This is a genomic window from Bacteroides sp. LFL-34 (genome assembly GCF_027257075.1).
In the GTDB taxonomy this organism is placed as follows: domain Bacteria; phylum Bacteroidota; class Bacteroidia; order Bacteroidales; family Bacteroidaceae; genus Bacteroides; species Bacteroides ovatus.
In genome coordinates this window covers 1-57671 of the sequence record NZ_JAPQKZ010000040.1, presented here as the reverse complement: position 1 = coordinate 57671, position 57671 = coordinate 1, and the positions used below count along the sequence as shown (strand labels likewise).

51 protein-coding genes (1 of these 51 running past the window's edge) are annotated in these 57671 nt (G+C 43.1%); 22 read left to right on the top strand and 29 right to left on the bottom strand.

Translation table 11 applies throughout. The features are described 5' to 3' along the window. Both N5O98_RS20595 and purL read right to left on the bottom strand, forming a co-directional pair. On the bottom strand, nt 1-1564 hold the start of the coding sequence (locus N5O98_RS20595) for a hybrid sensor histidine kinase/response regulator transcription factor (protein WP_032856023.1). 2447 nt of this gene lie to the left of the window's left edge; the window shows 1564 of its 4011 coding nt (coding positions 1-1564); it begins with the start codon at nt 1562-1564; its stop codon lies beyond the left edge, outside the window. A gap of 268 nt (nt 1565-1832) precedes the next feature. Further along, nucleotides 1833-5537 carry a phosphoribosylformylglycinamidine synthase gene (gene purL, locus N5O98_RS20590; protein WP_118161337.1) on the bottom strand — a complete coding sequence of 1235 codons (3705 nt, stop codon included), beginning with the start codon at nt 5535-5537 and terminating at the stop codon, nt 1833-1835. A 258-nt stretch (nt 5538-5795) separates the two neighbouring features. Between purL and N5O98_RS20585 the strand changes: the two genes are divergently transcribed. The 11 genes from N5O98_RS20585 to N5O98_RS20535 all read left to right on the top strand — a co-directional run bounded on the left by N5O98_RS20585 (nt 5796) and on the right by N5O98_RS20535 (nt 16081). Next, the gene (locus tag N5O98_RS20585) at nt 5796-6449 is read left to right on the top strand and encodes a LysE family translocator (protein WP_004314184.1); all 654 of its coding nucleotides are present in this window, start codon (nt 5796-5798) and stop codon (nt 6447-6449) included. 11 nt (nt 6450-6460) lie between these two features. After that, nucleotides 6461-7006 (top strand): DUF4924 family protein, encoded by a 546-nt coding sequence (locus tag N5O98_RS20580; RefSeq protein ID WP_004304427.1) that lies wholly within the window; start codon nt 6461-6463, stop codon nt 7004-7006. Beyond that, a complete protein-coding gene (rfbD, locus tag N5O98_RS20575) occupies nt 7007-7867 on the top strand; it encodes a dTDP-4-dehydrorhamnose reductase (RefSeq protein ID WP_004300950.1) in 861 nt (286 codons plus the stop codon). A gap of 76 nt (nt 7868-7943) precedes the next feature. After that, nucleotides 7944-9518, top strand: a complete 1575-nt coding sequence (locus tag N5O98_RS20570) for a peptide chain release factor 3 (protein WP_118161338.1) — start codon at nt 7944-7946, stop codon at nt 9516-9518. A 77-nt stretch (nt 9519-9595) separates the two neighbouring features. Further along, nucleotides 9596-10186, top strand: a complete 591-nt coding sequence (locus N5O98_RS20565; protein ID WP_004300948.1) for an RNA polymerase sigma factor — start codon at nt 9596-9598, stop codon at nt 10184-10186. A gap of 10 nt (nt 10187-10196) precedes the next feature. Then, nucleotides 10197-11036, top strand: coding sequence for a FecR family protein (locus N5O98_RS20560; RefSeq protein WP_118161339.1), 840 nt, complete (start codon nt 10197-10199; stop codon nt 11034-11036). Nucleotides 11037-12025: 989 nt separating this feature from the next. After that, nucleotides 12026-12286, top strand: coding sequence for an OadG family protein (locus N5O98_RS20555; protein ID WP_004311386.1), 261 nt, complete (start codon nt 12026-12028; stop codon nt 12284-12286). Nucleotides 12287-12312: 26 nt separating this feature from the next. Next, nucleotides 12313-14148 (top strand): biotin/lipoyl-containing protein, encoded by a 1836-nt coding sequence (locus N5O98_RS20550; RefSeq protein ID WP_004300939.1) that lies wholly within the window; start codon nt 12313-12315, stop codon nt 14146-14148. Then, complete coding sequence (locus N5O98_RS20545; RefSeq protein ID WP_004300937.1) at nt 14148-15383, top strand: sodium ion-translocating decarboxylase subunit beta; 1236 nt, start codon at nt 14148-14150, stop codon at nt 15381-15383. Before N5O98_RS20550 ends, N5O98_RS20545 begins: the two co-directional genes overlap by 1 nt. Nucleotides 15384-15486: 103 nt before the next feature. Next, nucleotides 15487-15750 carry a hypothetical protein gene (locus N5O98_RS20540; protein ID WP_004304421.1) on the top strand — a complete coding sequence of 88 codons (264 nt, stop codon included), beginning with the start codon at nt 15487-15489 and terminating at the stop codon, nt 15748-15750. After that, nucleotides 15740-16081 carry a type II toxin-antitoxin system RelE/ParE family toxin gene (locus tag N5O98_RS20535; RefSeq protein WP_004300933.1) on the top strand — a complete coding sequence of 114 codons (342 nt, stop codon included), beginning with the start codon at nt 15740-15742 and terminating at the stop codon, nt 16079-16081. Before N5O98_RS20540 ends, N5O98_RS20535 begins: the two co-directional genes overlap by 11 nt. Nucleotides 16082-16188: 107 nt before the next feature. Here N5O98_RS20535 and N5O98_RS20530 read toward each other — a convergent pair whose 3' ends face one another. From N5O98_RS20530 to N5O98_RS20505, 6 genes are all read right to left on the bottom strand, one after another. Next, nucleotides 16189-17460: a TolC family protein gene (locus tag N5O98_RS20530; protein WP_162487395.1), complete on the bottom strand. Its 1272-nt coding sequence runs from the start codon at nt 17458-17460 to the stop codon at nt 16189-16191. 48 nt (nt 17461-17508) lie between these two features. Beyond that, nucleotides 17509-20541 (bottom strand): efflux RND transporter permease subunit, encoded by a 3033-nt coding sequence (locus N5O98_RS20525; RefSeq protein ID WP_004314201.1) that lies wholly within the window; start codon nt 20539-20541, stop codon nt 17509-17511. A gap of 66 nt (nt 20542-20607) precedes the next feature. Continuing rightward, nucleotides 20608-21663, bottom strand: a complete 1056-nt coding sequence (locus tag N5O98_RS20520) for an efflux RND transporter periplasmic adaptor subunit (RefSeq protein WP_004300926.1) — start codon at nt 21661-21663, stop codon at nt 20608-20610. Between the two features lie 189 nt (nt 21664-21852). Beyond that, nucleotides 21853-21948 carry a smalltalk protein gene (locus N5O98_RS20515; RefSeq protein WP_149939068.1) on the bottom strand — a complete coding sequence of 32 codons (96 nt, stop codon included), beginning with the start codon at nt 21946-21948 and terminating at the stop codon, nt 21853-21855. Nucleotides 21949-21997: 49 nt separating this feature from the next. Continuing rightward, nucleotides 21998-22507, bottom strand: coding sequence for an HU family DNA-binding protein (locus tag N5O98_RS20510; protein ID WP_004327018.1), 510 nt, complete (start codon nt 22505-22507; stop codon nt 21998-22000). Between the two features lie 36 nt (nt 22508-22543). After that, a complete protein-coding gene (locus tag N5O98_RS20505) occupies nt 22544-22690 on the bottom strand; it encodes a hypothetical protein (RefSeq protein ID WP_008771318.1) in 147 nt (48 codons plus the stop codon). Between the two features lie 50 nt (nt 22691-22740). On the opposite strand from N5O98_RS20505, the gene N5O98_RS20500 reads away from it, so the two are divergent. Beyond that, the gene (locus tag N5O98_RS20500) at nt 22741-22935 is read left to right on the top strand and encodes a DUF4248 domain-containing protein (protein WP_004304415.1); all 195 of its coding nucleotides are present in this window, start codon (nt 22741-22743) and stop codon (nt 22933-22935) included. A gap of 3 nt (nt 22936-22938) precedes the next feature. Here the strand turns inward: N5O98_RS20500 and N5O98_RS20495 are convergent, their stop codons facing one another. The 5 genes from N5O98_RS20495 to N5O98_RS20475 all read right to left on the bottom strand — a co-directional run bounded on the left by N5O98_RS20495 (nt 22939) and on the right by N5O98_RS20475 (nt 28655). Next, nucleotides 22939-24738 carry a toprim domain-containing protein gene (locus tag N5O98_RS20495; RefSeq protein ID WP_118161341.1) on the bottom strand — a complete coding sequence of 600 codons (1800 nt, stop codon included), beginning with the start codon at nt 24736-24738 and terminating at the stop codon, nt 22939-22941. Between the two features lie 28 nt (nt 24739-24766). Then, on the bottom strand, nt 24767-26071 hold the full coding sequence (locus tag N5O98_RS20490; protein WP_118161342.1) for a Lin1244/Lin1753 domain-containing protein: 1305 nt from the start codon (nt 26069-26071) through the stop codon (nt 24767-24769). 338 nt (nt 26072-26409) lie between these two features. Continuing rightward, complete coding sequence (locus N5O98_RS20485; RefSeq protein ID WP_004304412.1) at nt 26410-26763, bottom strand: SH3 beta-barrel fold-containing protein; 354 nt, start codon at nt 26761-26763, stop codon at nt 26410-26412. Between the two features lie 319 nt (nt 26764-27082). After that, a complete protein-coding gene (locus N5O98_RS20480) occupies nt 27083-27514 on the bottom strand; it encodes a hypothetical protein (RefSeq protein ID WP_004314211.1) in 432 nt (143 codons plus the stop codon). 733 nt (nt 27515-28247) lie between these two features. Next, entirely contained in the window at nt 28248-28655 is a 408-nt protein-coding gene (locus N5O98_RS20475) for a hypothetical protein (RefSeq protein WP_004300910.1), read from the bottom strand. Nucleotides 28656-28848: 193 nt separating this feature from the next. On the opposite strand from N5O98_RS20475, the gene N5O98_RS20470 reads away from it, so the two are divergent. Beyond that, nucleotides 28849-30063, top strand: a complete 1215-nt coding sequence (locus N5O98_RS20470; protein ID WP_004300908.1) for an ATP-binding protein — start codon at nt 28849-28851, stop codon at nt 30061-30063. 80 nt (nt 30064-30143) lie between these two features. On the opposite strand, the gene N5O98_RS20465 is transcribed toward N5O98_RS20470, so the two are convergent. Beyond that, nucleotides 30144-30398, bottom strand: a complete 255-nt coding sequence (locus N5O98_RS20465) for a type B 50S ribosomal protein L31 (RefSeq protein WP_004300906.1) — start codon at nt 30396-30398, stop codon at nt 30144-30146. 433 nt (nt 30399-30831) lie between these two features. On the opposite strand from N5O98_RS20465, the gene N5O98_RS20460 reads away from it, so the two are divergent. Continuing rightward, nucleotides 30832-31836: a class II fructose-bisphosphate aldolase gene (locus tag N5O98_RS20460; RefSeq protein WP_008644872.1), complete on the top strand. Its 1005-nt coding sequence runs from the start codon at nt 30832-30834 to the stop codon at nt 31834-31836. Between the two features lie 184 nt (nt 31837-32020). Here the strand turns inward: N5O98_RS20460 and N5O98_RS20455 are convergent, their stop codons facing one another. From N5O98_RS20455 to N5O98_RS20430, 6 genes are all read right to left on the bottom strand, one after another. Beyond that, nucleotides 32021-33181, bottom strand: a complete 1161-nt coding sequence (locus tag N5O98_RS20455) for a sodium ion-translocating decarboxylase subunit beta (protein WP_117611226.1) — start codon at nt 33179-33181, stop codon at nt 32021-32023. 1 nt (nt 33182) lies between these two features. Next, a complete protein-coding gene (locus N5O98_RS20450; protein ID WP_004300895.1) occupies nt 33183-33614 on the bottom strand; it encodes an acetyl-CoA carboxylase biotin carboxyl carrier protein in 432 nt (143 codons plus the stop codon). 24 nt (nt 33615-33638) lie between these two features. Continuing rightward, nucleotides 33639-34559 (bottom strand): OadG family transporter subunit, encoded by a 921-nt coding sequence (locus N5O98_RS20445; RefSeq protein ID WP_032851526.1) that lies wholly within the window; start codon nt 34557-34559, stop codon nt 33639-33641. Nucleotides 34560-34590: 31 nt separating this feature from the next. Beyond that, nucleotides 34591-36144, bottom strand: a complete 1554-nt coding sequence (locus N5O98_RS20440; RefSeq protein WP_004327014.1) for an acyl-CoA carboxylase subunit beta — start codon at nt 36142-36144, stop codon at nt 34591-34593. 28 nt (nt 36145-36172) lie between these two features. Continuing rightward, nucleotides 36173-36577, bottom strand: a complete 405-nt coding sequence (mce, locus tag N5O98_RS20435) for a methylmalonyl-CoA epimerase (RefSeq protein ID WP_004311398.1) — start codon at nt 36575-36577, stop codon at nt 36173-36175. A 175-nt stretch (nt 36578-36752) separates the two neighbouring features. Beyond that, nucleotides 36753-37751 carry a GNAT family N-acetyltransferase gene (locus N5O98_RS20430; RefSeq protein WP_008025997.1) on the bottom strand — a complete coding sequence of 333 codons (999 nt, stop codon included), beginning with the start codon at nt 37749-37751 and terminating at the stop codon, nt 36753-36755. 239 nt (nt 37752-37990) lie between these two features. Here N5O98_RS20430 and N5O98_RS20425 point away from each other — a divergent pair, with 239 nt between their 5' ends. From N5O98_RS20425 to N5O98_RS20415, 3 genes are all read left to right on the top strand, one after another. After that, a complete protein-coding gene (locus tag N5O98_RS20425; protein WP_118161343.1) occupies nt 37991-41230 on the top strand; it encodes a SusC/RagA family TonB-linked outer membrane protein in 3240 nt (1079 codons plus the stop codon). Between the two features lie 24 nt (nt 41231-41254). Continuing rightward, a complete protein-coding gene (locus N5O98_RS20420; RefSeq protein WP_004300878.1) occupies nt 41255-43279 on the top strand; it encodes a RagB/SusD family nutrient uptake outer membrane protein in 2025 nt (674 codons plus the stop codon). 106 nt (nt 43280-43385) lie between these two features. Next, complete coding sequence (locus N5O98_RS20415) at nt 43386-43928, top strand: beta-class carbonic anhydrase (protein WP_004321516.1); 543 nt, start codon at nt 43386-43388, stop codon at nt 43926-43928. A gap of 74 nt (nt 43929-44002) precedes the next feature. Here the strand turns inward: N5O98_RS20415 and N5O98_RS20410 are convergent, their stop codons facing one another. After that, complete coding sequence (locus N5O98_RS20410; protein WP_008774788.1) at nt 44003-44227, bottom strand: hypothetical protein; 225 nt, start codon at nt 44225-44227, stop codon at nt 44003-44005. 122 nt (nt 44228-44349) lie between these two features. On the opposite strand from N5O98_RS20410, the gene N5O98_RS20405 reads away from it, so the two are divergent. The 5 genes from N5O98_RS20405 to N5O98_RS20385 are packed head-to-tail and all read left to right on the top strand — an operon-like array spanning nt 44350 to nt 47150. Further along, nucleotides 44350-44886 carry a nitroreductase family protein gene (locus N5O98_RS20405; protein ID WP_004327009.1) on the top strand — a complete coding sequence of 179 codons (537 nt, stop codon included), beginning with the start codon at nt 44350-44352 and terminating at the stop codon, nt 44884-44886. 2 nt (nt 44887-44888) lie between these two features. Then, nucleotides 44889-45224, top strand: a complete 336-nt coding sequence (locus N5O98_RS20400) for a hypothetical protein (RefSeq protein WP_004300874.1) — start codon at nt 44889-44891, stop codon at nt 45222-45224. Between the two features lie 7 nt (nt 45225-45231). After that, nucleotides 45232-46026 (top strand): Rossmann-like and DUF2520 domain-containing protein, encoded by a 795-nt coding sequence (locus N5O98_RS20395; protein ID WP_004311403.1) that lies wholly within the window; start codon nt 45232-45234, stop codon nt 46024-46026. Beyond that, complete coding sequence (locus tag N5O98_RS20390; RefSeq protein ID WP_004304399.1) at nt 46007-46528, top strand: KdsC family phosphatase; 522 nt, start codon at nt 46007-46009, stop codon at nt 46526-46528. Before N5O98_RS20395 ends, N5O98_RS20390 begins: the two co-directional genes overlap by 20 nt. Nucleotides 46529-46568: 40 nt before the next feature. Next, a complete protein-coding gene (locus N5O98_RS20385; protein ID WP_004300871.1) occupies nt 46569-47150 on the top strand; it encodes a Maf-like protein in 582 nt (193 codons plus the stop codon). A gap of 183 nt (nt 47151-47333) precedes the next feature. Here N5O98_RS20385 and N5O98_RS20380 read toward each other — a convergent pair whose 3' ends face one another. The 8 genes from N5O98_RS20380 to pheS form a co-directional block, all read right to left on the bottom strand. Then, nucleotides 47334-49541 carry a tetratricopeptide repeat protein gene (locus N5O98_RS20380; protein WP_004300870.1) on the bottom strand — a complete coding sequence of 736 codons (2208 nt, stop codon included), beginning with the start codon at nt 49539-49541 and terminating at the stop codon, nt 47334-47336. Between the two features lie 7 nt (nt 49542-49548). Then, complete coding sequence (locus N5O98_RS20375) at nt 49549-50733, bottom strand: DUF418 domain-containing protein (RefSeq protein WP_074705417.1); 1185 nt, start codon at nt 50731-50733, stop codon at nt 49549-49551. A gap of 186 nt (nt 50734-50919) precedes the next feature. Further along, the gene (locus tag N5O98_RS20370; protein WP_032849282.1) at nt 50920-51963 is read right to left on the bottom strand and encodes a porin; all 1044 of its coding nucleotides are present in this window, start codon (nt 51961-51963) and stop codon (nt 50920-50922) included. Nucleotides 51964-51987: 24 nt separating this feature from the next. Continuing rightward, nucleotides 51988-52965, bottom strand: coding sequence for an ABC transporter substrate-binding protein (locus N5O98_RS20365; protein WP_008644886.1), 978 nt, complete (start codon nt 52963-52965; stop codon nt 51988-51990). A gap of 106 nt (nt 52966-53071) precedes the next feature. Then, nucleotides 53072-54331: a phosphoglycerate kinase gene (locus tag N5O98_RS20360; protein ID WP_004300866.1), complete on the bottom strand. Its 1260-nt coding sequence runs from the start codon at nt 54329-54331 to the stop codon at nt 53072-53074. A 93-nt stretch (nt 54332-54424) separates the two neighbouring features. Next, a complete protein-coding gene (nth, locus tag N5O98_RS20355; RefSeq protein WP_061447805.1) occupies nt 54425-55102 on the bottom strand; it encodes an endonuclease III in 678 nt (225 codons plus the stop codon). After that, nucleotides 55099-56298 carry an MFS transporter gene (locus N5O98_RS20350; protein ID WP_118161344.1) on the bottom strand — a complete coding sequence of 400 codons (1200 nt, stop codon included), beginning with the start codon at nt 56296-56298 and terminating at the stop codon, nt 55099-55101. Before N5O98_RS20350 ends, nth begins: the two co-directional genes overlap by 4 nt. Before the next feature lie 148 nt (nt 56299-56446). Continuing rightward, complete coding sequence (pheS, locus tag N5O98_RS20345; RefSeq protein WP_004300862.1) at nt 56447-57466, bottom strand: phenylalanine--tRNA ligase subunit alpha; 1020 nt, start codon at nt 57464-57466, stop codon at nt 56447-56449. Nucleotides 57467-57671 lie beyond the last annotated feature (205 nt).

The following is a 57671-nucleotide window of genomic DNA, read 5'->3' as shown; positions in this document are numbered from 1 at the left end:
CTACCGGAAGTTTGATACGTTCAAATTTCCCGGATTCTTTATCTAAAAGGCACAGGCCGGCAGCACTACCGATCCACATGCTTTTTTCATCCTTCTCAACAATGGCGGTAATGGAATTTAATCCGTCATAAAACCGTACGTCCTGCGTTTTTAGATTGATGCGCTTGAGGTTATAGAACCCTCCGGACCAGATATAGCCCTGCATATCTGTACGGATATCACGTATATATTTATCCGGCCGCTTGTTACTGTGAGTGTACAAGGGCGGCATGAAATAGCTGACACTGAACGTCTTTTTATCTATCTGGTAAGCACCGGAAGAGTACCCACCTGCCCAGATTATTCCGGGAGCTACTTCGCATACGGTAAGAAAGATATGGCTTTTATTACCTTGCGATTCTTCAAAAGAGCTAAGCACCGAACGCCATTGTCCGGTCTTTGAATTGAGGAAACTGATACCATTGTTCGTTGCGAACCATAAATCTCCGTCTCTGTCTTCGATAATGGCGTTCACCTGATCGTTGATTAAAGACTGTTTATTGCCAATGGAGTGTTTGATCCATTTGTAGCCGGTATAACGGTTGTTTTGTATGGTGATTCCGATGGGATAATTAGCCAGCCATACCCGTTCTTCATCATCTACAAAGATGTCATTGATACTGTTACCGTTCATGCCATTGTTACTGTTGTAATCAGCCACAATTTCAGGTGTTATCTGATAAGTGTCTACATCTATTTTGTGTACTCCTCCACCGTCGGTTGCTATCAGTAATTCCTTATCATTTAATGGTCTGAATCGTGTGATACTAATATCTTTCAAATTCTGTTCCGGACGTATAACAGATTTGGTATTCATATCGTAAATCATGATTCCCCGTAGAAAAGTTCCGATGAATAGTTTACGAATCTTTTTGTCGAAATATAAATCGATAATCTGGGCTTTCAGGCTCTCCAGCTTATCGCAATTGATAAGTTCCAATGCGTTATTTTCCAACTTGGCGTAATGAATACCCATTTCTGTGCCGATGAAGAAATGCGACTCGTCTATCTGTTCAATATCTGTGATCTCTTCACTGATATCGTTCTTTATATGGGTAACCAGTTGGGTCTCCGTGTTGTAGAGGAAGATTGTATCCTTATTACATAGCCAGATATGTTTGTTTTCGTCAAGCCAGGCATAGGTGATCGGATCCGGTTGTTCACTGAAGCTTTCCATCGGTAACTTATATACAAGATTGAAACAGTCGTGAATCTGGTCATACCGGAATACTTTACCTTTCTTTCCGATTTCCCATAAAACTCCTTCTTGGTCGATATAAAGCCAATTCAGATTTAACAGAGAGTTCACTTCTACGTCACCATCCATTAACTTATATCGTTTAAAGTCTTTTCCGTTGTATCGATCAATACCTTCGTGTGTAAGGAACCACATGTAGCCGGTTTTATCTTTTTGAATGCAGTAAACCCGCCGGTTACTTAACCCATCCTCCACTCCAATATATCGATACGTCTGTGCGACACAAGTTAGAGGAAACAATAAGATTAGAAAAAGCCATTTTTTCATACAAATAGGACTTTTAAGGGTTATTGAATCTTTAATGAGGGAGAAAGTTTGACAAAATTAAGAAGATTTTCCGATATTACAAAATTTTGAAGAAAGATAACAGCGTTCTTAAAATGAAAGAAAACAGACTATTTTATAGGTATTTATACATATTGTTTGTTTTCGGAATTTTGGTATCTGTAAAGGGGCTTTCAGTAGAGCGAAAAGTTGTGTGAAACAAGAGGCTGGCACTTTAAAATGTACCAGCCTCTGTAAATATAGAAATGATTTATTTCATTTTTGCTTCCACCCATTTGCGAGCGTTGACAAACGCTTCTATCCATGGAGTAACCTGATCGTTGTTCTTGCGGTCTGCCGGATAACAACCGTTTTGCCATGGGAAGATAGAACGTTCCAAGTGAGGCATGATAGCCAGATGGCGTCCGTCTGCACTAGCCAATGCTGCGATAGAATAATCGGAACCGTTCGGGTTGCCCGGATATTCATCATAGCTATACTTCGCTACTACATTGTATTTGTCTTCGTCATACGGCAAAGAGAATTTTCCTTCTCCGTGAGCTACCCAGATACCCAGTTTGCTTCCGCTCAAAGAGCCGAACATCACACTGCGGTTGGTCGGGATAGTAAGGCCGAGGAAGCGTGATTCGAACTTGTGCGAATTGTTATGCAACATCTTGCCTTTCTTCTTCAGTTCCGGGTTGATAAGGTCGAGTTCCATCATCAACTGGCAACCGTTGCAGACACCTAATGACAATGTATCTTCGCGTGCATAATATTTATCCAATGCTTCCTTAGCTTTCGGGTTGAACAAGAATGCGCCTGCCCATCCTTTAGCAGAACCCAAAACATCGGAATTAGAGAAACCACCGCAGTAAACAATCATGTTTACGTCTTCCAGTGTTTCGCGTCCGCTGATGAGGTCGGTCATTGTAACGTCTTTTACGTCGAAACCTGCCAAATAGAGTGAGTAAGCCATTTCGCGCTCACCGTTTGTACCCTTCTCGCGGATGATAGCTGCACGGATGCCGCTTGGGGTACGACGATCCGGAGTGATACCATATTGAGAAAGCTTACCTTTGAATTCCGGCATGAAAGCGAATTCAACAGGTTGCATCTTATAGTTTTCGAAACGTGCTTTTGCGCAACCGTTCATAGATTGTTTGCGGTCGAGCAGGTAAGAAGAAGAATACCATACGTCACGCATATAATCGATACCAAACTGGTAAGTAGCACCATCTTTAGATACCAAAATGTGGCGTTCGTCAGTCGGTTTACCCAGCTTTATATAGCCTACGCCTGCATCTTCCAGAATCTTCTTCACTTCATCCTTATGCTTGTCGCTGATCTGGATAACAATACCCGGGTTTTCCGCGAACAGAATCTTGACGATATCTTCTTCCTTCATCTTGTCGAGGCTGATTTCCAAACCGCCTTCTACATTAGAGAAGCACATTTCGAGCAATGTAGTGATTAAACCACCGGCAGATATATCGTGTCCTGCAAGGATCAATCCTTTGTTTACAAGTTCTTGTACGGCAAGGAAAGCGTCACGGAAATATTCGGCATCCTGTACGCAAGGTACTTCGTCGCCCACTTTACCCAGAGATTGTGCGAAAGCCGAACCACCTAATTTCAGTTCGTCGAAGCTGAAGTCAATATGATAAAGCGTAGTCTTTTCATTGTTAACCAATACTGGAGATACTACTTTCTTCACGTCGGAAACTTCACCGCCGGCAGAAACAATCACCGTTCCCGGAGAAATCACTTTCTCACCGTTCGGATACTTCTGTGTCATAGACAAAGAGTCTTTTCCGGTAGGCACATTGATTTGCAGTGCGCAGCAGAAGTCGCTCAATGCTTTTACAGCGGTGTACAGACGGGCATCTTCACCTTCTTGAGAACGGCAAGGCCACATCCAGTTGGCAGACAGAGAAATACTGTCCATACCTTCCGCCATCGGAGCCCAAACAAGATTGGTTAGTGCTTCAGATACGGAAAGGATAGAACCGGCAGCCGGATCAGCCAATGCTGCTTGCGGAGCATGTCCGATAGAAGTAGCGATTCCTTTTTCGCCACGGTAGTCAAGTGCAACGACACCGCAGTCACTCAACGGCAACTGAAGTTCGCCCTGACATTGCTGGCGTGCCACTTTACCTGTTACCGAGCGGTCTACCTTATTTGTCAACCAGTCTTTGCAGGCAACAGCTTCAAGCTGCAATACATTCGTCAGATATTCATGTAATTTAGACAATTCGTATTTCGGCATTTCGTAATGACGTTCCACGGTTTTGTCTACCATATATGTCTTGGGAGAAGAACCGAACATCTGCTCTACAGCAAGATCAAACGGACGTACACCGTCAGCCTGTTGGAAGGCGAAACGATGATCGCCGGTTGTTTCACCGACTACGTACATCGGAGCGCGTTCGCGTTCGGCAATCTTACGTACATGTTCGATGGCTTCTTCTTTAATCAATAGCCCCATACGTTCCTGGCTCTCGTTAGCGATGATTTCTTTTGCCGACAAAGTCTTGTCGCCGATAGGCAATTTGCTCATATCGATTAAACCACCACATTCTTCCACTAGTTCGGACAGACAGTTTACGTGTCCGGCAGAGCCGTGGTCGTGGATAGAAACCACCGGATTCACCTCTTCTTCACAAAGAGCACGTACTACGTTGTTGGCACGTTTCTGCATTTCAGCATTAGCACGTTGCACAGCATTCAACTCGATACCACTGCTGTAACGACCGGTGTCTACAGAAGATACGGAACCGCCACCCAGTCCGATACGATAGTTGTCACCACCGATTACCACCACTTTGTTTCCTGCTTCCGGTGTACCTTTCAGGCAGTCACGTTGTGTGCCGTAACCCACACCGCCGGCAAGCATGATTACTTTGTCGTAACCATAAACTTCTTTGTTTTCCGTATGTTCGAAAGTCAGTACCGAACCGCAGATCAGCGGCTGGCCGAACTTGTTACCGAAGTCGGAAGCACCGTTGGATGCTTTGATAAGAATCTGTTCCGGAGTCTGGTACAACCATTTGCGTACCGGAAGAATTTCTTCCCATTCACGTCCTTCATCGGTGCGCGGATAAGAAGTCATGTAGACAGCAGTACCTGCAATCGGCCATGAACCTTTACCACCACCCATACGGTCGCGGATTTCACCACCGGTACCGGTAGAAGCACCGTTGAACGGTTCTACAGTAGTAGGGAAATTATGTGTTTCCGCTTTCAGTGAGATTACACTCTTGATGTCCTTTATCTGGAAGAAATCAGGTTTTGAATGATCTGCCGGAGCAAACTGTTCAACAACTGGACCTTCGGCAAAGGCTACATTATCTTTATAAGCAGAGATGATTTTATTCGGATTTTCCTGTGTCGTCTTTTTAATCATCTGAAACAGAGAAGACTCCTGTTCTACACCGTCAATGATGAACGTTCCGCCGAAGATTTTGTGGCGGCAGTGTTCGGAGTTGATCTGTGCGAAACCAAATACTTCGGAGTCAGTCAGTTTTCGTCCGAGATCATTTTCTACTTTCTTCAGATAGTCCATTTCTTCTTTAGAAAGAGCCAGACCTTCTTGTTCGTTGTACACTTCGAGATCTTCGATGTAGATGATCGGTTCCGGCTGACGGTTTGTCGTGAATACGTTTTGGTCGAGTCCTTTGTACATGCGTTGGAGCATCGGGTCGTAGTCTGCGTTTTCGTCCTTAACAGGGAAGTACTCCTCGATGCGGCTGATGCCTTCGAGCCCCATGTTTTGGGTGATTTCTACTGCGTTTGTACTCCAGGGAGTGATCATTTCGCGGCGTGGGCCAACGAAACAGCCTTTCAGGTTTTCTTCACTTTCCATCACGGCTTCGCCAAAAAGCCAGCAGAGTTTATTACTTTCGTCAGGGGTGAGCTGATGGTTGCTCTCTACGGCAATCACGCTCTTGGAAGGGGTTCTGAAAAAAAGAATCATGTTGTATATTTACGATTTTACGATTTACGATTTTACGATTGAAGTTCCTGCAGGAGAAACTCTTCTCTTTTTCTGTGGCGCAAAGATAATCAATTTCGTTGGTGGTAGGAAAAAAATAGAGAATAAATTCCTATACCTTATTTAATATGTTTATTTTTGATGTACGTTTTACTTATTATCGCTATATATAGTGATTCTTGTGTGGAAAAAACGTTAATATACTATCCCCATATCACAAAAAAGTGCGATATTTGCGACATGATTCAGATAGAGACAATATTCGATATATTAGTGAAAGGCTTTATTATTGGCGTTGTTGTGTCCGCACCCCTCGGTCCGGTGGGCGTATTATGCATCCAGAGGACTCTGAATAAAGGGCGTTGGTACGGATTTGTAACAGGTCTGGGAGCTTCGTTGAGCGATATAGCATACGCTTTGCTCACCGGTTATGGGATGAGTTTTGTGTTCGATTATATCAATAAGAATATTTTCTATTTGCAGTTATTGGGGAGTGTCATGCTACTCCTTTTTGGTATATATACCTTTCGTAGCAATCCGGTGCAATCCATTCGTCCGGCTTCGTCCAGCAAAGGTTCTTATTTCCATAATTTTATTACCGCCTTTTTCGTCACTCTATCCAACCCCTTGATAATCTTCCTGTTTATCGGACTTTTTGCCCGCTTTGCCTTTGTGCAGCCGGGAGTCTTGGTGTTTGAAGAGATCACGGGATATCTTGCAATTGCTATAGGAGCATTGACTTGGTGGTTGGGTATCACTTATTTTGTGAATAAGGTGCGCACTAAATTCAATTTACGTGGTATCTGGATACTGAATCGTGTTGTAGGAAGTATCGTAATGCTGGTATCTGTTGCCGGATTGATTTATACTTTGTTGGGAGAGTCACTTTATTAAGAGATAACATAATGAATCAGATAGCACAACAACTGAAAGAGAAGAATATTGCCGAATACCTTATATATATGTGGCAAGAGGAAGACTTGATCCGTGCCAATCATTGTGAACCGGAAGAGATGGAGGCAAATGTGATTGCCCGCTATCCGGAAGAACAGCGGCCTGCCATGCGAGAATGGTATACCAACCTGATTACGATGATGGGCGAGGAAGGAGTACGGGAAAAGGGTCATCTGCAGATTAATAAAAATGTAATTATCAATCTGACAGAGTTGCACAACGCATTGTCCTCTTCTCCTAAATTTCCTTTTTACAGTGCTGCTTATTTCAAGGCATTACCGTTTATCGTAGAATTACGGAATAAAAACGGCAAGAAAGATGAACCCGAACTGGAAACCTGTTTTGAAGCGTTGTATGGAGTACTCCTGCTTCGTCTTCAAAAGAAGCCTATCAGCGAAGGAACTGCCAAGGCAGTGGAAGCTATCACTAGTTTCCTTTCTATGTTGGCAAACTATTATGATAAAGACCGTAAAGGTGAATTAAAACTGGATGAATAAATGAGAATTTTGGTAACGGGTGCCAACGGTCAGCTTGGCAATGAGATGCAGGTGCTTGCAAAAGAGAACCCGCAACATACGTATTATTTCACGGATGTAGAGGAGCTTAACATCTGTGACAAGCAAGCCGTTTGGGCTTATATCGCAGAGAAGCGGATTGAGCTTGTCGTGAACTGTGCCGCATATACGGCCGTAGATAAAGCGGAAGATAATTCGGAACTAGCCTATCAATTGAATTGCGAAGCACCGAAACAATTGGCAAGTGCGGCACAATTCAACGGAGCCGCCATGATACAGGTATCTACCGATTATGTCTTTGACGGTACTGCACACACTCCGTATACGGAGGATTGCGACCCTTGTCCGGACTCCGTATACGGCACCACCAAACTGGAAGGAGAATATGACGTGATGAATTATTGCGAGAAAGCAGTCGTAATCCGTACTGCATGGCTTTATTCCACTTTCGGCAATAATTTTGTGAAGACAATGATCCGTCTTGGAAAAGAGCGTGACAGTCTGGGAGTTGTTTTCGACCAGATCGGAACCCCGACTTATGCTAATGACCTGGCACGTGCCATCTATACCATTATAAATAAAGGTATAGTCCGCGGCATCTACCATTTCAGCAATGAAGGCGTTTGTTCCTGGTATGATTTCACAGTGGCTATTCATCGCTTGGCAGGAATAACCTCCTGCAAAGTGAAACCTCTGCATACAGCCGAATATCCTGCAAAGGCCAACCGTCCGGCATACTCTGTACTTGATAAAACAAAAATAAAAACAACATTTGGCATCGAAATCCCCCATTGGGAGGAAAGTCTCCAACGATGCCTGGAGAAATTGGAAATTAAAAATTGAGAGTTGAGAAATAAAAAAGAAACCACTTTGAGTATCATTTTTTAATTTCCAATTTTCAATTCTCAATTTAATAACTATGGCAGATAATACAGAAATTTTGAGACGGCGAACGTTCGCCATTATTGCGCATCCGGATGCCGGTAAGACATCATTGACGGAAAAGCTATTGCTTTTCGGTGGTCAGATACAGGTAGCAGGTGCTGTAAAGAGTAATAAGATTAAAAAGACGGCTACGTCCGACTGGATGGAAATCGAGAAACAACGTGGTATTTCGGTAACGACTTCCGTGATGGAATTCGACTATCGGGACTATAAGATTAACATTCTCGATACTCCCGGTCACCAGGACTTTGCCGAAGATACATATCGCACACTGACAGCTGTAGACAGTGTTATCATCGTTGTAGACGGTGCGAAAGGTGTGGAAACGCAGACACGTAAACTGATGGAGGTGTGCCGTATGAGAAAGACTCCGGTAATAATCTTCGTCAACAAAATGGACCGTGAAGGAAAAGATCCGTTCGATTTGCTTGATGAACTTGAAGAAGAACTGATGATTCAGGTTCGTCCCTTGTCCTGGCCGATAGAGCAGGGAGCACGTTTTAAAGGGGTATACAATATCTATGAACAGAAACTGGACTTGTATCAGCCATCCAAACAGATGGTAACAGAGAAAGTGGCAGTCGATATTCATTCGGAAGAACTGGATCAGCAGATTGGCAAGTCGTTGGCAGACAAACTGCGTGGCGATTTGGAACTGATTGAGGGTGTTTATCCGGAATTTGATTCTGAATCCTATTTGGCAGGAGACTGTGCGCCTGTATTCTTTGGATCAGCGCTGAACAACTTCGGTGTGCAAGAGTTGCTGAACTGTTTCGTAGAGATAGCTCCCAGCCCTCGTCCTGTACAGGCAGAAGAGCGTGAAGTGAAACCTGACGAACCGAAATTTACCGGATTCATCTTTAAGATAACCGCCAACATTGATCCCAACCATCGTTCTTGTGTGGCATTCTGTAAGATTTGTTCCGGTAAGTTTGTTCGCAATGCTCCATATACACACGTCCGTCATGGAAAGACCATGCGTTTTTCGTCGCCTACCCAGTTTATGGCACAGCGTAAAACAACGATTGATGAAGCTTATGCAGGAGATATTATTGGTTTACCGGATAATGGTACTTTTAAGATTGGCGATACGCTGACAGAAGGTGAAATGCTCCATTTCCGTGGATTGCCGAGTTTCTCACCGGAGATGTTCAAGTATATTGAGAATGCCGACCCGATGAAACAGAAACAGTTGGCAAAAGGCATTGACCAGTTGATGGATGAAGGTGTGGCACAGTTGTTTGTCAATCAGTTCAATGGCCGTAAGATTATCGGTACGGTGGGACAGTTGCAGTTTGAGGTCATTCAGTACCGTTTGTTGAATGAATACAATGCGTCCTGTCGCTGGGAACCGGTAAGTCTTTATAAAGCCTGTTGGGTAGAAAGCGATGATCCCACAGAACTGGAAGCCTTCAAGAAACGTAAATACCAGTATATGGCAAAGGATAGAGAAGGGCGCGATGTGTTCCTGGCAGACTCCGGTTATGTACTTCAGATGGCGCAGATGGACTTTAAACACATCAAATTCCACTTTACAAGTGAGTTTTAAAACATATTCCGTTGATTTTAACTAAAAAATCAGGTAAAAAAAGGAAAAACATATCTCATATAAATGAGTGAATAGAAATGAAGACACTATCCTGGGATAAAATTCAGCAAGGGGATGAAGAGGCATTCCGGCAGCTTTATGAGCAATATGCAGATTTACTGTATGGATATGGCATGAAGATAGCCGGTGATGATACGCTGGTGACCGAGGCGATACAGTCGTTGTTTGTTTACATCTTTGAGAAAAGAGAAACTTGCGCGGCACCTCAATCCATACCCGCTTACTTGTGTGTTTCGTTGAGACACATGATAGTGAACGAACTGAAAAAAGAGAATAGTGGATCATTCAAATCACTGGATGAAGTAGGCACAAACGAATATCAGTTTGATCTGGAGATCGATATTGAAACTGCTATTATCCATTCAGAGTTGGAAAAAGAACAGCTGGAAGTTTTGCAGAAAGAGCTGAACAATTTGACAAAGCAACAGCGGGAGGTATTGTATCTTAAGTATTATAAGAAGATGAGTCCGGAAGAAATAGCCCAGGTGATGGGACTCACTTCACGTACGGTTTACAATACTACTCATATGGCTATCTCCAGTTTGCGGGAGCGTATGAGCAAATCTTTCTTGTTGTTGGTAGCAGCTAATTTGTGGATTTTTAATTGAGGTGTGAGATATGGAAAAGTGGACAGAATCTTTAGATAAATACTTAGAAGAAGGAAAACTTCCTCTGGTTGGCGAAATCTTTTCTCGTAAAAAAGAAATAGGTGATAAGCTGAAGTTGCAACGTGAGGAGAGCCATAAGATCGCCTTAAGCCGGAGAAGAAAGCAAGGTGCGGGGAGAAGTTTCTCTTTCTCATGGGGAGTGGCAGCGGCAGTTGTCCTTCTTTTGGGGATAGGCGGTTACTTCCTGGCAGAAGAAAAGGTGGTGACTGATAACACTGCTATGAACTATGAATTGCCGGATGGCAGTACTGTGCAGGTGATGGAAAATTCCCGCCTGACTTACAATCATATCACATGGCTTTGGGAGCGCAAATTGCAACTATTGGGTAAAGCCTCTTTTAACGTAACCAAAGGCAAGACATTCACGGTCCGTACAGAAGCCGGCGACGTAACCGTACTGGGAACGAAATTCCTCATCGATCAGCAAGGAAAGAAGATGACCGTCAACTGTGAGGAAGGAAGTGTGAAAGTTGAGACTGCCGTAGGTAAGCGTACATTGCTTGCCGGTGAAAGTGTGCGTTGCGATGAAACCAAGATTGTGCCAGTAGAAAAAAAGGCGGAAGAATCAGAGTTCCCCGAGGTGTTGGGGTATGAAGACGATCCGCTAATAAATGTAGTGGCAGATATTGAGCATATATTTGAAGTAACAGTCGTCGGACATGAGAAATGCGAGGGGCTGACCTACAACGGGACGGTCTTAACGAAAGACCTGAACGCCACACTGGAAAAAGTCTTTGGATCGTGTGGGATCAGTTATCAAATTCGAGGGAAAGAAATTATTTTGCAATAAAAAAAGCCTCTTCTGACTATCCAGAAGAGGCTTTTTTGTTTTTCTTCAAATTTTCTTCATTTTTTCTTGGTAAAAAAACAACAGATGCTTCTCTTTCTAATAGATGAGCTATTTAATGATATTTGAAGAAAACGGTAGAATTGATTAGAAGATTAAATGTTGTAGTAGAAGAAATTAGAAATTATCCGGCAGAAATAAGGCCGGGATTCAGAACAAACAATAGATGTTTTATAGAGAATTACAAGCTAAACTCAAAACAAACAATAGATGCTTTTTATAAAATTTAAATTTAACCCAAAACAAACAATGTTTTAGAAATGCAAACTAGGGCTCAAAGCAAACAATAGACAGCGGCAGATGAATTATTCCTGCCACAAACGTAAGCCGGAAAGATTCCCTCATCGGACGTGATATGAGCTTTAGAGGCTTGTTTTTTCCGATTAAACAGACTTAGTTGGCTTAAAAAAGGGTTTTTCAACTAGACTGCTACGCTAATTAAAAGAATGAAAGCCGTGATGGCGCATGAGAGGTTTAACAAGGCCGGTTTTATCTGGTAGTTTAATAGTAGGTTAAGAGAGTATGAAACCAGAAAAGGGCTGAACCGGTCTATCATTGAGTATTTTTATTTAATAATTGTTTTATCAGAGTGTGAGAGAAAGTTGAGGGGCTTTCTCTCACATTTTTTTTGTAGGAACGATAGATAGGACGATTTACTATTGGACTATTTACCATTTACTATTTGGGTTATGCAATAGAAGCAGATAGTAAATAAGATAAATGGGAATTTAGTTTAGATGTGGATGGCACGCTAAATCATAAATTATAAATCATAAATTATAAATCATAAATCATTAAACTTCCCCAGTTTTCCAATCAGAGAAATGACGTTTTTATACATTATATTCCTTTCTTAATTTATTTTATAATAAAAATTTGGTATTTTCGGACGCTTTTTAGACGAACAACTTAAAATACTAATAGTTTATTATATGGAAAATATCGAAACAGCGATCCTGCTGATGGTGGTCGGAATGGCTACCGTGTTTGTTATTCTGCTGATTGTGATTTGTTTAGGTAAGTTGTTGATTACATTAGTCAACAAGTATGCTCCTGAAGAAGTGGTTCCTGTGAAGCGGGAAGCATCGCAAGGTCCTGCCCCTGTTCCGGGAAACATCTTAGCCGCCATTACAGCTGCTGTAAATGTGGTGACACAAGGTAAAGGAAAAATCACTAAAGTAGAAAAATTATAAATCTATAAAGAATATCACTGAAAGACATGAAAAGAGAAGTAAAGTTTAGTTTGGTTTTCCGAGATATGTGGCAATCTGCCGGAAAATACGTACCTCGTGTAGACCAACTCGTAAAGGTAGCTCCTGCCATCATTGAAATGGGCTGTTTTGCCCGCGTAGAAACAAACGGCGGAGGTTTTGAACAGGTAAATTTATTGTTTGGTGAAAACCCGAATAAAGCTGTGCGCGAATGGACAAAACCGTTCCATGAAGCCGGTATTCAAACCCACATGCTCGACCGCGCACTGAACGGACTCCGTATGAGCCCCGTTCCGGCAGACGTCCGCAAATTATTCTACAAAGTAAAGAAAGCGCAAGGAACAGACATTACCCGTACGTTCTGCGGATTGAACGACGTGCGTAACATTGCTCCTTCCATCACATACGCAAAGGAAGCAGGCATGATTTCGCAATGCTCGCTTTGCATCACTCATTCGCCTATCCATACCGTAGAGTACTACACCAATATGGCGCTGGAACTTATCAAACTGGGAGCAGACGAAATCTGTATCAAAGACATGGCAGGAATCGGCCGCCCTGTATCGTTAGGTAAGATCGTAGCAAATATCAAGGCAGCACATCCCGAAATCCCCGTTCAGTATCACAGTCATGCAGGTCCCGGATTTAATATGGCAAGCATCCTCGAAGTATGCGAAGCCGGTTGTGACTACATCGACGTAGGCATGGAACCGCTATCCTGGGGAACAGGCCATGCTGACTTGCTTAGCGTGCAGGCAATGCTGAAAGACGCCGGATATCAAGTGCCCGAAATTAATATGGAAGCCTACATGAAAGTGCGCGGCATGATTCAGGAATTTATGGACGACTTCCTCGGCTTGTATATCAGCCCGAAAAACCGTCTGATGAACTCCTTGCTGATTGCTCCCGGACTTCCCGGTGGTATGATGGGTAGTTTGATGGCCGACCTCGAATCCAATCTGGAATCAATCAATAAATATAAGGCAAAACACAATCTGCCGTTTATGACGCAAGACCAGTTGCTCATCAAGCTCTTTGATGAAGTAGCTTACGTATGGCCTCGTGTCGGTTATCCTCCATTGGTGACTCCGTTCAGCCAATACGTGAAGAACCTCGCCATGATGAATGTGATGGCCATGGAAAAAGGAAAAGAACGTTGGGGAATGATTGCCGATGATATCTGGGATATGATTCTGGGTAAAGCCGGACGTCTGCCGGGCAAACTTGCTCCCGAAATCATTGAAAAGGCAGAACGTGAAGGACGTAAGTTCTTTGAAGGTGATCCGCAGAATAACTATCCCGATGCCCTCGACAAATATCGCAAACTGATGAAAGAGAACAAATGGGAAGTGGGACAGGACGACGAAGAACTCTTCGAATATGCTATGCACCCGGCTCAATATGAGGCTTACAAGAGTGGCAAAGCAAAAGAAGACTTCCTGGAAGACGTAGTCAAACGTCGTGCCGAAAAAGATAAATCTCCGGAAGAAGATGCCAAACCGAAGACACTGACCGTACAAGTGGACGGACAGGCCTATCGTGTGACGGTAGCATACGGTGATACCGAACTACCTGCTGCTCCTGCGGGTGCTGCCGCTGCTCCGGCAGGAGAGGGTAAAGAAGTACTTTCTCCGTTGGAAGGCAAGTTCTTCTTAGTGAAAGGTGCGCAGGAAACTCCTTTGCAAGTAGGTGACACTGTGAAAGAAGGTGATGTAATCTGCTATGTAGAAGCGATGAAGACCTACAATGCCATCCGTGCAGAGTTTGGCGGTACAGTGACTGCTATCTGTGTCAACCCGGGAGATGCTGTTTCAGAAGATGACGTATTAATGAAGATAGGATAATGAACGAAATATTTGAGAACTTATATGACATGACTGCGTTCAGCAATATCATTGCCGAACCGCAGTTCCTGATAATGTATGCCATCGCGTTCGTTCTGCTCTATTTGGGTATTAAGAAACAGTACGAGCCGTTGCTGCTTGTCCCCATCGCTTTCGGTGTGTTGCTAGCCAACTTCCCCGGAGGAGATATGGGCGTGATTCAGGCCGACGAAAATGGTATGGTGATGGTAAACGGAGTGTTGAAGAACATCTGGGAAATGCCTTTGCATGACATTGCCCACGAACTGGGAATCATGAACTTCATCTACTATATGTTGATTAAAACAGGTTTCCTGCCTCCGATCATCTTTATGGGTGTCGGTGCGCTGACGGACTTCGGGCCGATGTTGCGTAATCTGCATCTTTCTATATTCGGTGCAGCTGCACAGTTGGGTATCTTTACCGTGTTGCTGGTAGCCATCCTGATGGGATTCACTCCACAGGAAGCCGCTTCTCTGGGCATTATCGGTGGCGCGGATGGTCCGACAGCCATCTTTACCACCATCAAACTGGCGCCGCATTTGCTGGGCCCGATTGCCATTGCCGCTTATTCGTATATGGCGCTCGTTCCGGTGATTATTCCGCTGGTAGTGAAACTGTTCTGTACGAAGAAAGAGTTGAGCATCAACATGAAAGAACAGGAAAAGAAGTACCCTTCGAAGACTGAAATCAAGAACCTGCGTGTATTGAAGATTATCTTCCCGATCGTGGTAACTACTATTGTTGCCCTCTTCGTGCCAAGTGCAGTGCCTTTGGTGGGTATGTTGATGTTTGGTAATTTGGTGAAAGAAATCGGAACCAACACATTCCGCTTGTTCGATGCCGCTTCCAATAGCATCATGAATGCTGCCACCATCTTCCTCGGACTGTCCGTAGGAGCAACGATGACAGCCGAAGCATTCCTCAACTGGACAACAATCGGTATTGTGATCGGTGGATTCCTTGCATTTGCACTTTCTATAACCGGTGGTATTTTCTTTGTGAAACTGGTAAATCTCTTCTCGAAGAAGAAAATCAATCCGCTTATCGGCGCCACTGGTTTGAGTGCCGTTCCGATGGCGAGCCGTGTAGCCAATGAGATTGCTTTGAAATACGATCCGAAGAATCACGTATTGCAGTATTGCATGGCAAGCAACATCTCCGGAGTAATCGGTTCTGCCGTAGCTGCGGGTGTGTTGATCTCCTTCCTTGCGTAAGATAATTCCTTCCTGAAAAAGACTTTTTATACATTCACACTTGGAAGATTCGTTTGATAGCGTTATCTTTGTGTGAATGTATAACAGTAAAAATAGCAAGCGTATGAGTGCAATGTCATTGGAAGCCGAAAAGAACGAACTGATTCGGCGGATTCTGGATGTGGATGATGTCGCTATTCTGCGGAGAGTGAAATCGATGTTGAGTTGTGAAGAAGAGCAAACGAATGTTGTCGCAGAGGAAGCAGCTCCCTACCAGACAAAGGCGGAGATTCTGGCAAGCTTAGATCAGGCGTGTAAGGAACTGAAACTGAATCTGGAGGGTAAGTTGGAGTTTAAGTCATTAGATGATGCCCTTAATGAAATATAGAATAAGCGTTACCCTCGAATTTTTAAGGGAAATGAAGCATTTGTCAAAACGGTATAAATCGTTGAAAGAAGATCTTAGGAATTTTGGAAATGATTTGTTATTAAATCCTGAACAAGGAGTCAGTTTGGGCAACAATCTTCGTAAAATACGTATAGCGATAACTTCGAAAAATAAAGGTAAAAGTGGAGGTGCACGGGTGATAACCTATACGATAATCTGGACAGAAATAGATACAGAGATAAAATTGCTCACTATTTATGATAAGTCAGAACGTGCAAATATCACAGATAAGGAAATAGAAGATATCTTGAAGCAAAACGGTATTTTGTAGTCCTTATGATATAAAAAGAAATCGTCCTGTTTCACGGTTACGTGATAACAGGACGATTTCTTTTATAAGACTAAGGCTTTGTGAACAAGTTTCTTTTGTTTCTAAATTTATTCACTGATAACCTTTCTGTATTCCGCTACCGCCATCTTTTCCGACAGATACGCATTAATCAGATTGGTGTGCGCTTGTGTCCATGACAATTGCGCGGAGAGCACATCCACCATATTTGCCTTTCCCTCATTATACGAGAAAGAAACCAAATCAAGATTTTCATTAGCCAGACTCATAGTCTCTTTGGCGGTTTTCACTTGATATTCCGTTTCCGTCAGTTTGGTCAGGGCGGCAGAAAGTTCCTCGTTGATATTATCCGTCACATAACTTTGTTGCAGTTTCTGTATGCTGATATACGCTTTCTGCTGACGGTTTGTTTTGAACCGGGCTCCCCAACGGAAGATCGGTATATTCAGGTTAATGCCGACGATGGGATTGAAAGAAACGTCATAACCGAGGTTAGGTGTAGCTGTAGCCCATCCGCCGCTAAAATACATATTCAATTGCGGGTTGAACTGGCTAAGAGCCGCTTTGCGTTGCGCCTGACTTTTCATGATATTCACCTCCGTACTTTCGTAATCCGCGCGACGTTGCAGTACATTCTCCAGAGAAAGGATCTGCACCGGAGCGGAAGCCGTGTCAATCGTGTACAGACTGTCTACGGGATTGTTCGGCTCTTCTCCCATCAGGATATTCAGCTTTTGCAGCGCCAGCGTATAATTCTGACGCGCCTTGATATATTGCAATTCCGCTTCTTTCAGCCGGGTGGAAATCATTAATAAGTCCGTGCGACTAATCATACCGTCGTTGAAACGATCCTGAATGATGTCATACTGTTGCTTCACAATACTTTGATACTTGTCCGCCGCCTGCAACATAGCCTGTGAAGCGGAAGCATTCCAATAAACTGCATCGCTCTGATAATGAATCTGGTCGATGGTAAGCTCCTCATTTAGTTGATTCAGCTTTTCGTCCGCTTTGGCAATCTTGTGCTGGGCGTTGAGTGCCCCGCCCGTGTACAACGGTTGCGAGACGATAAATACACCTTGATAGGTGTGGTTGCGGTATTCGCCTACCGGTTCGTTCCAGGCATTAAGGTCGCTCATGTTGAGTGTCCCGTCCGCATTGACATCAATTTTTGGCAAGAATCCCGTGTGAGCAATCTTTCGTGCTTCCGTACTTGCCATCGTCTTTAGTTTCTGTTGCTTCAGAATTTGACTGTAAGCTTCCACTTTATCCCGGTAAGCTTCCCGGCTAAGATAGGGCTGCTGTGCTCCGGCTGTGAGGCCAAGGAGCAGCAGAGACAGAGTTATAAGTTGAGTTTTCATTTTATTCAATCTAAACAATAAATTCAAGTTTCATATAAGAGAAGGCAATCAGCCTTTGATTCTTTGAATGGCACAATAGGCTACCGGAAGAACAAACAATGTCAGTGCCGAAGCCACTAACAAACCTCCCATAATCGTAGCCGCCATACCGCCGAACATCGCGTCGAACAACAATGGCAACATACCCAGAATGGTAGTGCCGGACGCCATTGCTACGGGGACAATACGACTCGTTGTAGCACTGACAACAGCATCCAACGGCTTTTTGCCCGTTTTAGCCTCCAGATCAATCTGTTCCACCAGTACAATCGCATTTTTGATATTCATCCCAATCAGTCCGAGCAAACCAAGGATGGAGAAGAAGTCGAACGACTTGCCTAGCAACACCAATCCCAAAACGATACCGATAAAAATAAGCGGTAACATCAACAAGATCACTGTCGGCTTACGATACGTTCTGAACAGGAACAACAGCGTGACGAACATCAGGAAGAACGTCAACGGTAAATTCTTGGCCAACGCCTCGTTAGACTCCACCTGGCTTTCCTGTTCCCCGAAATACTTCATCGTATACCCCTCCGGCACTTTTATCTCTTTCTGCACCAGCGGCCAAACCTCATTGAAAGCAGCAATCGCATTCACTCCGCGACGCGGATCGCATTGCGCCATCATCACCATTTGCCGGTTGTAATCCTTCACATTCGAGAAACGATATTGGAAATCAAATTCCGATACCACCTGTTCCAGACTGGTCGTTTCATTCCCCGTGCCGAACACGGGCAACGTGCGCAGGTCATTGATGCGGAACGAATCCACTGTGTTATCCTTCAATAAGATAGGAAGCACCTGATCGCCCTGCCGGTACTCTCCAAGTGTCATACCTGTGGTTCCGATCTGTATACTTTGTGCCATTCCCTGACGCGATACCCCTAACGGTTGCGCCCGTTCGGGACTATATACAGGCTTCCATACAGGAACTTTATTTCCCCACGAATTGCGCACATTGATTAAATCCGGATTCCGGTGCATAATCTCCAAAGCCTGGTTGGTGAGCGCCACAAGCGTGTCCACATTCGGACCGATAAATCCGATTTCGATAGCGGCATCCACCGCAGGCGACAGTTTGAACAGACTGGTACGGGTAATCGCATTCGGATAATTCGCCTTCATGTACGCGTCGAAATCTTCTTCATACTCTTTCGTATATTTACTGTCCGTCAATTCAACCAATACATTGGCAAAATTCGGTTTCGGCCCCACCGAAGTAGAAGCCAGGTAATACCTTAACGGCGTGCTACCGAAAGTGATCGACACTTTCTTCACTTCCGGCTGCTTTGCCAGATGCTCTTCCACGGATTTCATCTCTTTCACTACATCATTGATGCTATACCCGTCGGGATAAAACACGTCCGCCCGGAAATAAGGCTTATCGAGAGAAGGGAAGAAGTTTTGCGGCATCATTCCCATGATAACCAGCGAAGCAACAAAGAGCACTACCATCGAACCCAGTGTCAATGTTTTCCTGCGAATCAGCGTGCGGAGGATGGAGGCGAATTTGTGATAGAACGGTTTGTCATACGGGTCTTTCGTGCCGTCCTTTGCTTTCGCTTTCAGGATGAAATTACCGAAAACAGTGGTCTGCGTCAGCGCGAGCACCCAGCTCAATCCCAGCGAGATGGCAAGCACCACAAACAGCGGTTTCACGATTTCCGCCACGGCAGAAGGAGCAAGGTAGAGTGGGAGGAACGAACAGATAGCGATGAACGTAGCCCCAAGCAATCCCCATTGCGGACCGGTTGCTCCGTCTATCAGCGCTTTCCGTCGGTCTACTCCGCGGGCGATGGCAATCTGTGCGTTGTCCGTTACCACGATGGCGTTATCCACCAGCATCCCCATGGCGATGATAAATCCCGCCAATGAAGTACGGTTCAGCCCGACACCGAAGAAAGACATGATAAGCAATGTGCCGCCAATAGAGAAAATCAGTGACGAGCCGATCAGCACACCTGCGCGCAAACCCATCACCAACATGATAATCACAATTACAATCAGAATCGATTCGATCAGATTGATGATAAATCCGTTGTTGGCTTCGTTGGCAATTTCGTTCTCCAGATACAGGCTTTGCAGTTCCAGTCCTACAGGCATCAGTGGCAACAATTCGTCCAGTTTGGCTTTCACGTTCTTGCCCGTCTGCACCACGTCCCGTTGCGGGTCGGTGGAGACGCCGATGCCGATGGCACGTTTGCCGTTCACGTGCATGATATTGGATGGAGGGTCCATGTACCCTTTTTCGATGACGGCGATATCGCCCAGTTTCACTTGTCCGGCTTTGGTGGTAATCACTTGGTTGCGGATATCGTCTACGGTGGTATACATACCGTTGGCAGTCACCCGGAGCTGTTGCTCGCCGGCACGGATTTCTCCGGTATTGATAATCTGGTTCTGCGATTGCAACAGACTGGCAAGCTGTTTCGGGTCGATGCCCATACCTACGAGCTTATTGGTGGAAATAAAAATATTGACCACCTCCGTCTGCGTCCCGAATAGGGCGACTTTCATCACCCCGTCCGCCGTCACTACCTGCGTTTTGATCCGTTCCGCCCAGTTGCGCATCTCTTCGTATGTGTAACCGTCGTCCGCCGTCAGACCGTAATAAATACCGAACACGTCGCCGAAATCATCGGAAACCGTCGGTGCGGAAGCACCGCTCGGCAACTGTGGCTGTATATTAAGCACCTTCCGTCGCAACTCATCCCACTTCTGCGGAATGGAGCTTGCCGACAAGGAAGGTTGCAACTCGAATGTGATTTTTGAGAGCCCGTACATCGATTCTGATTTTATCTTGTACACACCGCTCATACTTTGAATCTCACGAGAGATAGGCTCGGTAATCAACCGCTCCACTTCTGCCGGTTCGGCACCCGGATAGCGGGTCATAATAACCGCCGACTTTATGACGAAAGGAGCATCCTCTTTCTTACCCAGCTTGCCGAAGGAAGTGATTCCCCCAATCAGCAATACAGCAAGAAAGAAATAGATGATTTTCGTATTATCTAATGAATATTTGGCTAAACTCATAATAAATGATCGTTGATAATTGATGAATGACAGCGGATAAATGATTACATAATCATTTACCAACTATCACCTGTCAACAGTTGTGATAGATTCTCCTTCTACTAGTTGGTATACGCCTGCTATGACGATTTTTTCACCGGGTTTCAAACCTTCCGAGATGAGCGCCTGTGCTTCTCCGGTCGGGGCGTTGACGGTCACTTCCCGTTTGTGGACTTTGTTGTCTTCTACCACCCAGACATACATTTTATTCCCTTCGCTTTCGCCGAATACGGCACTAAGCGGTACAATCGTCCAGCTATCCTGCACCAACGGACCTACATCTGCCGTGAAACGGATGCTGCACGTGAAACCGGGTTTCACAGCATACAGATCGCGGTCGAATGACGGATCGTCAATCGTGATGCTGACCGGAATTCCTGTGCCATCCGTAGAAATATCAAGATATTCTTCCAGTTTCGCTTGAAACACGTGTCCTTTAAATGTGTCGAACTCTACAAGGAAACGCGGGTCTTTGGCACGCAACAAATAAAGATACGCATCTGGAATGGTAAATTTGATACGCAGATTGTGTGTATTGACAAGCTGCACGATACCCTCACCGGAGTTGACACGCTGATAGTTTTCCACCAGTCGTTTTTCGATAGAACCGTCGAAAGGAGCTGTCAGCTTGGTGTCGCGCATATTGTTGGCAGACAGTTCGTATTCAGACTTCGCCTTCTGGAAGTTGGCGAGGCTGATTTCATATTCCTGCACGGAGATCGCTTGCCGGGAGAGGAGCCGTTTGTTACGTTCCACTTGTGCCGAAGCCGTTTCGTATGCCGATTTCGTGGCGGCATATTGCAACGCGATGTCTCTGGGGTCGATAGCCGCGATGAGCTGTCCTTTTTTCACTTTCTGTCCTTCGATGACAGGAAGCTGGATGATTTGTCCGTTGACCCGGAAAGCCAGCTTCACATATTCCACCGCTTCCACGATTCCCGAGAAATCTTTTCTGATAATCGATCTTGACTCGACAATCGTAGTCTTTACGGGACGTGCAGTTGTCGTTGTCGTTTCTTTTTTCTGTCCGCAGCCAGCCAGCAAGATTGCAGCCGCCAGGACGAATCCAAATTCCTTTTTCATATACCACGTTGATGTTTAGAGGTTTTGCGTTGATAAATAGCGAATAATATACTAAAACAACTCCTGTTTATTTATGTTCAATATTCCTGTCTTTTCATATCCTGCCTCTTAACCTTTATATGGAATACAAAAAAACGGGAACTTTACCGTTTCTAAGGTAAAATTCCCGTCCAACTCTTTTGTTTCATTTTACATCATCAGGTTCTGACCTCCAATGACGCCTGCAATAGCAGTAGCAACCGCAATGACGACTTTTAAAATCGTATTCCAAATGGATTTCTTCATAATTCAACACCTCCTTTCCATACCACACTATCCTCTATCACCTATTCTATCACGCTGCCGGATCGGGCGCTTCCTGACCACCGCCACCCGGTTTGTCATCACCCGAACCTCCGGTGTTGCCACCGCCTCCCGCTCCCAGTGCTTTCGTCAATTGGTTGACGTGGATATATGACGCTCCCTGAATCAGCGCACGGGTGATATTTCCACCGGCATCCCGCGTATATTCCGGGGTAAACTGGCAACGCAATCCCGTGATTTGTGCCGGACTAACATCGGCTTCCGCATCTACCCCCTTGCAGCGTGACTGGCACACCATGGTAAATGTTCCCAATCCTTCGAGTTTCACTGTCCTGCTGTTGAGCAACTGCTCGCGCATCACTGCCATCAGGTTTCGGATCACGTTGTGCACGTCACCGGCCGTCAGTGATGACCGTTCGGCAATCGTTTCGCCAATCATTTGCGTATCCACTACGTTTCCCATTTTAATCAGGCAGGGATGCCATTTCTTCTTTTTGTCCTTCGATGCGATATTGGACTGAACCGCTTTGTAAATCAACATACTGATTTCCTCCTTTTTAAGTGAATAAATAAGATTTTATTGAGTCAGTAAACGAACGTTTTCTGTCTCTTTTACAGTAGCAAAGATACCCCAACCGGCAGGGGAGGAAACATGAAACGGTATCTGCCGGTAAGTGAAGGCAAACGCTTGAATATCTGTGTATTTGCTTGCATTTCTACGCAAAAAACAGTATCTTTACATGACGTAAATAATAAATTAAAAGAAGAAAATCTATGAAGAAAACGGAATTGGCATTACTCTATATGCCGTATGCAAGTGCCGATGTGGCAAGAAGACATTTAAATAAATGCATCCGCCGAAACCGGGAGCTGCTGGAGGCTCTCGAAGCTACCGGCTGGGCGTTTTGGATACATTGGCTCACACCGTTGCAGGTGGAGCTGATTGAGAAGTATTTGGGAGAGCCTTAATCCCTAAATCCATCCCTCTGACGAGAATAAGTCTTTGGCTCCCTTCCACGGTTGCACCTGCATGCCCGGTTCGGGTGGCGGCGTACAAGGGGAATATCTTCCGTTGGTCACATCGTAGCAGAACGCTGCGTTTCCCTTTGTTCCGAAATTACGGAAACGGGTTTTCTCGACGTGTATATACACGATCCCCATTTCATCCTGACGGTCTACCACTATTCCGTAGTCCGTCATGTTGAAAAAGTTGGCCGAGCCGTTGATGTCATACATGGTGGGAACTTCCGTTTTCTGCGTGCCGTATTGCTTGTTCATCTTTCTCGGATGCGCCACCAGAATGACGAGGCAGGAGTTGAGCCGGGCAAAACGTGCCAGACTATTCATGAATGAACCGATATACCCTGTCTCCGTCATGCCTGCCGGGATCTGATGGTTGATGTAATTGTACGGGTCGATGACAAACACACGGATGCCGTGACGGTGTACCAGTTCGCGTGCCTTCGACAAGACGTTGCCCAGTGTGAAATCCCCGTCCGGGAGAATGTGCCAGACGCGTTGCGAAAGATAATCCACTACGCGGGCGAATTCCTCCTCCGTAGAGAAATCTTTGCGGAAACGGTGTCCCAGCAGTTTCTCCGCCAGTTTGGCATGATGATACTCGATTGGCGTGTTCTCCGGACTGAAATATCCCGCTCGCCAATCTTGGCGGGTGCAGAGCCGGAGCACTATCTCATCCACAAAGTCCGATTTGCCGTGTCCGGGAATACCGGTGACGGTGAGCACCCGCCCCGTTTCCAGCCTCATGATTTCGTCCAGATTCGGTATTCCCAATTCCACGCCCGAAGTATACCCCTCTTCAAACAGTTGGTGCAATCCCTCCCGTAAGTCTTCTGCCGTAAACGTACCTTCCAGGCGGGGGATGGGCGCGTCCTCCAGTGCCTTCAGTAGTGCGTTCGGGCCTTCCGCCACGAGCAGTTCGTTGGCGTCCTTGTATGCTTCGCCGTAGGTGACGATACGGCAGCGGTCTACCCCCAGCCGTCGGGAGAGTTCCCGGCATAGTTCCCGTCCCTTGCGGTCGGTGTCCACCGACAGATAAATCACTTGTTTCTGCTCGAAATGAGATTCCGACAATTCGTCCAGCCAGTCCAGTTGACTGTTGGCACCGTTCGGCACGGAAATGACATCCGTCCGGCCGACAGCCATGTAGGAGAGGGCATCAAATTCCCCTTCCACGAGGATGCACTCCGGCGTGTCGCGGATGGCGTCGATGTTGTAAGGGATGGTGCGTGCTCCTTGCAGCAATTTGAAGTGCTTTTGTGAGTCGCGGAACTTTGTGTTCACCAATTCCCCGTTTTCGAAAAAGTTGAAGCAGAGACAGTCCCTCTTTTCCCAGCCTTTCTCCTTTCCGGATATAGGCATCGAGATGGAGGCGAAAGCCACGCCAGCTTCCACCAATACTTCCGGCGGAATGTGGCGGACGTCACGACACCATTCAATTTGCTTCTGTGTGAGTGCCCCTTGCTCTGGGTCGCCGTGCGGCTTTTCAGTGGGCGGACAACTGGAGTTGCTACCTGTTGCCGTTGGAAATTTGACCAACGGATCACCCAGCTTTCTGCCTTTTCCGGCATATATGGCTGCCGAACCGTGTGCGCCGCAGTAGTGGCACAAATACAGTTTGGTATCGAGGTTGACACTTAGTGATTTATCACGCTTATCCGTCCGTTGGGCATGACACCAGGGACATTTTGTTTTCATTTTGCCGCTTGTGCGACCGTGGGTATCAATACCCAGTTCTTTGAATCTATCCATATTTAGTAAATGATTGAGAGATAATATGCTATCGTGTCCATTCGTTCGTCACCGGATTCCAGATATGTGCCGCCGAAGGTCGCGGCTTGGCATAAGCGGGGATGGGATGCCCGTCGTAGGTACGTATTCCGTTGGTGATGGTTTCGTAGGGCGAACATTGCTGTTGCTCTTGCCGGTTTTTGAGAAACTTCTTCAGTGCCACCTGCGTTGTGGATGACACATGGCTTCCCTGCCGGGTGAGATTGGCGAAATAGTTTTTTATTTCGTGCAGGCTGTTCATCGAGCTTTCATTCCCCCGTAAGATGATTTGCTCCCGTAAATAGTTGAAGAACCATTCTTTTTCTTCCATCATCAGCCGGGGGATGCCCGACTGAATGGCTACGACTTCATACCAGGACGTGTCGTTCATTGCCTCCTGTAGATTTTCTTCCCATGCGTTGGGGCGCATATCGGGTGTCACAGCGTTCAAGTCCGTCACCTTCAAACCATTTTCTTCTTCTTTTTCTTTTCCGCTTTCTTCAGAAGAAGAATTTTTTTTGTTTATTTCTTTATTTATAATGGGGGATGGATTTTTCTGTATATTTGACGTTTTTTTCATTTCCCGAGTGTTAAAATCCTCTGCATTTCCGTTGGCTTTCAGAGAGTTATTGACGTGCGGTTTCGTGTTGCGCTTTTTTTCATCTTCCATGTTGTCAAGTGCTTCCCTATAATCGTCTATTGCTTTAGAATGGAGGTTCATTTTCTCATCCAGATAAAAGAGTCCGTAATTGTATAATACACTTTCCATCAGTTCGTCGCTCACATCATAAAGGTTCTGGATGAAGGAAGCAGTTTGCGGTGCCAGAAAATGTTGTGGCTGTTGATAGAGCTTTTCCATCACAAGCCAATATAGTCCGTAGGCTTTCAGTCCGTCTTGCATAATCATCCGCAGCAGTTCGTTGTCGGTGTATGCCAGTAGGGGGTGCGGAAAATAACTTCTGATGGCAGATTCTTCGCAAAAGTCGGCATAGAGTATATGCGAGTTGTATCCTTTGCCGGGACGCCGGAAATAATGGTGGTAGAGGAGCTCGAGATGTTCGGGTTGGGCATGGAATATATTGGCGATGATTCCCATTGTCTGGATATTGACGCAGCATTTAAGCTGTGCATGAGCTTCTTCGAGCATCACCCAGTATAGTCCGTATATTTCCAGTCCTTGTTCCCGTATCAAAATGCTCATGGGTATATTGCTGGAAGAAGAAGTGGGGTGATTGAAGTAACCGTTATGAATCGGTTTTCTCTTTTGTGATGCGTTGTCCGATTGTTTGGTATTTGCTGAATTAGATGTTGTCATAATAAAATATATTAGTTTCTGTTTTAAATTCTATTTTTCTGAAAATACAGATACGAAGAATCCGGCCACTTCTTTGGAAAGTAGCAAATATCGTACTCATTCTTCATGATGGAATCGGAGTATTCTCTTCGTGTATGTAATCTGTAATATAGGGAATTTTCGGAGCAGGGGAGATTTAATTCCGAAGTTCTGAAAAAGCAATGCTGGAAAAACAAATAACTGCTTCTGTCAAAAAACAAGGAAGCAGCATTGACATGATTTTTTCTCTTACTTGCGGTTGCAAAGTAACTACTTTATTTCGTATATGTCCTACAACTTTCCTTATTTAATCCATGAAATTAATTTTTTTTCACAGAAGAGCCGAATACAATCCCTGCCACTCGACACGTAAGCCATTTTCTACAATGCACGTCATAGTATGGGAGAAACCTGTTGGAGGGGTTTTCGTAGTAGGGGCGGCCGAAATAGTGTTCATATTCTGTTAGTGTCCCTGTAATGGAAAGGCAGGTTCCGTCTGTTCGTTGCAGGCAGAAATCGGCGTTGTCCCATCTCATCCGGTCTATCAGTTCTTCTACTTGGTATGCACGGCGCATAGATTCTCCCAGTGTCAACAGTGTGCCGTAATTCTCTTCCGCATCTTGGCGGATAATAGCTGCCCGACGGGAAACCGTCAGGCAACTGTCATTCTTCATCGTTTTTTTCATACAGATTTCTTTGTGCTGAAATGCTCACATTTCAGTTCTTGTTAGTGGTGTAAATGTAGTGAATTTACTTGACTTTACAAAGGATAAAATTACTTATATAATAGATGATTAGTTAAATAAATGGAATAAAATATTTTGTATTTTTCATTGTCTGAATATAGGCTTTAAAGAGCTTATGGAGGAGTTTAAAGAAAGCTGTGGAGGGAATGGAAATAGGCTGCAAAGGGCAAAGGACGGCCCTCTTTATCCTCTGTGGTGAAAACCGTGCAATAATGTCCCACATGGTAATTGGTACACTGATAATTATTCACCATTGAAACCTTTTGCGCAGCCTTTTTATCCAACTGTCACTACGTATAACGTTGTTATTCTCTCCAATCGCTTTTTTCAAATCCCGGATCCGTTCATTTTGTCTCTTCATTGCTGCCTGTATTTCGTTTATCAACGTATTTATTTCCTTCTGCAGCTGAATTTCCTTTTCTTTCAATTGAATAATGTGGGCGTATTTCTCGCAGACCATTGTTTTATCTATGCACAGTTGTTCCAGCGTATCAATATATTCTGCTGTAATGCCGGCTTTACTTCGGCGAAAGAGTTCCAGAATACATTCTTCGTCAACGTTCGGAACATTGTCTATGTATAACATAGGGAATTGTCCCATTTCCACCCAAAGCAGGATCGCTTCTTTTTCGATGTGATACTTAATCACTGCTTTTTCTACACTAATCCATTTTGGCATATTGCTTTTGTTTTAATGTGTTATAAAAAAAAGAGTAAATAACGTATTGTCCGGAGAGGTGCAACGAACACCCACGATTTTTATGATTTCGGTCGGCTGGGGAATTGGTTGGGGTATAAGGATTGTTGAAACCGACCGGATACAATAAAAGCGTGAGTGCTGTTGTACCATTATCTAAACTTGAGGCTTAGCAACACCCTTGTAGAAGACAATGATAACAACAGACACCCACGCCAAACGTTTATATATAACACATCTCTAATCGATATGTTGATATACGACCATCTACGTGGAGTATCTGTTGTATCATCTCTCTCTACAAAGAACTGCTAATTTTCAAGTTTGAGAGACAATACGTTATTTACTCCATTAAGGAATAAAAAACCGCTTTTGCCTGTTTCATCACGCTGATGGGCAGAAAGCGTATGACAAAGATATATGTTTTTTTCGGAATAGGATGGAAAAGAGGAAATAAATGCAGGAAATATGGTATGAGAATAGAGAGTATGGTATAAAGATGGTAAATATGCTATACGGGTGGCAAATATAATGTGATGATAAAAAGGAGGGAGCCAAAAGTAAAACCATCTATTAGATTGATATTATTTAGGTACGGATTACACGGATTTCGCGGTTTTAGTCTAATGGAACCGTGAAACCCGTGTAATCCGTGCCTAAATGAAAGCCATAAAAGTCTTTTGACCTCGTATTGTCTTTCCGTGCAATTCTTTTTTTAGCTGCGATTTCTTTTGGGCTTTCCGGAGAAGATAGTCAGTTCAAGAATTGCAAAGATGATTTCCGTTGTGGTATATCCGGTAAATGAATATTCTAAATTTTCATTTTCGGAGAAGTATTTGAGATAAACGGTTGGAGTGCCATTGTGGAAGTCGAGAAAAAGGTAAGAAGTATAATCATAGATGCCAAGATCGGCAAACTCGTTCAGAATCGCTGTGTTGAAAATCGTGCATTGGCCTGTCTTTGATTCATTTCCGGACATTTCGAATCTGCGATGTTCTTTTGCGAGATCGTCTTTATTCACATGCCTGAATTGTTCTTGCAGTTCTTTACTGAAAGAAAGGCGTTGTCTGATGAAATTAAAAACTTCTTCCTTTGTCATTTGTTTTAAATCGGTTATTTCCATTTTTTATTAATTAGTCGGGTAAAGGTACTTTCTTTATTTGGTAATAAATCGGATTTAGTCATATTTCTTTTATTTATTTTTCGGCTTATAACCCTAAAAGAATCTGAATTCATGGATTTATTTAGGGTTATAACCCTAAAAACTTTCCGAAAATAGTATATCTTTGTGCTTATAACCCTAAAAACTTTTGAATATGATTAATCGTGAACAGTATATGGAACAAATTGTTCCTTTTATAGATAAGCCGTTTGTAAAAGTGATAACGGGTATTCGTCGCAGTGGAAAGTCGGTAGTGCTGCGTCTGATTCGTGACGAACTGTTGAGGAGAGGAGTTCGTGAAGAACGTATCATCTATCTGAATTTTGAAAGTTTTCAGTGGATAGATCTGAAAGAGGCGAAGGCTTTGTATGCTTATATTCGGGGGCAGGCAGGAGATGCGGGTAAATATTATATTCTCTTGGATGAAATTCAGGAAGTGGACGGTTGGGAAAAAGTGGTCAACTCACTTCTGGTAGATTTGGATACGGATATTTATGTGACCGGCTCCAACTCACGTATGTTATCGTCCGAACTGGCAACTTATTTAACGGGACGGTATGTCGCTTTTCATGTCATGACCTTGTCTTTTAGAGAATATCTGACTTTCCATGACTTGCAAGCCAATGATCCGACGCTCAACCGGAAGGAGGAATTTCAGAAATATCTCCGTATGGGAGGATTTCCGGCCATACATACTGCCGATTATGGATATGAGGCTATCTATAAAATTGTCTACGACATCTATTCTTCTGTCATTCTTCGTGACACGGTGCAGCGTCACAATATCCGGAATGTGGAATTGCTCGAACGGGTAGTGAAGTTTGTTTTTGATAATATAGGCAATAAGCTGAACGCTAAAAATATAGCTGATTACTTCAAAAGTCAGCAACGGAAGGTGGATATGAATACCATCTATAATTATCTGAATGCATTGGAAAGTGCTTTTATCATTCAACGTATTCCCCGGTATGATATTAAAGGAAAGGAAATTCTGCAGACGAATGAAAAGTATTTTGTAAGTGACCTTTCTTTGATTTATTCCGTGATGGGCTATCGTGACCGGTTGATTGCAGGTATGTTGGAGAATCTGGTCTGTCTGGAGTTGAAAAGAAGGGGTTATGAAGTGTATGTAGGCAAACAGGATGATAAAGAAGTGGATTTTGTAGCCATCCGTCGGGAAGAAAAGATTTATGTGCAAGTAACGTATCAGTTAGCTTCACAGGCAACTGTTGAGAGGGAGTTTGCTCCTTTGCTCGCCATTAACGACCATTATCCTAAATATGTAGTTAGCATGGACAGCTTGTGGCAGGATAATGTGGAGGGTGTCAGGCATCGTCATATAGCCGATTTCTTGTTGGATGATGCTTGACGTTAAGGAATATAGAAAACGAAAAAGAGGAAATTCTCTGCGAGAATCTCCTCTTTTTTCATCTTTCACGAAAGATCGAATTATTTCTTCTTACGGTCACCGTAACGGCTCATGAACTTGTCAACACGACCTGCAGTATCTACCAATGTAGATTTACCTGTATAGAACGGGTGAGAAGTGTTTGAGATTTCAATCTTCAGCAACGGATAAGTTTCACCTTCGAATTCGATGGTTTCTTTAGTTGCTACAGTTGATCTAGACAAAAACATGTCACCATTTGACATATCTTTAAATACTACCGGACGGTATGATTCTGGATGAAGGCCTTTTTTCATTTCAGTATCTGTTTTTTTAATTTATATTCTGTTACTATTTTGGTAAGAAATAGTGTAATGGTCATTTTCAGAGCGCAAAGATAATGCTTTTCTGTGAAATAGAAAAAGGTTTTCTAAAATTTCTGATTTCTAATTTATGATTTCTGATTGGCTATGCAGATTTTGGTGATTAAATGAATGAAAAATGAGGTATAAATAAGGTATAAATAAGGAGATATAAATCCGAAGGCATCAATCAGAATTCAGAAATCATAAATCCCAAAGTTTGCAAGGTAGACATTACAATCTAATGTCACACTCATATTCCTGCAGAAAAATGGTGTCTGATTTAAACCTTTTTCTACTATATTTTTCTTTCCGATGTTCGTTATTCGATGGATAATGCTTACTTTTGCGTAGAATTTTTATTCACTAACAATAAACTTTAAACAAAATGGTAAATTACAAAGATTTAGGATTGGTAAACACAAGAGAAATGTTTGCTAAGGCTATCAAAGGTGGATATGCTATCCCAGCATTCAACTTCAACAATATGGAACAAATGCAGGCTATCATCAAGGCTGCTGTTGAAACTAAATCTCCTGTGATTCTTCAGGTTTCTAAAGGTGCTCGTCAGTATGCTAACGCTACTTTGTTGCGTTACATGGCACAGGGTGCTGTAGAATATGCTAAAGAATTAGGCTGCGCACATCCGGAAATCGTTCTTCATCTTGACCACGGAGATACATTCGAAACTTGCAAATCTTGTATTGATTCTGGTTTCTCTTCAGTAATGATCGATGGTTCTCACCTTCCTTACGAAGAAAACGTAGCATTGACTAAGAAAGTTGTTGAATACGCTCATCAGTTCGACGTAACTGTAGAAGGTGAACTTGGCGTATTGGCTGGTGTAGAAGATGAAGTTTCTGCTGACCACCACACATATACTGACCCTGAAGAAGTAATCGACTTCGCTACTCGCACTGGTTGCGACTCTTTGGCTATCTCAATCGGTACTTCTCACGGTGCTTACAAATTTACTCCGGAACAATGCCACATCGACCCGAAGACTGGCCGTATGGTTCCTCCTCCATTGGCTTTCGAAGTATTGGACGCTGTAATGGAAAAACTTCCGGGATTCCCTATCGTTCTTCACGGATCATCTTCAGTTCCGGAAGAAGAAGTGGAAACTATCAACAAATATGGTGGTGCACTGAAAGCTGCTATCGGCATTCCGGAAGAAGAATTGCGTAAAGCTGCTAAGTCTGCTGTTTGCAAAATCAACATCGACTCTGACTCACGTCTGGCTATGACTGCTGCTATCCGTAAGACTTTCGCTGAAAAACCGGCTGAATTCGACCCACGTAAGTATCTTGGCCCGGCTCGTGACAACATGGAAAAACTGTACAAGCACAAAATCATCAACGTGCTCGGTTCTGACAACAAATTGGCACAGTAATAATCTCCGGATTATTCCATAAATAAAAGAAAGAGGCTGCTCCGGTTTGAACACTGGTAGCAGCCTTTTTTATGACGTTTAATCGTTTCAGAACGGAGAGAAGATAACACTATGGCTGTAATAAAGAACACCCGTGTCACAACTGAATGTAACACGGGTGTTCTTATCTATTATATAATGTTTCTTACATCAAGAATCCAAGCAGAATACCGGCAGCAACAGCTGAACCGATCACTCCGGCAACGTTCGGACCCATAGCGTGCATCAGCAAATAGTTGGTCGAATCATATTCCAAACCAATCACTTGTGAGATACGTGCAGAGTCGGGAACAGCAGAAACACCTGCATTACCGATCAACGGATTGATCTTATTACCTTTCTTCAGGAAGATATTGAAGATCTTAACGAAGATGACACCGGAGGCAGTTGCAATAACAAATGACAATGCACCGAGGGCAAAGATCTTGATAGAGTCAAGCGTCAGGAATTCGGATGCTTGTGTAGAAGCACCTACTGTCAGACCCAACAGGATAGTGATTGTATCAATCAACGGACCACTGGCTGTATTAGCCAAACGGCGGGTTACACCACTTTCTTTCAACAGGTTACCGAAGAACAGCATACCCAGCAAAGGCAGACCGGAAGGAACCAGGAAACAAGTCAGCAACAAACCGATGATCGGGAAAATCACCTTCTCCGTGTGAGAAACGGCACGTGGCGGTTTCATGCGGATGACACGTTCGTTCTTGGTGGTGAGCAGACGCATGATAGGCGGCTGTATCACCGGAACTAACGCCATATAGGAGTAGGCGGACACCGCAATGGCTCCCATCAGGTTAGGTGCTAGCTTGGAAGAAAGGAAGATGGCCGTCGGGCCGTCTGCTCCACCAATGATACCGATAGCACCGGCTTGCATCGGATCGAAGCCCATTTCTAACGCGATCATATATGCACCGAAGATACCGAACTGTGCAGCTGCACCAATTAGCATCAATTTTGGATTAGAGATAAGTGCCGAGAAGTCCGTCATGGCACCGATACCCAAAAAGATGAGTGGCGGATACCAGCCGGAGGTCACTCCCTGATACAATATATTCAATACAGAACCTTCTTCATAAATACCGACTTTCAGCCCGGCATCCATATTAAAAGGTATATTACCGATCAACATACCGAAACCGATAGGAATCAGCAACATTGGTTCGAACTCTTTGGCTATTGCCAAATAGATGAATACCAAGCCAACGAGAATCATGACTACATGCCCTACCGTAGCATTGGCAAAGCCTGTGTATGTCCAGAAGTCGGCCAGGTTATTTCCTAAAAAGTTTATAAAGTCTCCCATATTATTCAATAATTACGAGGTCATTACCTTCAAGAACAGAGTCTCCCTTGTTGACGTTGATGGCAGTAATCTTACCGTCCTTATCCGCATTGATATTGTTTTCCATCTTCATGGCTTCCAATATGATAATGGTCTGTCCTTTCTTTACAGTATCGCCTACATTCACTTTGATGTCGAGGATCACACCCGGCAGCGGAGATTTTACTCCTGATTTTCCGGTAGACGGAGCGGTCGGTTTCACTACTTGAGTAGGAGCAGCAGGAGCATTAGGCATCGGGCGTACTGTCACGGGTTTCGCAACAGGCTTCGGCTGTTTCTCCATTTCTACTTTATAGTGTGTACCGTTCACTTCTACATGAGCGATGTTGTCTTCAATATCTCCGATGGTTACTTTATATGAGTTACCGTTGATTTTATATTTATATTCTTTCATCGTTTTTACTTTTTAAAAGGTGACTTACTTTCTGGGAGGAGTTTCACGCAAAGTGTAAATCTTCGAACTCCATGGTGAGTAGCTGCGTTTTACGCGGGTGATGGTCAGCACCGTTTCTTCTACGTCGTGCACCTCATCCTGCATTTCGTGTAATGCCATAGAAATAGCAGCGTATACTTCGCCCGGAGCCTGTGACAGTTCCTTAGCTTCATGCTTGTCAATTCCTTTAGATTTCATAGCGTTGCGCTTGCTCAAATTAACAGCTACTTTTCCTACAATCTTGAAAGCAATAAAGAGAAGAATCAATCCGCAGAATACTACGCTCATGGCAGAAATGGACATTCCAACGCCATCAGCATCGTGTTCTTCAAACTTTTCCATCTTGGAATTGCTGTCAAGAGTCTTGTTGTTGGTGCTCGGAGTCACGTATTTGTCACCGCTTCCACTTTTTACTTCCCATTCAGCTGCCCCGTCGCTTACACGAGCGTATGATTGATTGGGACCGAGAGTGCCTGCGGGCACTACAATCTGGTCGAGCAACTTCTTGCCGGAGTCGAACAGACCAACCCAATTAGCTGTTTCCGGATTCAGCTTGAAGCTGGTATGGAAAGTACCACGGTTAGGTTCGCCATCTGCCCAGAATAGTGCATGTTGGCGGGGTTTCACTAAGGTAAGTATATCACCTTTCGGGATAAAATAAGTAACTGTATCGCCCGGTTGGCTGCTTACTTTCAGCAAGCAAGCTGCCAGGTCGGCGCTACCGAATGATTTATTGAATATTTCAATCCATGCGCTGTGCAATCCGTAATCGTCCTGAAAATTACTCTGATTGTCTATCAGGATTTCGTTTAGCACCAGCTTATTGTTCGACTTTTGCTCTCCACAAGAAGTCAGACCAATCAGCAACAGCAAAGAAAGGAATATTCCGATTTTGGTTTTGTTCATAATCGTTCTTGTTTTAATGTGAAAAGTAGGATTACAACGGAATATTACCATGCTTCTTAGCCGGATTGCTCAATTTCTTAGTCTGCAACTGCTGCAAAGCACGGATCACACGGAAACGTGTGTTGCGCGGTTCAATCACATCGTCGATGTAGCCATATTTAGCTGCATTGTAAGGATTGGCGAACAATTTCGTGTATTCTGCTTCTTTCTCTGCAAGGAATTGAGCAGGGTTTTCCTGATCTTTGGCTTCGCGTGCGTACAATACTTCTACTGCTCCTGCTCCACCCATTACTGCGATTTCAGCAGTCGGCCATGCGTAGTTCATGTCACCGCGAAGTTGCTTACAGCTCATTACGATGTGAGAACCACCGTAGGATTTACGCAATGTAATCGTAACCTTAGGCACAGTAGCTTCACCGTAAGCATACAACAGTTTAGCACCATGAAGGATAACGCCATTGTATTCCTGACCTGTTCCCGGAAGGAATCCCGGTACGTCTACCAACGATACGATAGGAATATTGAATGCATCGCAGAAACGAACGAAACGTGCACCCTTACGAGATGCGTTGCTATCGAGCACACCAGCCAGATACTTAGGCTGATTAGCAACGATACCTACCGATTGTCCGTTGAAACGGGCGAAACCGATGATGATATTCTTTGCATAATCTTTCTGGATTTCAAGGAATTCACCGTTGTCCACAATAGCGCCGATCACTTCGTACATGTCATACGGTTTAGTAGGGCTGTCGGGGATAATATCGTTCAAAGAATCTTCCAGACGGTCGATTGGGTCTGTGCAATCTACATAAGGAGCTTCTTCGAGGTTGTTTTGAGGAATATAACTCAACAGTTTACGAATCAGCTCGAAACCTTCTTCTTCTGTTTTAGCGGTGAAATGAGTCACACCTGATTTAGTGGAGTGAACGCTTGCGCCACCGAGGTTTTCCTGGCTAACGTCTTCACCTGTTACGGTCTTCACAACTTTTGGTCCGGTAAGGAACATATAAGAAGTACCTTCCATCATTAGCGTGAAGTCGGTCAGAGCCGGAGAATAAACAGCACCGCCGGCACAAGGACCGAAGATACCTGAAATCTGTGGGATAACACCGGAAGCAAGGATATTGCGTTGGAAGATTTCTGCATAACCTGCCAAAGCGTTGATACCTTCCTGAATACGTGCACCACCCGAGTCGTTGATACCGATACAGGGAGCGCCCATCTTCATGGCTTGATCCATGATTTTACAAATTTTCAATGACATCGTTTCTGACAGTGAACCGGCAGAAACAGTGAAGTCTTGTGCGAACACATATACCAGACGTCCTTCGATCGTACCGCAGCCGGTTACTACACCGTCTCCCGGGTAATGTTTTTTCTCCATGCCGAAGTTCGTGCATCTGTGCTCAACGAACATGTCCATTTCTTCGAAGCTACCCTCGTCAAGCAGCATAGCCAGACGCTCGCGTGCTGTGTATTTCCCTTTTTCGTGTTGCTTCGCAATTGCTTTTTCACCGCCTCCGATACGTGCTACGGCACGGCGTTCAATAAGCTCTTTAATTTTTTCAAGTTGATTACTCATGAGTTCTTGTTGGTTTTAGAGTTTATGATTAATGTTCGCAGAGTTCTGTTAACACACCCAAAGTTGATTTCGGGTGAAGGAAAGCGATATTCAAACCTTCAGCACCTTTGCGGGGAGCTTTGTCGATAAGGCGGATTTCTTTGCCTTCTGCCTCTGCCAGCGCATTGGCTACGCCATCTTCTACAGCAAATGCGACGTGGTGAACGCCTGCACCTTTGTTTTCAATGAATTTGGCAATAGTACTCTCCGGGCAAGTAGGCTCCAACAGTTCAATTTTTGTTTCGCCCACTTTTAAAAAAGCAGTTCTTACTTTCTGATCTTCCACTGTTTCAATGTTGTAACACTTCAGACCTAATACATTTTCGTAGTAAGGAAGGGCTTCTTCGATGCTTTTTACAGCAATGCCCAGATGTTCAATGTGTGAAATCTTCATAACTATACTTTTTTTATTTGGTTTTAAATCTGTGCTTATAAGGCATAAAACAGCACAAAGAAAGACATTTCTTATCTAATAAAGAAATATTTCTGCATTTAATTATTGGATTATTAAACAGAAAAAATGGTGGGAAAGGAGCATAAAACATTGTTTTGTAATCTTGAGATTACATTTAGACATAAAACTTGACTAAGAGTTTGTTCAGCCAACTCCAATTGATGCGGAACCAACGGCGGGTACTGCTTTGTTTTCCTCCGAAGCGAAGAACGAAATCACGATAACCGTGTTTACGGAACGGAAGTCCTACATCCATAAATTCCATGTGTCGGAATCCCCGTTGGTGTGCGTCTTCCAATGCTTTCCAAACGGCTAGCACACCCGGATATTGAAGTGCGTATGTCTTTCTCATTCCTCCGGAAAACCAAAGGTATGCGTCGTCTCCCGAATAGATACAGACAGAACCGCCAATGATTTTCTCTTTGTATTTCACAACGAATATTTTTGCCTGTTGTCCTTTGATTAACATATTGTTCATGTGGCGGAAAAAGTCGTTGGCAGGGAAATATCTGCGTATGCGGGAGGAATAAACCTTGTGCAGCATCCGTGAGAAATCGTGTATTTCTTCCACGGTATGTGCCTCCTCTACTTTGGCTCCATTCTTGAGTCCTTTTTTTATCTGACGGATGCGCGACGGGCTGAACCGGTCTTCCGTCTTTTTCATACTGTGCAGCGAATTGCGTACCCGCAGCCAGTTGACAGGGAAATAATCATTGGCACGGAAAACCCGGTAACCGAACATCGAATTATTGAGGTTCCGGAATTCGATCAGGACACAGCTACGCGATGCTTCTTGTGTGAGATGTTCGAGCATATCGCCAAAGACTTCTTCTGCCTTTTCTTTGTTGGTCGAAAGCGACTCATCCAGAAATTCACCTTCGCTATATACTACGCAATGTTTCACTAAAGAGGAGGGAAGCCACTTTTTCGCTTTGCGGATGGCGGCAAGCAGGCGTGCCATAGGTCTGCCGTCTTCTGTTGCCACTATTAATAAAGGAGTATAGCCCGGAGTCGCTTCATAAATCTGAAATAACTCTTTGGAATGGAAGGCGTTTTTTCCTGGTAATTCAGGAATGTCCTTCCCATGATAATATGTGGTTAGTTTAAGTGGCATCTAGGTACAAATTTACACTTTTTATTCTTTATTCAACAACAAAACAAAGAATTTGTTGGAGCTGCTTGAAGTAAAGTATAATATATAGTTGCGTATTTAATGGAGAAAATATATTTTATAGGAGAAATATGGTATGAAAAGTGAGTACGTATTAAAATTAGATTCGTCTTTAATTAAGATTATAATCGAATAGTTTTTGCAAAACAACGAGAATTAATATTAACTTTAAATTAGAACGAATGAGATGTAATGCATTTGTTGAAGCATGGAAGAATCATCATAGACGCGCTTCCATGATTTTAGGGCTGTCTTTATTGTCTGCCCCTCTGTCATATTCTGTGTATGCAGAAGATGGAGTTTCTAATACTATGGTGCAAGTTGTCACACAAACGAAAACTGTGAAAGGAACTATCATTGATGAAAGCGGGGAGCCGCTGATTGGAGTTTCTATCGTTGTGAAAGGAACAAGTACAGGTACGATTACCGATTTTAACGGTAACTTCTCTATCGATCTTCCGGCGGGAAGAAAAGAACTGGTCATTTCTTATATCGGTTACAAAGAACAAACGGTGACAGTGACAGGCAACGGACCGGTCAATGTGAAAATGGTTTCGGACACACAGGCATTGGATGAAGTGGTTGTTGTGGGTTACGGTACGATGAAAAAACGCGATTTGACAGGAGCTATCACTTCTGTAAAAAGTGAAGATGTAGTGATGAATCCAAGTTCAAATCCGATGCAGGCTTTACAAGGTAAGGTGGCAGGATTGGATATTACGCGTGAATCGGGACAGGCCGGTTCGGGAGTAAAGATGCAGTTGCGTGGTAACCGGTCATTCCAGAAGGATTCCGGAAATCCTTTATTTATAATTGATGGTATGCCGGGGGATTATTCTACATTGAATCCGAATGATATTGAAAGCATTGAAGTTTTAAAAGATGCTTCTTCGACAGCTATTTATGGTTCAAGTGGTGCGAACGGTGTTATTTTAATTACTACTAAAGGTGGTAAGGAAGGCAAAGCAATTGTTAATTTTAATGCATACGTAGGTGTAAACGGCTGGTCAAGGACTCCGGAGATGCGTAGTGGAGAAAGTTATATACAAACCTTGAGAGATGCATCTGTTGGTGCTGGCGATGGACGTTGGAGTTCGGTTGCTGATGATAAAAATCTGTTTACTACTGATGCTGAATGGAGTGCACATCAAAATGGCCAATATATAGATTGGGTGGATGCTTTGTTGAAAACCAGTGTAACACAGAATTATTCTGTTTCTGTGGCTGGTGGAACGGAAAAGACAAAGGCATATTTTTCTCTGAACTTCTCTAATGAGGATGGGCAGTTTGCACAAGATAGCTATAAACTTTATTCATCTAAAATCCGGGTAGATCATAAGATTAAAAAGTGGATGAAGGTGGGCATTGATGCTCAACTGTCTTATGTACATCAAAATAAAGCTGATTCTGATTTACAGACTTTGATGGCGTCAAATCCTCTTGGATCGTTGTATAATGAAGATGGAAGCATCAATCCGCAACCTGTTGCCGATCCTTCATCTACAGTATATAATTATCTTTTAAATGAGGATAAAAGTTTGTACCGCAATCAGGCTCAAAACCTTAAGGTCTATTTTAATCCTTACTTGGAAATCACTCCTCTTAAAGGGCTGACTTTTATTACTCGTGCTGGTGCTAGTTTGGGATATTCACGTAGTAACACTTTCACAGGAGAGGGGTCTGTTCAATGGTATAAGGCAAATCAAACGGCAGACGGCATTAAGGCGCAAGTTAAGGACAACCGTTCGTATAATTATAAGTGGGAAAATATACTTACTTACAATTTCCAGATTAAGAAAGTGCATGATATAACTCTTACTGCAGTTACATCTTGGAATCACAATCGTAGCGATGTCACTACTTTGTATCAAAAAGGTGTTTCTGATAATAAATTCTTATGGCATAATATTCTTGATGGTAATTCCGCAACTTCGGGAAGTACTTCTTATAGTATGTCTAAGGGGATGGGATATGTCGGCCGTTTGAACTATTCATATATGGGTAGGTATTTATTTGCTGCATCTGTCCGCCATGACGGCTCTTCCAGACTGGCAGAAGGTAATAAATGGGATACTTTCCCGGCTTTTTCTTTGGGATGGAGAATCTCTGATGAAAAATTTATGGAGAGTACGACTAACTGGTTGAGTAATCTGAAAATTCGCTTCGGATATGGTGTTACGGGTAGTACAGCGGGTATTGATCCGTATTCGTCTGCTGCATCATTGGATGCTACTGCTGTAAATATGATATTAGGAGGTGTTCTGACGCCGATTTATAAATTCTCACAGAATATTCCGAACTATTTGCTTACATGGGAAAAGTCGTATAACACGAATATTGGTATTGACGCTGCATTCTTAAATAATCGCATTGATGTCAGTATGGAATATTATAATACAAAAACAAAAGATGTTATATGGAACAAGGCACTTCCTGTTATTAATGGAGCATTCTCCCCGGATGGCGGACCTAAAGCGAATTATACTACTAATTTAAATATGTGTGAGACTAGCAATAAAGGTTTTGAGTTGGCTCTTAATACACGTAATATTATAACAAAGAACTTTATCTGGAGTTCAAGTGTAACTTTCAATCATAATAAAGAGAAAATAACCAAATTGTCCGGTGGAGATTCAGATGTGCTTAATAATGGTGACACCGGTTATGCATTGGCATTGGGAGAAGCTATTAACTCTTATTATCATTATAAGTTGGATGGTGTATGGCAAAAAGGTGAGGAAACTGATGCGGCGGTATTTGGTGCTGCACCTGGTGATTTGAAAATCAATATACCTAATTTAGTAAAAGAATCTGATGGTAGATTCTATAAAATAGATGAAGAAACGGGTAGTGCTGCTGTAGATGAAAATGGTAATGTTATTTATTACACTTCTGATAATAAATATACTCCAAGTGATGCAGATTATCAAATTCTGGGTCACAACTCTCCGGATTGGTCTTTAGGATTCCAGAATAATTTTACCTGGAAGGATTTTGATTTAAGTGTGTTTGTTTATGCACGTTACGGACAGATGTTTGCTTATGATATGTTGACGTCTTATGACCCGAAGGGTATACGTAACTTCCCGACCTATTTTAATTATTGGACTGAAAACAACCCTTCAAATGATTTTCCTGCCGCCAATGCTAATAAAGGTCTCGAACAATATACGGGATATTACGCATTACGCTATGTAGACGGTTCGTTTATAAAGATTAAGAACATTACATTGGGATATAGTCTGCCGAAATCTATCTTAAAATCAGCCGGTATAGAGAAGTGTCGTTTCTATGCTACCATTACAAATCCGTTTGTATTTGCGAAAAGCCATTTGCTGAAAGACTATGATCCCGAAATGAATGGTTCTCTGAAGTACCCATTGACCAAACAATTTGTATTTGGTGTAAATGTTACATTCTAGTTTTTCACTAAAAAAAGTATTGAAATGAAAAGTACAATCTATAAAATAGCAGCGCTTACATTCGCTGTGGCTTCAATGTCTGCCTGCTCGCTTGATGAGTATAATCCAAGCCAAAAAACAGGAGATGAAATTCTTGCAACGTTCGATGGGCTTAAAGGATTACAGTCTTATTGTTATTCATCACTTTACGGGCAGTTATTCAGTGTCTATGATTTCTTGTCTGTGGCTGAAGGTGGTACGGACTGCTGGATAACTCCTGCCGGTAATCCGGATTATGCCAAGCAGGTGATTTATTATGATGGTTTAGCTACGAATACGAATGCTACAAATAAATTATTCGGTCAGGCTTATTCTATGATCGGTAATTGTAATGCAGTAGTAAACAGGGCTGAATTACTAACGGATGGCAATGAAAAAGATATAACGACGTTAGTGGCTGAAGCCCGCTGTCTTCGTGCGTTTTATTATTCCATATTGGTGAATACGTATGGGAATGTAACGTTAACATTGGAAGAATCGTCTCAAGATCCTATTTTGACTCCGCAGCGTAACTCTATTGAAGAACTATATACGCAGATAATTGATGATTTGAAATTTGCGGCCAATAATCTTGAAGATACTCCTTATGATAATAATCGTGCGCGTGTGACTAAGAAAACCGCGTTAGGACTTTTGGCTCGCGTTTATGCTCAAGGTGGTGGCGAATATGGGCTGACAGAAGAGGGAGTATCTTATTGGCAACGTGCTAAAGAAGTGGCAGAGGACATGATTTTAGCGTATGGTGACTGTCTGTATGATGATGTGGAAGATGTTTGGGCTCCGGCAAATAATCGAAATAATAAAGAAGCTTTATTTATTGCTGCCGGTCCGGATGCTACGAATTTGGAGAACTGGAATGCTGGAACACAATGTAATAACAACTTTACTTATATGTATCCAAAGCCAAATACTCTCACTATTTATCCTACTCCGGATAATCAAAATTATTGGTATGGACGTACTAATAATAATACGTTGGCACCTTCCAAATATTTGCTGGATTGTTTTGATGCTGATTATGATAAGCGGTGGGAAGTAACCTTTACTACGGCTTTTGTACAGTTTTCTGCCGTACAGTCAGGAGGTAGTTATTTATTTACTAATAAGAAGCAGACATTGGATGATGGTACAAAACCAAAAATTGGAACAAAACATGGCGTAAATGATAATATTAGTTCATTTACAATTCTTACTCAAAATATAATCGATACTTATGGATTGGATGCAAAATTCCATAATGAGTATATTTATCCTTATGGTGATTTGAATTATACATATTATGATGGAACTTGGGCGCCCAAAATGATAGCCAAGGTTTGGCCGAAAGGTGAAAATAGCGGTGATCCTTCCAAATTGCAGGAAGTGAAGAACCCCTATGTGATACCTTACCCTGTAGCTGAAGATGATGATAGAATCTGTTTCTACTTATCAAAGGAAAGACTTTCGGATGCGGAGAAAGCGAAACGTAGATATTATGTAATCAATATTGATGATTTGTTTGATAACGGACAATATCGTAAAACAGATATAAAAGTTACTAATGACAAAAATATGTACCCTGGTTTCAACAAATACAATTGGTTGTCGGAAGATTCATATAGTAGCAATTTGCAACGTAAGACAGGTGATGTGTTCATTATGCGTATGGCTGAAGTATATCTGATTGCAGCTGAAGCTAACCAACAATTAGGAAATGGCGGAAAAGCTGCTGAATATTTAAATGTACTGAAAAAGCGTGCCGCTCGCAATGATGCATCTTACAATGCTATGAAATTGAGTAATGCTACACAGAATGATGTTATGGACGAATATGCTCGTGAATTATGTGGAGAATATCAACGTTGGGTATTGATGAAGCGTCACAAAGATTCTTTTAAACAACGTCTTGCTGTTGGTAATCCTCGTGCAGCTGAAAATTTTGATGAAAACAAGCATTATTTGCGTCCGATTTCTTTTAACTTCTTGAGTCAGATTGATAATGCAGAAGAATATGGAAACAATGGGTATTAGTACTCTTACAGATTAAATTTAGATTAAAGAGGGGATATGTCGTGATGATATGTCCCTTTTTTCTATATCTTTGTGTAATCGAACAGAACTTTTAAAAAGCGGAACTATGTTAGAAGAAATTTTAGCTTACAACAAGCAATTTGTTGAGAACAAGGGATACGAATCGTATATTACCAATAAATATCCCGATAAGAAAATAGCTATTCTTTCCTGTATGGATACCCGACTGACTGCTTTGCTGCCAGCAGCATTAGGAATTAAGAATGGCGATGTGAAAATGATAAAAAATGCAGGTGGGGTTATTTCCCATCCTTTCGGTAGCGTGATACGTAGTTTGCTTGTTGCTATTTTTGAGTTGGGGGTAGAGGAAATAATGGTGATTGCTCATTCTGATTGTGGAGCTTGCCATATGCATAGTGAAGAAATGCTCGAAAAAATGAAAGCACGCGGAATCAATCCGGATTATATTGACATGATGCGTTTCTGCGGAGTTGACTTTCATTCGTGGCTGGATGGTTTCGAAGATACGGAAAAGTCGGTGAGAGGAACAGTCGATTTTATTGTACGCCATCCTTTGATCCCTTCAGATGTGACAGTCTACGGATTTATTATTGATTCTACGACCGGGGAATTAACGCGGATTGTATAGATAATTAGATAGATAGGTAAATAGGTAAATAGATAAACAGCTTTTTTAATCCCCTAAATATAGTGACGCCATTCTTATTGTGTAGTGTCGCTATGTCTGGAGGATAGTGACGCTATTTTGAAGACAAAAAAATAAGGCAGCTTTTTGTCGGCTGCCTTTATCTTTCTGCGGTTATATACTTTCTTTGACTGGTGCACTCGTTTGTGACAAATAGGGTGTCCGTACATCTCAATTTCTGCCTCACGGCTAGCTTTACGATTCGCTTTAACGTAATCGTCTTGTGTAATTCGCTTTTTCATAATGAAATTATTTCTCTGTGCAAAGATACAATATATTCTTCATTTAGTATAAACTTTTATTTCCTATTACGCTCGGTTTGCATTATCTTTGCATACATTAATCAAATGAAACCGGAAATAATATGGAAAATTTCAGTGAATTAATAAAGAACCGTCGTAGTATGCGGAAGTTCACCGATGAAGAATTGACACAAGATCAGGTAGTTGCGTTGATGAAAGCAGCTTTGATGTCCCCTTCTTCCAAACGTAGTAATAGTTGGCAGTTTGTAGTGGTTGATGATAAAGAGGTATTGAAAGAATTGTCTCATTGCAAAGAACAGGCTTCTTCGTTCATTGCCGATGCAGCTTTGGCGATTGTTGTAATGGCCGATCCGTTGGCCAGTGATGTTTGGATTGAAGACGCTTCCATTGCTTCCATCATGATACAGTTGCAGGCTGAAGATCTTGGCTTGGGAAGTTGTTGGGTGCAGGTTCGCGAACGTTTCACTGCCACCGGAATGCCTTCCGATGAATTTGTCCATGGAATTTTGGATATTCCCTTGCAACTTCAGATTCTTTCTGTCATTGCTATCGGACATAAAGGGATGGAACGTAAACCTTTCAATGAAGAACATCTTCAATGGGAGAAAATTCATATTAACAAGTTCGGAGGAAAATAAGTATGGGAGCTGCTAAAGCGAATAATAGTAAAGATACCTATCTGGCTACTGCTGTTACCTTTATTGTAATCGGAGCACTTTTTCTGATCGATAAGCTGATTCATTTTTCTTCCATTGGGCTACCCTGGGTGATGAATAAGGACAATATGCTATTGTACGCCTCGATCTGTTTCCTTATTTTCAAACGCGATAAATCAATTGGTTTTGTGTTGCTTGGGCTTTGGCTAGTGATGAATATCGGTTTGGTCATGTCCTTATTGGGTTCGTTATCCGGATATCTGTTGCCATTGACACTGCTCATCATCGGAATCGTTTTATTCTGGTTTGCAAAACGATAAGAGAATAATGAAAAGAAGTATAGAAGATACACCGATCGTGTTTATCGGTGCAGGTAACTTGGCTACTAATCTGGCGAAAGCTCTTTATCGTAAAGGTTTCCGCATTGTACAGGTATATAGCCGGACTATGGAATCTGCCCGTACCTTAGCCGAGAAAGTAGAAGCTGAATATACAACAGATTTACAGGCAGTCTCCAAAGATGCAAAATTGTATATCGTATCGTTGAAAGATGATGCTTTAGTAGATTTGTTACCGCAGATAACAGAAGGAAAGCAAGCGTCTTTGTTGGTGCATACGGCAGGAAGCATTCCGATGAGCGTTTGGGAAGGGCATGCAGAACGTTACGGAGTATTTTATCCGATGCAGACATTCAGCAAACAACGTGAAGTTAAATTTCAGGAAGTGCCTTTCTTTGTTGAAGCGAAAAGGCCGGAAGACGTGGAATTGTTGAAGGCTGTTGCCGCCACACTTTCGGAAAAGGTCTACGAGGCTTCTTCCGAGCAACGTAAGAGCCTTCATTTGGCTGCTGTTTTTATCTGTAACTTCACCAATCACATGTATGCATTAGCAGCTGATTTGCTTGAAAAATACAACTTGCCTTTCGATGTCATGCTTCCGCTGATAGATGAAACAGCACGTAAAGTCCACGAATTGGCGCCACGTGATGCACAGACCGGACCCGCTGTTCGTTACGATGAGAATGTGATGAGTAATCATCTTGCCATGTTGGTAGATTCTCCGGCATTGCAGGAAATATATAAACTAATGAGCAAAAGTATCCATGAGCACCATCAATTATGATTTATCCCGTATCAAAGCTTTAGCTTTTGATGTGGACGGAGTATTGAGTTCGACAACCGTACCTTTGCATCCTTCCGGAGAACCGATGCGCACGGTGAATATCAAAGATGGGTACGCCATCCAGTTGGCTGTGAAAAAAGGACTTCACATAGCTATCATCACCGGTGGCCGGACAGAAGCGGTACGTATCCGTTTTGAGGGACTGGGAGTGAAGGATTTATACATGGGTTCTGCTGTGAAGATACATGATTATCGTGCTTTTCGTGATAAGTACGGATTGACCGATGATGAAATTCTATATATGGGTGATGACGTGCCGGATATTGAAGTGATGTGTGAGTGCGGACTGCCATGCTGCCCGAAAGATGCCGTGCCGGAAGTGAAATCCGTTGCAAAGTATATTTCTTATGCAGACGGTGGTCGTGGATGCGGACGTGATGTAGTGGAGCAGGTGCTGAAAGCTCACGGTCTATGGATGGCGGAAGACGCCTTCGGTTGGTAACTTAATCATAAATAATCGTTGTTTAATAACGAATAAAACCATGCTTGATAACTTAAATAAATATCAGATTATATTAGCTTCCAATTCTCCCCGTCGGAAAGAACTGATGTCGGGACTAGGAGTAGACTATGTAGTCAGAACATTGCCGGATGTAGACGAGTCATACCCGGATACATTGGTGGGTGCTGAAATACCTGAATATATTGCCCGTGAAAAGGCGGATGCCTACCGTACCATGATGAAGCCGGGAGAATTATTGATTACGGCAGATACCATAGTTTGGTTAGATGGGAAAGTGCTTGGAAAACCGGAGGGTAGGGAAGGAGCCATTGAAATGCTTCGCGCTCTCTCGGGAAAATCTCATCAGGTTTTCACAGGGGTTTGCCTGACTACTACCGAGTGGCAAAAAAGCTTTACCGCTTCCTCCGAAGTGCTGTTTGATGTCTTGTCGGAAGATGAAATCCTGTATTACGTAGATCGTTATCAGCCAATGGATAAGGCAGGAGCTTATGGCGTTCAGGAGTGGATCGGGTATATCGGGGTTAAATCAATTTCCGGTAGTTTCTATAATATTATGGGGCTTCCCATACAGAAACTGTACGGAGAGTTGAAAAAGCTGTAGTAAGTATCTTGAATATATCTGAATATATCAGTGTAATAAACTTATTGATTACATGAAATACATAAGATATACTTAGTCCAATAATGCACAAAGGCTACCTCAAAATAGAAAATGAGGCAGCCTTTTTCTGTATTTTTAAGCAGGAACATTTACTGAATATCCCAAACTGAAAGATGTGGAAGACTATAATAAATCCAACATCAGAGGAATATCTTCTTCCCGAATTCCTTGTGTGAGAAGAGCTTCTTCATCTTTATGGAACATTTCCAGGAATCGTTCCCGGTTTCCACTAGCCGTAATGGCTTTTCCATAGAAAACGGACGCTTTCTGAATATCTCCCATCACCCAGGCAACATGTCCTGCATTCATATAGTCAATAGCCAGAGGCTTTTGTTCTATTATTTTTTCATAATACTTCATCGCCTGTTCATGTTTCTGGCTGATAAATGAACACCATCCGATACCACGCCATGCCTTAATACAGTTGTTCTCGATGAAATCCAGTTTGAAGAAATAATTCAGTGCTTCTTCATATTGCCCCAATTCGGCCAGACAGCTACCGATATGGAAAGTCACATTGGTATCTTCCGGAGCAGCTTCTTCTACCTTCTTATAATAGGTGATTGCTACCTGGTAATTTCTGTTCAACCGATAACAAATAGCCAGATGGCGATTGTTCCAGATATTATCCGGTTTCAACGTGTCTGCTTTCAGGTAAGCCTGGATAGCTTCTGCATATTTCTTTCTTTTCTGCAATGCATAGCCAAACTTCTGGTAATATTCAGCACTCTCTCCTTCGAATCCGCCAATCGTTTCCAACTCTTCATAAATTTCGATAGCCTCGTCCCAACGTTCCTTTGACAGGTAGAAATCGGCAATGGGGAATAATACATCTTCCCAGTGCAATATATTGTCGAGTGCAGGGACATGATGAAGATCGAGCTTCTCTTTAAAAATATCTCTGAATTCACTCTTGCGCACACTAAGTTTGAAGAAACGATACAAATCGTGCAGGTACTGGTTGCTGACCGTTCCCGGACGTTCATTGAATTTCTTCATCGTCTCAACATTCGATTTCTCCGCCAATTCTGCAACCTGTTGTTCATTCAGTTGGCTCAACATCATATCCTGTTGTGACTGTGGCAATTGATGGATCGTGAAAAAGAGAGAGTACTTATCACTGTTACTGAAAAATCCCGATTGAAGAATTAAATCCAGTAGACTGCCTCCCTGATTTCCTGCCTGCTTCATTGCCTTGAGCACATTAGACTGTTGCTTGCTGAATGGATAAAACCAGTTATGCACCTCGCGGAAGAACGGATAGTTTTTCAAAGCCGCAAAAGTACTCATATATACATCTGCACCCTCCAACTGCAATTCGTTCATTTCACGCAATTTATCCCCCAGTCCGGATTTCTCGAATGCATCTTCCCAATCCGGATTCATGTCGTTGTTCTCTTCATCGCTTTCTTCAAAGCCGAACCGCATATTTTTCATGGAGGAAACATTCTTCAGCATTTCGGGAATAATCTCCTCCCTCATCTTTTTGTCAATCTTTTCCGTTTCCTGACATAATAGCATTTGGCGGTAAATGCGAGCGACATCTTCTCTGAATGAAGGAATTTCTTCCATGAGATCCACCCTTTTTATCAGTTCCGGATAGAAAGTAAGTCGGCTTCTGTAAATGTGGAAAATAATCATCGCACCAACCAATGCCCGTTGGCTGACGTTGACGTTGGGATGCTCGTAAGCATCAAGCAACCACATTATTTTTCGTAAGTCGAAACATTCCATCAAGCTCAATGTGAGGGCACTGACAAATAAGCATAAGTCGTCTCCCGGAAGTAATTCCGAGGCAAGCATGGCTTTTGCATCTTCCTCGTCTTCGGGAGTCCAGGCACTGTTCGTCCATGTTCTGATAAACATAAACTTGAGCGTGTCCTCATGCCGCTTTAATACTTCATCCATCTTTTCGTCAGACAGTAATCCACTGACTGCCAAGTCGTCATTAAAAGACTCCAGTATGTGTAATATGGTTTTAAGACCATAGTTTGACAAATCTGGCGATTTGGGAGTACGTCGTACTTCATGATAGTATCTTGATGAAGCGTTATCCAATATGAGCAAACGTGATTGGTCGGCAATTCCCCACGTGTCTGATACCATTTTCTGATACAGATTCCATCGTTCAGGGTCATTTGCTCCCTGTTTCATGTATTCCAGCATATATTTGTAGGAAGTCTGCAATTGTTCCAGGCGAGTGCGTAGATCCCAGTCAGGACACTGCCACAGCAGAGATTCCAACTGCATCAGAGCTTCCTTGAGCCTTTTCTCTTCAAGTAAGGTACGTATATATGCGTATTGTTCATTAATCGTTTTTTCGTTCATCATTATTTAATTATTTATTTTTTCCAATCCAGGTCAAACGTTTCCAGAGACCCTCAAAAGGACCATGTTTATGGTGTCGGAGCCACCACGAACAGAATACCATTTGTAATAGAACAAAAAGGATGCCAAAAAGGAAGCTATAGGTGATTCCTAAATATCGTCCCAATTCGAATCCCCAATGATAGAACAAAAGAGAACCGAAAATGGATTGCCCGAGATAATTCGTTAAACTCATTTTACCATAAGATGTGAAACGCATAAAGAAACTGCGGTCTTTCACACGGTAGAAAGTCAACAGTAATCCTGTCACCAGTAATACCATGAAACTAAGGCTGCTGAATGAACTTAATATCAACTGTAGAGGAACAAGGACGGCACTCCGTTCGATGAATTCCGGCAACATATTGTTCAATCCGTAGATGGGGAAGAAGCAGAGAAGCGAAATGGCTAATGCTTTTAACCACAAGCGTTCGTTCTGTTCGCTATACAGGAAATATTTGCGGCGGCCAACCAGCATTCCGAATAGGAATAATCCCGGTGTTTGTAAGATACGTCCATGTTCCAAAGCCCAGGTCATGTTAGCCATTTGTCCTTCCCACATATTCATGCGGACTGTTTCAAGGAAGTTGCCATGTTTTTGTACGTCGAAAGCGATGCTGAAATAATAACCTGCCAAACTTTTACCTGCCACATAGTCAGGATTGCACAAGGCATAGATCAGTTTTGCCCAGTCGATAGGTTGAAGGATTAATAAAGTAGCAAAGATGGCAACTGTACGGTCACTCATCCGGCAGAATATCGGCAGGATAATTCCTAAAATCGCATACATGGTTAATATTTCGCCGGTAAAGAAAGCGGCATTGAATTGTCCTATAATGAATAGGATGAATAATCTCCATAAAAAACGCAGGCGGAAATCTTTCCCTCTCCGTTGTTGGTTATTGTCCTGAATATAGAAACTGAAACCGAAGAGCAAAGCAAATACAGCGTATGCTTTATTACTGAATGTGAAGAATAATCCTCTCCAGATAGCCTGATCGGTAAATTTCATCCATTCAAAAGGGACTTCTTCCGGGAAAGAATAGAAATTAAAGTGTTCGATGCTGTGCAAGAGGATGATCCCCATTACTGCCAATCCTCTTAATACGTCGGCCACGTCTATTCGGGCGTTGGTTTCGGCGATTTTACTTTCCATGTTTTTTGTTCTGTTATTAATAAGATTTATATTTTATAATTATTTGATTCGGCTGCTTCAACTCTACTGCTTTAATCCTATTGTTAAGGTACTACTTACTATAGCCTTGATACTTTACCTTGGAACTTAACCCTGATACTTCGGCTCTAATACTTAATACCTAATACTTAAATTTAGTCCTTGAATTTAAAACCTCACTTGTACCTGTGCTTGTATCAGGTTGGAATCTTTTTGTCCATCTCCTTTCTTATTACAAAAGGTGTATTGTGCCTGTAACCGGCATCTGGGATAAAACCAGTATTGTACGCCTGCAATATAGTTATTTTGTTTGAAATCTGCACTCTTGTTAGGGTTGAAATAATCGTACGAAGCGATGAAATCGAAATTCCGGGCAAAACGCACGCTTCCTGTTGCATAGAAACCTTCGCTTTTCACACTCCGATCTTTTCCGGCAAGATATTCCGTACGCAGATTAAAAGTGGAAGTGGTGACAACCCCTCCTGCACTCCAGCGTCTCTTGGCGTAATTTTCTCCTGCTTTGATTCCGGTATATTCAGAGTCAGCTATGGCGTGTCCTGTTCCGCGGATAAACGAACCACCTACGGACAACCATTTCAGCGGATTAACCATCAGATTACCGACCACATCTTTTTGACTGTTTTTGTCTTTGGTATTCAGTCCCTGTCCGTTCATTACAGCTACTTTATATTGTAGGAAGTCACGAAATAATTTCCCGTGAAGCATCATACCGATATCCCGTCCGGAAGTCATTCCGTAACACTTATCGCTACCGCTTACTCCTGCCAGATAGCAGACAGACTGTGAATAGCAATTGATAAGTTCTACTGTAGTAGGAGACAATTCGTTTTCTATGGTATAAGGAACCTTGAATTCACCGATACGTGCCGTAAGTCCGGGGAGAAACTGATAATCGGTATACACTTCGAGTAACATGCCCCCGTTGTAGAAGTCGTACATAAAATCACAAGTCCACCGTTTGGTGATCTTTCCGTGTGCCATGAAAATGATTCGTTTGATGTCGAATGTGTTATCCGGATTCGCTGCATCGTCATAAGTGTATCCCAGTTGGGCATATCCGGAGAGACTAATCCGTTCTTTCAGTGTGTTGACAACTTGATTTAATGGTGTCTGCTCCTGTGCCAGGAGAGGATTTTGCATACTTGTAATGCATAATACAAAGGTTAAGAGTTGGAGTAGTGTTTTTCGCATGAGTTAGTTGTTATTTGATTTTGATTATGGTTGATACTGTATTATGGTTGATACTGTGGGAATAAATGTAGTGTCAATCAGATTCTTTTCAGAGTAGGTTTGGGGTATTCGGTGATTTTCTTTCAACCAGTGTATAGCCTTGTCTATCGCTTCAGCGGAGGGGCGTTTTGCTTTTTGATAATTGGGGAGGGCGACGAGTCCTGTCAGATTTTCGGGCACACCTATTTCTATCAATACTTGCTCCCATTCTTTCTGCGGGTGCATTTTTATGTAATCTACTCCCAGGTTATATCCTGTGATGAGTAGCTCGATTTCTTCTCTCTTCTCGTTGAGCGCTTTTCGTGAAAAAGCGGTAGCGGTGAAATCGATACCCAACTCTTGCGTACTTACCAATGAACGATGTTTACTGTTCATGGCGATGGATGCGGCAGGGTCGGGTAGGAAAGAGGCATCAATTTGATTGTACTGCAACATTTGCAGACGGAGAGGAAGCTGGCCGATTTCCGGCATGTTTATTTCCGCATGCTTGATTCCGGCTTTGCTTAATAGCTGGTCGGTGGCATATTCGATAACTGTGTTGCGCGACACGGCGATATTCTTTTCCTTGAGCTGTTCCAGTTGGTTGATGTTACTTTCTTTGGAGACAATGAAGCAGAAATAACCATCATTCTTCAGGATGAATCCTAAATCAGTATGATGAATAGCTTGTAATGCTACCGCACTGGGATAGTCAGTAATCATGCCATCTATTTTCCGGGTTTGGAAAGCAGCGTCCCGGTCGTTGGCAGAGTTGAATGAAAGAATGGTCAAATCCAGTCCTAATGAGTCGTAAATGCCTTGCGTTTTGGCTATATGAAAAGGAAGTCCGTCCAGTGTAGGCATCATGCCCAGGGTAAGTGGTTGCAGTTCGGTTAGAGGTAAAAAAGAGCTGTCTCCTTTCTTACTCTGACAAGAGTAAAGGAAGAAAAGGATGAACCAAAAGAATAGTATCGGTCTTTTCATACCTCGTTTTTATAAATAAGAGGAATTCTGTTTTTATAAATAAGGGCAACTCTTTTCACAAAGAACTGCCCTTCTAATAATTAACTATGTGATTTTAACAATTATCTTATTCTTGAATAGCAGCGATACCCGGAAGAACTTTTCCTTCGATTGCTTCGAGCAATGCGCCACCACCAGTTGAAACATAAGATACACCGCTAGCCAAACCAAACTTGTTAACACAAGCTACAGAGTCGCCACCACCAACAAGTGAGAATGCGCCGTTCTTAGTTGCTTCAACGATTGCTTCACCTACTGCACGTGAGCCGTGAGTGAAGTTGTCAAATTCGAATACGCCTGTAGGACCGTTCCAAAGAATAGTCTTAGATTCTTTGATAACGTTAGCGAAGATTTCTTCAGTCTTAGGACCGATATCAAGACCTTCCCATCCGTCAGGAATTTCGTCAACAGCACAGAATTTAGTATTTGCATCGTTAGAGAATGCGTCAGCAATCTTAGCGTCAACAGCCAATACCAGGTTTACACCTTTTTCTTTTGCTTTTTTCATCAAATCCAAAGCCAGGTCAAGTTTGTCGTCCTCACAGATAGAGATACCGATTTTACCACCCATTGCTTTAGTAAATGTATAAGTCATACCACCGGCGATGATCAGGTTGTCCACCTTGCTCAACAGGTTTTCGATGATTTCGATTTTAGAAGAAACTTTAGAACCACCCATGATAGCAGTGAACGGACGTTTGATATCGTTCAATACTTTATCAACAGCTTTCACTTCTTTTTCCATCAAGTAACCGAACATCTTGTTGTTTACATCGAAATATTTAGCGATCAATGCTGTAGAAGCGTGTGCACGGTGAGCAGTACCGAATGCGTCGTTTACGTAGCAGTCAGCGTAAGAAGCCAATTTCTTGGTAAATTCTTTCTGGCTTTCTTTTACTGCTTTCTTAGCAGCAGCTTTTTCTTCGTCAGTTGCATCTTCTGCCAAACCTCTTGGTTTGCCTTCTTCTTCAGCGTAGAAACGAAGGTTTTCGAGCAACAGCACTTCTCCCGGTTGCAGAGCAGCAGCTTTTACAGCAGCTTCTTCGCCCATGCAGTCGTTAGCGAACTGAACTTCAACGCCCAGCAATTCAGACAGATGCTTGATGATATGTTTCAAAGAGAATTTATCGGCAACGCCTTTCGGACGGCCCAGGTGAGAGCCAATGATGATGCTTCCGCCGTCTGCCAGAATCTTCTTCAAAGTAGGAAGAGCTGCACGCATACGAGTGTCATCTGTAATGTTGAAGTTTTCGTCCAGGGGTACATTGAAGTCCACGCGAACAAATGCCTTTTTACCGGCAAAATTGAATTTGTCAATTGTCTGCATAATACTCTATTTTTATTTAAAAGTGTTTTTAAAATTCTTCTTTTAGAACGACCGCAAAGTTACTATTTATTTCGGTTCCTTGCTATTAAATCGTTATTTATTCTTGGCTTTTGGTTCCTCTTTTGTAACTTTATAGGTGTTACAGAAATATTTGCACATCATTTGCAAACCACAGGTGTCACATTTGGGAGTACGTGCCTGACAAACGTAACGGCCGTGCAGGATGAGCCAGTGATGGGCAATCGGTATGAGCTTTTCCGGAATATTCTTCACCAGTTCTTTTTCCACGCTGAACGGGGTGGTGCAACTGTCCGGCACCAGTCCGATACGGTGGCTGACACGGAACACGTGTGTATCTACCGCCATTGCCGCTTTTTTGAATACAACCGACTGAATCACATTGGCAGTCTTTCTTCCTACACCGGGCAACTTTATCAGATCTTCCAGATTATCCGGCACCTCGCTATTGAAGTCATTCACCAGCATCTTTGCCATACCGACCAGATGTTTGGCTTTGTTGTTGGGATAAGACACGCTTCGTATATATTCGAAAATCACTTCCGGCGTAGTGGCAGCCAATGCTTCCGGAGTCGGAAAATCTTTATACAAAGGAGGAGTGATGATATTCACCCGTTTGTCCGTACATTGTGCAGAAAGAATAACAGCGATCAGCAACTCATACGGATTGTTGTAATGCAGTTCGGTTTCGGCTACAGGTACATTGTCCTGAAACCAGGCGATTACTTTCTCATAACGTTCTTTCTTTCTCATCGTAGCTTGTTTTTATGGTAATGAGGCGTCACTTTTAGTTTGAAATAGAGGGTGGAAACTACCGTCAGGCAGGCTCCGAAAAGATAGGCCTTATCAAATGTACTTATTTCTGCGATATATCCTCCCGTCAGCATACCGATACCGATTCCTACATCCCAGGAAGTGAGGTAGGTGGAAGTCGCTGTTCCCCGCTGACTGTTGGGGGCGAGGTTGACAAACAGCGTGTTAAATGCCGGAAACATAATTCCAAACCCGACACCCATTAATAATGCGATGCCAAAAAACAGTAGGGTACAGGCTGTATCATTCCATTGAATCAGATATACACAAGTTGAAAGCAGGAAGAAGCTGAAAACAACCAGGTATAATCCGGCAGCTATTACTTGCGTTATTTTTCCGCGATCCACCAGTTTTCCTGAAAAGATACGCGAGATGGCCATACCGACTGCCATAAAGGTGAAGAAGAATCCGGTTTGTGTGTTCAATCCTATTTGGCGGGCGTACATGGCAACATAGTTGGTCGTCATTCCGTAAGGGATGGAAAGTAACAGCAGACTAAGTCCGGCAGGCAGTCCTTTCATCAGGATAAAGCGGTCGAGCGAGATCGGTTCCCGTTTCACAGGAGGCTTGTAGGGCGTTTTAACCAGACTTGCGCATAGAAAACCTAAAATACAGGAACCGAATGCATAGCAGAATATCGTAGCAAAAGAAACTCCCGCATCATGCAGAAACAGTCCGAACATCGGTCCGATGGACATGGCTGTATTGTTGGTAAGCCCGTAATAACCTAAGCCTTCCCCTCGCCGAGAAGAGGGCATAATGTCTATTACTACCGTGTTTCCGCCTACTGTGACCATTCCGAAAGAGACGCCATGAATGATTCGGAATATAATAAATAAGGTAAGGGAACCGGCAATTAAATATCCGCCGAACATCATCATAAAGATGAAGTAAGCAAACAGATAAAGAGGTTTTCGGGCAAACGTGTCGAGCAGATAACCGGAAAATGGACGGATACAGAGAGCTGCCACCGTGTAGCAGGAGAGGACAATGCCGATAGTGGAATTTCCAGCTTGGAAGAATTCGGATAAATAGAACGGCAAAACAGGAATCAGCAACCAGAAACCGAAGTATAGCAGGAAGTTGGCTGCCAAGATGAAACAATAACTGGGAGTAATGAGTCTATCCTTTGCCATAATGAATGATCGTTCAATCGACCGATTCGCATTGATTGGAAACCAACGCCGTTGGCCTGATTGGTCTGTTGATGAATATGCCAATGTCCCGATCACCGTCCGACGGTTTCATTGGGAACATTGGCATACTGGTAAATTTAGCACATTATTAATATGCCGCTTCGAATTCTTTTAGGAAGCGTGTATCGTTTTCAGAGAACATACGGAGGTCTTTCACCTGATATTTCAGGTTTGTGATACGCTCGATACCCATACCGAGGGCATAACCGCTGTATATTTTGCTGTCTATACCATTTGATTCAAGTACGTTCGGGTCTACCATACCGCAACCGAGGATTTCTACCCAGCCGGTGTGTTTACAGAACGGACATCCTTTACCGCCGCAGATATTACAGCTGATATCCATTTCCGCACTTGGTTCGGTAAACGGGAAGTAAGACGGACGCAGACGGATCTTTGTATCAGCACCGAACATTTCTTTGGCGAAGAGCAGCAATACCTGCTTCAAGTCGGTGAATGATACGTTTTTATCTACATACAGCGCTTCTACCTGATGGAAGAAACAGTGTGCGCGATAGCTGATAGCTTCGTTACGATATACACGTCCCGGACAGATGATGCGGATAGGAGGCTGTGAAGTTTCCATCACACGGGTCTGTACAGAAGAAGTATGTGTACGCAATACTACGTCCGGGTGAGCTTCGATAAAGAAAGTATCCTGCATATCGCGTGCCGGATGGTCTTCGGCAAAGTTCAGTGCCGAGAACACGTGCCAGTCATCTTCAATTTCCGGACCTTCGGCAATGCTGAATCCCAGACGGGCAAAGATATCAATGATTTCGTTCTTTACAATGGTGAGCGGGTGGCGTGTACCGAGTTCTACAGGATAAGCCGAACGCGTCAAATCCAGTCCGTCACAATCGTTGTCCTGACTTTCAAACATTTCTTTCAGCGCGTTGATTTTGTCCTGCGCTTTTGTTTTCAGTTCATTCAGTCTCATGCCGACTTCTTTTTTCTGTTCGGCAGCTACATTACGGAAATCTGCCATTAAGTCGTTAATGGCTCCCTTCTTACTTAGGTATTTGATGCGGAGAGCTTCGAGTTCTTCGGCATTGGAGGCGTGTAAGGCTTCCACCTCTTTCAGAAGTTGTTCAATCTTAGCTATCATATTTTCGATGTATTGTTATTCAGTTTCTTAGTAAAAACCGTGCAAAGATATAATTTTATCACGAACCATCGAAATAATTTGTATCTTTGTTGCCGGAAGTTACTAAAAGAGTGTAAACCGCTGGAAATGAGCGTGTGTTAATTGCTCATTATGGTAATAGGTTACGGATTAGTAAGTTATCTACTACATTATTCTTCTGCGTATT

Coding starts and splice junctions, on each gene's coding strand:
- N5O98_RS20430 (WP_008025997.1), bottom strand. CDS start 37,751: ATGCCACTTAAACTAACCACATATTATCATGGGAAGGACATTCCTGAA.
- N5O98_RS20360 (WP_004300866.1), bottom strand. CDS start 54,331: ATGCAGACAATTGACAAATTCAATTTTGCCGGTAAAAAGGCATTTGTT.
- N5O98_RS20425 (WP_118161343.1), top strand. CDS start 37,991: ATGAGATGTAATGCATTTGTTGAAGCATGGAAGAATCATCATAGACGC.
- N5O98_RS20580 (WP_004304427.1), top strand. CDS start 6,461: ATGAATCAGATAGCACAACAACTGAAAGAGAAGAATATTGCCGAATAC.
- N5O98_RS20350 (WP_118161344.1), bottom strand. CDS start 56,298: ATGGCAAAGGATAGACTCATTACTCCCAGTTATTGTTTCATCTTGGCA.
- N5O98_RS20375 (WP_074705417.1), bottom strand. CDS start 50,733: ATGGAAAGTAAAATCGCCGAAACCAACGCCCGAATAGACGTGGCCGAC.
- N5O98_RS20420 (WP_004300878.1), top strand. CDS start 41,255: ATGAAAAGTACAATCTATAAAATAGCAGCGCTTACATTCGCTGTGGCT.
- N5O98_RS20490 (WP_118161342.1), bottom strand. CDS start 26,071: ATGACAACATCTAATTCAGCAAATACCAAACAATCGGACAACGCATCA.
- N5O98_RS20440 (WP_004327014.1), bottom strand. CDS start 36,144: ATGAGTAATCAACTTGAAAAAATTAAAGAGCTTATTGAACGCCGTGCC.
- N5O98_RS20565 (WP_004300948.1), top strand. CDS start 9,596: ATGAAGACACTATCCTGGGATAAAATTCAGCAAGGGGATGAAGAGGCA.
- N5O98_RS20410 (WP_008774788.1), bottom strand. CDS start 44,227: ATGAAAAAGCGAATTACACAAGACGATTACGTTAAAGCGAATCGTAAA.
- purL (WP_118161337.1), bottom strand. CDS start 5,537: ATGATTCTTTTTTTCAGAACCCCTTCCAAGAGCGTGATTGCCGTAGAG.
- N5O98_RS20415 (WP_004321516.1), top strand. CDS start 43,386: ATGTTAGAAGAAATTTTAGCTTACAACAAGCAATTTGTTGAGAACAAG.
- N5O98_RS20555 (WP_004311386.1), top strand. CDS start 12,026: ATGGAAAATATCGAAACAGCGATCCTGCTGATGGTGGTCGGAATGGCT.
- N5O98_RS20390 (WP_004304399.1), top strand. CDS start 46,007: ATGAGCACCATCAATTATGATTTATCCCGTATCAAAGCTTTAGCTTTT.
- N5O98_RS20370 (WP_032849282.1), bottom strand. CDS start 51,963: ATGCGAAAAACACTACTCCAACTCTTAACCTTTGTATTATGCATTACA.
- N5O98_RS20495 (WP_118161341.1), bottom strand. CDS start 24,738: ATGGATAGATTCAAAGAACTGGGTATTGATACCCACGGTCGCACAAGC.
- N5O98_RS20475 (WP_004300910.1), bottom strand. CDS start 28,655: ATGGAAATAACCGATTTAAAACAAATGACAAAGGAAGAAGTTTTTAAT.
- N5O98_RS20525 (WP_004314201.1), bottom strand. CDS start 20,541: ATGAGTTTAGCCAAATATTCATTAGATAATACGAAAATCATCTATTTC.
- N5O98_RS20445 (WP_032851526.1), bottom strand. CDS start 34,559: ATGAACAAAACCAAAATCGGAATATTCCTTTCTTTGCTGTTGCTGATT.
- N5O98_RS20470 (WP_004300908.1), top strand. CDS start 28,849: ATGATTAATCGTGAACAGTATATGGAACAAATTGTTCCTTTTATAGAT.
- N5O98_RS20455 (WP_117611226.1), bottom strand. CDS start 33,181: ATGGGAGACTTTATAAACTTTTTAGGAAATAACCTGGCCGACTTCTGG.
- N5O98_RS20540 (WP_004304421.1), top strand. CDS start 15,487: ATGAGTGCAATGTCATTGGAAGCCGAAAAGAACGAACTGATTCGGCGG.
- N5O98_RS20380 (WP_004300870.1), bottom strand. CDS start 49,541: ATGATGAACGAAAAAACGATTAATGAACAATACGCATATATACGTACC.
- N5O98_RS20515 (WP_149939068.1), bottom strand. CDS start 21,948: ATGAAGAAATCCATTTGGAATACGATTTTAAAAGTCGTCATTGCGGTT.
- N5O98_RS20480 (WP_004314211.1), bottom strand. CDS start 27,514: ATGCCAAAATGGATTAGTGTAGAAAAAGCAGTGATTAAGTATCACATC.
- N5O98_RS20560 (WP_118161339.1), top strand. CDS start 10,197: ATGGAAAAGTGGACAGAATCTTTAGATAAATACTTAGAAGAAGGAAAA.
- N5O98_RS20365 (WP_008644886.1), bottom strand. CDS start 52,965: ATGAAAAGACCGATACTATTCTTTTGGTTCATCCTTTTCTTCCTTTAC.
- nth (WP_061447805.1), bottom strand. CDS start 55,102: ATGAGAAAGAAAGAACGTTATGAGAAAGTAATCGCCTGGTTTCAGGAC.
- N5O98_RS20465 (WP_004300906.1), bottom strand. CDS start 30,398: ATGAAAAAAGGCCTTCATCCAGAATCATACCGTCCGGTAGTATTTAAA.
- N5O98_RS20460 (WP_008644872.1), top strand. CDS start 30,832: ATGGTAAATTACAAAGATTTAGGATTGGTAAACACAAGAGAAATGTTT.
- N5O98_RS20550 (WP_004300939.1), top strand. CDS start 12,313: ATGAAAAGAGAAGTAAAGTTTAGTTTGGTTTTCCGAGATATGTGGCAA.
- N5O98_RS20510 (WP_004327018.1), bottom strand. CDS start 22,507: ATGTTGATTTACAAAGCGGTTCAGTCCAATATCGCATCGAAGGACAAA.
- N5O98_RS20535 (WP_004300933.1), top strand. CDS start 15,740: ATGAAATATAGAATAAGCGTTACCCTCGAATTTTTAAGGGAAATGAAG.
- N5O98_RS20530 (WP_162487395.1), bottom strand. CDS start 17,460: ATGAAAACTCAACTTATAACTCTGTCTCTGCTGCTCCTTGGCCTCACA.
- N5O98_RS20405 (WP_004327009.1), top strand. CDS start 44,350: ATGGAAAATTTCAGTGAATTAATAAAGAACCGTCGTAGTATGCGGAAG.
- N5O98_RS20395 (WP_004311403.1), top strand. CDS start 45,232: ATGAAAAGAAGTATAGAAGATACACCGATCGTGTTTATCGGTGCAGGT.
- N5O98_RS20585 (WP_004314184.1), top strand. CDS start 5,796: ATGATTCAGATAGAGACAATATTCGATATATTAGTGAAAGGCTTTATT.
- mce (WP_004311398.1), bottom strand. CDS start 36,577: ATGAAGATTTCACACATTGAACATCTGGGCATTGCTGTAAAAAGCATC.
- pheS (WP_004300862.1), bottom strand. CDS start 57,466: ATGATAGCTAAGATTGAACAACTTCTGAAAGAGGTGGAAGCCTTACAC.
- N5O98_RS20570 (WP_118161338.1), top strand. CDS start 7,944: ATGGCAGATAATACAGAAATTTTGAGACGGCGAACGTTCGCCATTATT.
- N5O98_RS20500 (WP_004304415.1), top strand. CDS start 22,741: ATGAAGAAAACGGAATTGGCATTACTCTATATGCCGTATGCAAGTGCC.
- rfbD (WP_004300950.1), top strand. CDS start 7,007: ATGAGAATTTTGGTAACGGGTGCCAACGGTCAGCTTGGCAATGAGATG.
- N5O98_RS20545 (WP_004300937.1), top strand. CDS start 14,148: ATGAACGAAATATTTGAGAACTTATATGACATGACTGCGTTCAGCAAT.
- N5O98_RS20485 (WP_004304412.1), bottom strand. CDS start 26,763: ATGAAGAATGACAGTTGCCTGACGGTTTCCCGTCGGGCAGCTATTATC.
- N5O98_RS20520 (WP_004300926.1), bottom strand. CDS start 21,663: ATGAAAAAGGAATTTGGATTCGTCCTGGCGGCTGCAATCTTGCTGGCT.
- N5O98_RS20450 (WP_004300895.1), bottom strand. CDS start 33,614: ATGAAAGAATATAAATATAAAATCAACGGTAACTCATATAAAGTAACC.
- N5O98_RS20385 (WP_004300871.1), top strand. CDS start 46,569: ATGCTTGATAACTTAAATAAATATCAGATTATATTAGCTTCCAATTCT.
- N5O98_RS20400 (WP_004300874.1), top strand. CDS start 44,889: ATGGGAGCTGCTAAAGCGAATAATAGTAAAGATACCTATCTGGCTACT.